The 57,671-nt window shown below is 42.7% G+C and carries 54 protein-coding genes and 1 pseudogene (2 of these 55 running past the window's edge); 17 read left to right on the top strand and 38 right to left on the bottom strand.

Annotated elements, in window-relative coordinates; all coding sequences use genetic code 11:
• The 14 genes and pseudogenes from NSTC731_RS03145 to NSTC731_RS03080 all read right to left on the bottom strand — a co-directional run.
• Positions 1–112 carry the 5' end (the start) of a COP23 domain-containing protein gene (locus NSTC731_RS03145; protein ID WP_445629586.1) on the bottom strand. It extends 671 nt beyond the left edge of the window, so only the first 112 of its 783 coding nucleotides appear in the window; the start codon lies at positions 110–112; its stop codon lies beyond the left edge, outside the window.
• A 570-nt stretch (positions 113–682) separates the two neighbouring features.
• The gene (gene psb34, locus NSTC731_RS03140) at positions 683–853 is read right to left on the bottom strand and encodes a photosystem II assembly protein Psb34 (protein WP_194040917.1); all 171 of its coding nucleotides are present in this window, start codon (positions 851–853) and stop codon (positions 683–685) included.
• 231 nt (positions 854–1,084) lie between these two features.
• Positions 1,085–1,255 carry a photosystem II assembly protein Psb34 gene (psb34, locus tag NSTC731_RS03135; RefSeq protein ID WP_289798921.1) on the bottom strand — a complete coding sequence of 57 codons (171 nt, stop codon included), beginning with the start codon at positions 1,253–1,255 and terminating at the stop codon, positions 1,085–1,087.
• 442 nt (positions 1,256–1,697) lie between these two features.
• Positions 1,698–2,831: a HetZ-related protein 2 gene (locus NSTC731_RS03130; RefSeq protein ID WP_445632264.1), complete on the bottom strand. Its 1,134-nt coding sequence runs from the start codon at positions 2,829–2,831 to the stop codon at positions 1,698–1,700.
• Between the two features lie 174 nt (positions 2,832–3,005).
• Positions 3,006–3,215: pseudogene (locus tag NSTC731_RS03125) on the bottom strand (hypothetical protein); the annotation flags it as partial.
• A 35-nt stretch (positions 3,216–3,250) separates the two neighbouring features.
• Entirely contained in the window at positions 3,251–3,829 is a 579-nt protein-coding gene (locus NSTC731_RS03120; protein WP_445629585.1) for a CHAT domain-containing protein, read from the bottom strand.
• 119 nt (positions 3,830–3,948) lie between these two features.
• Positions 3,949–5,583 (bottom strand): mucoidy inhibitor MuiA family protein, encoded by a 1,635-nt coding sequence (locus tag NSTC731_RS03115; RefSeq protein WP_445629584.1) that lies wholly within the window; start codon positions 5,581–5,583, stop codon positions 3,949–3,951.
• A 121-nt stretch (positions 5,584–5,704) separates the two neighbouring features.
• Positions 5,705–6,646 (bottom strand): LysR substrate-binding domain-containing protein, encoded by a 942-nt coding sequence (locus NSTC731_RS03110; RefSeq protein ID WP_445629583.1) that lies wholly within the window; start codon positions 6,644–6,646, stop codon positions 5,705–5,707.
• Positions 6,647–6,891: 245 nt separating this feature from the next.
• Entirely contained in the window at positions 6,892–7,686 is a 795-nt protein-coding gene (locus NSTC731_RS03105) for a BMC domain-containing protein (protein ID WP_445629582.1), read from the bottom strand.
• Positions 7,687–7,743: 57 nt separating this feature from the next.
• On the bottom strand, positions 7,744–8,514 hold the full coding sequence (locus NSTC731_RS03100) for a transferase (protein WP_445629581.1): 771 nt from the start codon (positions 8,512–8,514) through the stop codon (positions 7,744–7,746).
• Positions 8,515–8,700: 186 nt separating this feature from the next.
• Positions 8,701–10,716, bottom strand: a complete 2,016-nt coding sequence (locus NSTC731_RS03095; protein ID WP_445629580.1) for a ribulose bisphosphate carboxylase small subunit — start codon at positions 10,714–10,716, stop codon at positions 8,701–8,703.
• Between the two features lie 199 nt (positions 10,717–10,915).
• Entirely contained in the window at positions 10,916–11,218 is a 303-nt protein-coding gene (locus NSTC731_RS03090) for a EutN/CcmL family microcompartment protein (protein WP_445629579.1), read from the bottom strand.
• Positions 11,219–11,224: 6 nt separating this feature from the next.
• Entirely contained in the window at positions 11,225–11,569 is a 345-nt protein-coding gene (locus NSTC731_RS03085) for a carbon dioxide-concentrating mechanism protein CcmK (RefSeq protein WP_010995041.1), read from the bottom strand.
• A 92-nt stretch (positions 11,570–11,661) separates the two neighbouring features.
• Positions 11,662–11,970: a carbon dioxide-concentrating mechanism protein CcmK gene (locus NSTC731_RS03080; protein WP_012410633.1), complete on the bottom strand. Its 309-nt coding sequence runs from the start codon at positions 11,968–11,970 to the stop codon at positions 11,662–11,664.
• A 659-nt stretch (positions 11,971–12,629) separates the two neighbouring features.
• On the opposite strand from NSTC731_RS03080, the gene NSTC731_RS03075 reads away from it, so the two are divergent.
• From NSTC731_RS03075 to NSTC731_RS03060, 4 genes are all read left to right on the top strand, one after another.
• Positions 12,630–14,486: an NAD(P)H-quinone oxidoreductase subunit F gene (locus NSTC731_RS03075; protein WP_445629578.1), complete on the top strand. Its 1,857-nt coding sequence runs from the start codon at positions 12,630–12,632 to the stop codon at positions 14,484–14,486.
• Between the two features lie 90 nt (positions 14,487–14,576).
• The gene (locus NSTC731_RS03070) at positions 14,577–16,082 is read left to right on the top strand and encodes an NADH-quinone oxidoreductase subunit M (RefSeq protein ID WP_445629577.1); all 1,506 of its coding nucleotides are present in this window, start codon (positions 14,577–14,579) and stop codon (positions 16,080–16,082) included.
• 144 nt (positions 16,083–16,226) lie between these two features.
• Entirely contained in the window at positions 16,227–17,357 is a 1,131-nt protein-coding gene (locus tag NSTC731_RS03065) for a CO2 hydration protein (RefSeq protein WP_445632263.1), read from the top strand.
• The gene (locus tag NSTC731_RS03060) at positions 17,354–18,184 is read left to right on the top strand and encodes a class I SAM-dependent methyltransferase (protein ID WP_445629576.1); all 831 of its coding nucleotides are present in this window, start codon (positions 17,354–17,356) and stop codon (positions 18,182–18,184) included. The genes NSTC731_RS03065 and NSTC731_RS03060 overlap by 4 nt, the downstream gene beginning before the upstream one ends.
• A 19-nt stretch (positions 18,185–18,203) precedes the next feature.
• Here NSTC731_RS03060 and NSTC731_RS03055 read toward each other — a convergent pair whose 3' ends face one another.
• Entirely contained in the window at positions 18,204–18,671 is a 468-nt protein-coding gene (locus NSTC731_RS03055; protein WP_445629575.1) for a GNAT family N-acetyltransferase, read from the bottom strand.
• 238 nt (positions 18,672–18,909) lie between these two features.
• Positions 18,910–19,620, bottom strand: coding sequence for a Uma2 family endonuclease (locus tag NSTC731_RS03050; protein ID WP_445629574.1), 711 nt, complete (start codon positions 19,618–19,620; stop codon positions 18,910–18,912).
• A 192-nt stretch (positions 19,621–19,812) separates the two neighbouring features.
• Between NSTC731_RS03050 and NSTC731_RS03045 the strand changes: the two genes are divergently transcribed.
• Both NSTC731_RS03045 and NSTC731_RS03040 read left to right on the top strand, forming a co-directional pair.
• On the top strand, positions 19,813–20,850 hold the full coding sequence (locus tag NSTC731_RS03045; protein ID WP_445629573.1) for a serine/threonine protein kinase: 1,038 nt from the start codon (positions 19,813–19,815) through the stop codon (positions 20,848–20,850).
• 60 nt (positions 20,851–20,910) lie between these two features.
• On the top strand, positions 20,911–22,251 hold the full coding sequence (locus NSTC731_RS03040) for a serine/threonine protein kinase (protein ID WP_445629572.1): 1,341 nt from the start codon (positions 20,911–20,913) through the stop codon (positions 22,249–22,251).
• A gap of 178 nt (positions 22,252–22,429) precedes the next feature.
• Here NSTC731_RS03040 and NSTC731_RS03035 read toward each other — a convergent pair whose 3' ends face one another.
• The 4 genes from NSTC731_RS03035 to NSTC731_RS03020 form a co-directional block, all read right to left on the bottom strand.
• Positions 22,430–22,678, bottom strand: a complete 249-nt coding sequence (locus tag NSTC731_RS03035; RefSeq protein WP_445629571.1) for a helix-turn-helix domain-containing protein — start codon at positions 22,676–22,678, stop codon at positions 22,430–22,432.
• 38 nt (positions 22,679–22,716) lie between these two features.
• A complete protein-coding gene (locus tag NSTC731_RS03030; protein ID WP_445629570.1) occupies positions 22,717–22,851 on the bottom strand; it encodes a hypothetical protein in 135 nt (44 codons plus the stop codon).
• A gap of 195 nt (positions 22,852–23,046) precedes the next feature.
• Positions 23,047–23,409, bottom strand: coding sequence for a hypothetical protein (locus tag NSTC731_RS03025; RefSeq protein WP_445629569.1), 363 nt, complete (start codon positions 23,407–23,409; stop codon positions 23,047–23,049).
• A gap of 158 nt (positions 23,410–23,567) precedes the next feature.
• The gene (locus tag NSTC731_RS03020) at positions 23,568–23,846 is read right to left on the bottom strand and encodes a hypothetical protein (protein WP_445629568.1); all 279 of its coding nucleotides are present in this window, start codon (positions 23,844–23,846) and stop codon (positions 23,568–23,570) included.
• Between the two features lie 145 nt (positions 23,847–23,991).
• Here NSTC731_RS03020 and NSTC731_RS03015 point away from each other — a divergent pair, with 145 nt between their 5' ends.
• A complete protein-coding gene (locus NSTC731_RS03015; protein ID WP_445629567.1) occupies positions 23,992–24,270 on the top strand; it encodes a hypothetical protein in 279 nt (92 codons plus the stop codon).
• 60 nt (positions 24,271–24,330) lie between these two features.
• Here NSTC731_RS03015 and NSTC731_RS03010 read toward each other — a convergent pair whose 3' ends face one another.
• On the bottom strand, positions 24,331–24,708 hold the full coding sequence (locus NSTC731_RS03010) for a winged helix-turn-helix transcriptional regulator (protein WP_445629566.1): 378 nt from the start codon (positions 24,706–24,708) through the stop codon (positions 24,331–24,333).
• A 119-nt stretch (positions 24,709–24,827) separates the two neighbouring features.
• Here NSTC731_RS03010 and NSTC731_RS03005 point away from each other — a divergent pair, with 119 nt between their 5' ends.
• The 8 genes from NSTC731_RS03005 to NSTC731_RS02970 all read left to right on the top strand — a co-directional run bounded on the left by NSTC731_RS03005 (position 24,828) and on the right by NSTC731_RS02970 (position 31,842).
• Positions 24,828–25,445 (top strand): isochorismatase family protein, encoded by a 618-nt coding sequence (locus tag NSTC731_RS03005; RefSeq protein WP_445629565.1) that lies wholly within the window; start codon positions 24,828–24,830, stop codon positions 25,443–25,445.
• Between the two features lie 158 nt (positions 25,446–25,603).
• Positions 25,604–26,098 carry a hypothetical protein gene (locus NSTC731_RS03000; protein ID WP_445629564.1) on the top strand — a complete coding sequence of 165 codons (495 nt, stop codon included), beginning with the start codon at positions 25,604–25,606 and terminating at the stop codon, positions 26,096–26,098.
• A 386-nt stretch (positions 26,099–26,484) separates the two neighbouring features.
• Positions 26,485–26,808: a DUF6464 family protein gene (locus tag NSTC731_RS02995; RefSeq protein WP_445629563.1), complete on the top strand. Its 324-nt coding sequence runs from the start codon at positions 26,485–26,487 to the stop codon at positions 26,806–26,808.
• A gap of 280 nt (positions 26,809–27,088) precedes the next feature.
• On the top strand, positions 27,089–28,363 hold the full coding sequence (locus NSTC731_RS02990) for an ABC transporter substrate-binding protein (protein ID WP_445629562.1): 1,275 nt from the start codon (positions 27,089–27,091) through the stop codon (positions 28,361–28,363).
• A gap of 7 nt (positions 28,364–28,370) precedes the next feature.
• Positions 28,371–29,321 (top strand): branched-chain amino acid ABC transporter permease, encoded by a 951-nt coding sequence (locus NSTC731_RS02985; protein WP_322692446.1) that lies wholly within the window; start codon positions 28,371–28,373, stop codon positions 29,319–29,321.
• A 13-nt stretch (positions 29,322–29,334) separates the two neighbouring features.
• Positions 29,335–29,937: a Uma2 family endonuclease gene (locus tag NSTC731_RS02980; RefSeq protein ID WP_445629561.1), complete on the top strand. Its 603-nt coding sequence runs from the start codon at positions 29,335–29,337 to the stop codon at positions 29,935–29,937.
• 60 nt (positions 29,938–29,997) lie between these two features.
• A complete protein-coding gene (locus NSTC731_RS02975; RefSeq protein ID WP_445629560.1) occupies positions 29,998–30,936 on the top strand; it encodes a branched-chain amino acid ABC transporter permease in 939 nt (312 codons plus the stop codon).
• A 114-nt stretch (positions 30,937–31,050) separates the two neighbouring features.
• Positions 31,051–31,842, top strand: a complete 792-nt coding sequence (locus NSTC731_RS02970) for an ABC transporter ATP-binding protein (protein WP_445629559.1) — start codon at positions 31,051–31,053, stop codon at positions 31,840–31,842.
• 16 nt (positions 31,843–31,858) lie between these two features.
• Here the strand turns inward: NSTC731_RS02970 and NSTC731_RS02965 are convergent, their stop codons facing one another.
• Together NSTC731_RS02965 and NSTC731_RS02960 are read right to left on the bottom strand one after the other, a co-directional pair.
• Positions 31,859–32,806, bottom strand: coding sequence for an Rpn family recombination-promoting nuclease/putative transposase (locus tag NSTC731_RS02965; protein ID WP_445629558.1), 948 nt, complete (start codon positions 32,804–32,806; stop codon positions 31,859–31,861).
• Positions 32,807–32,988: 182 nt separating this feature from the next.
• A complete protein-coding gene (locus tag NSTC731_RS02960) occupies positions 32,989–33,840 on the bottom strand; it encodes an Rpn family recombination-promoting nuclease/putative transposase (protein ID WP_445629557.1) in 852 nt (283 codons plus the stop codon).
• Positions 33,841–34,000: 160 nt separating this feature from the next.
• On the opposite strand from NSTC731_RS02960, the gene NSTC731_RS02955 reads away from it, so the two are divergent.
• Positions 34,001–34,732, top strand: coding sequence for an ABC transporter ATP-binding protein (locus NSTC731_RS02955; protein WP_322672822.1), 732 nt, complete (start codon positions 34,001–34,003; stop codon positions 34,730–34,732).
• Positions 34,733–34,743: 11 nt separating this feature from the next.
• A complete protein-coding gene (locus NSTC731_RS02950; RefSeq protein WP_445629556.1) occupies positions 34,744–35,064 on the top strand; it encodes a hypothetical protein in 321 nt (106 codons plus the stop codon).
• A gap of 241 nt (positions 35,065–35,305) precedes the next feature.
• Here NSTC731_RS02950 and NSTC731_RS02945 read toward each other — a convergent pair whose 3' ends face one another.
• The 15 genes from NSTC731_RS02945 to NSTC731_RS02875 form a co-directional block, all read right to left on the bottom strand.
• Entirely contained in the window at positions 35,306–36,625 is a 1,320-nt protein-coding gene (locus tag NSTC731_RS02945) for an ATP-binding cassette domain-containing protein (protein WP_445629555.1), read from the bottom strand.
• A 32-nt stretch (positions 36,626–36,657) separates the two neighbouring features.
• On the bottom strand, positions 36,658–37,851 hold the full coding sequence (gene devC, locus NSTC731_RS02940; RefSeq protein ID WP_445629554.1) for an ABC transporter permease DevC: 1,194 nt from the start codon (positions 37,849–37,851) through the stop codon (positions 36,658–36,660).
• Positions 37,841–38,941, bottom strand: a complete 1,101-nt coding sequence (gene devC / locus NSTC731_RS02935) for an ABC transporter permease DevC (protein WP_445629553.1) — start codon at positions 38,939–38,941, stop codon at positions 37,841–37,843. The genes devC (NSTC731_RS02940) and devC (NSTC731_RS02935) overlap by 11 nt, the downstream gene beginning before the upstream one ends.
• Before the next feature lie 187 nt (positions 38,942–39,128).
• Positions 39,129–40,280: an efflux RND transporter periplasmic adaptor subunit gene (locus NSTC731_RS02930; protein ID WP_445629552.1), complete on the bottom strand. Its 1,152-nt coding sequence runs from the start codon at positions 40,278–40,280 to the stop codon at positions 39,129–39,131.
• Positions 40,281–40,302: 22 nt separating this feature from the next.
• On the bottom strand, positions 40,303–41,721 hold the full coding sequence (locus NSTC731_RS02925; RefSeq protein WP_445629551.1) for a lipase family protein: 1,419 nt from the start codon (positions 41,719–41,721) through the stop codon (positions 40,303–40,305).
• A gap of 379 nt (positions 41,722–42,100) precedes the next feature.
• The gene (locus NSTC731_RS02920; RefSeq protein WP_445629550.1) at positions 42,101–45,040 is read right to left on the bottom strand and encodes an AMP-binding protein; all 2,940 of its coding nucleotides are present in this window, start codon (positions 45,038–45,040) and stop codon (positions 42,101–42,103) included.
• Between the two features lie 62 nt (positions 45,041–45,102).
• Positions 45,103–47,310 (bottom strand): beta-ketoacyl synthase N-terminal-like domain-containing protein, encoded by a 2,208-nt coding sequence (locus NSTC731_RS02915; protein ID WP_445629549.1) that lies wholly within the window; start codon positions 47,308–47,310, stop codon positions 45,103–45,105.
• On the bottom strand, positions 47,307–48,410 hold the full coding sequence (locus NSTC731_RS02910; RefSeq protein WP_445629548.1) for a hypothetical protein: 1,104 nt from the start codon (positions 48,408–48,410) through the stop codon (positions 47,307–47,309). Before NSTC731_RS02910 ends, NSTC731_RS02915 begins: the two co-directional genes overlap by 4 nt.
• Before the next feature lie 185 nt (positions 48,411–48,595).
• Entirely contained in the window at positions 48,596–49,696 is a 1,101-nt protein-coding gene (locus NSTC731_RS02905; protein ID WP_445629547.1) for a hypothetical protein, read from the bottom strand.
• Positions 49,697–50,020: 324 nt separating this feature from the next.
• Entirely contained in the window at positions 50,021–50,293 is a 273-nt protein-coding gene (locus NSTC731_RS02900) for a phosphopantetheine-binding protein (RefSeq protein WP_322692430.1), read from the bottom strand.
• A 39-nt stretch (positions 50,294–50,332) separates the two neighbouring features.
• The gene (locus NSTC731_RS02895) at positions 50,333–51,076 is read right to left on the bottom strand and encodes a polyketide synthase (RefSeq protein WP_445629546.1); all 744 of its coding nucleotides are present in this window, start codon (positions 51,074–51,076) and stop codon (positions 50,333–50,335) included.
• On the bottom strand, positions 51,069–51,869 hold the full coding sequence (locus NSTC731_RS02890) for an enoyl-CoA hydratase/isomerase family protein (RefSeq protein WP_445629545.1): 801 nt from the start codon (positions 51,867–51,869) through the stop codon (positions 51,069–51,071). Before NSTC731_RS02890 ends, NSTC731_RS02895 begins: the two co-directional genes overlap by 8 nt.
• On the bottom strand, positions 51,860–53,080 hold the full coding sequence (locus tag NSTC731_RS02885) for a hydroxymethylglutaryl-CoA synthase family protein (RefSeq protein ID WP_445629544.1): 1,221 nt from the start codon (positions 53,078–53,080) through the stop codon (positions 51,860–51,862). The genes NSTC731_RS02890 and NSTC731_RS02885 overlap by 10 nt, the downstream gene beginning before the upstream one ends.
• A 191-nt stretch (positions 53,081–53,271) precedes the next feature.
• Positions 53,272–56,046, bottom strand: coding sequence for a type I polyketide synthase (locus NSTC731_RS02880; RefSeq protein WP_445629543.1), 2,775 nt, complete (start codon positions 56,044–56,046; stop codon positions 53,272–53,274).
• Positions 56,043–57,671 carry the end of a beta-ketoacyl synthase N-terminal-like domain-containing protein gene (locus NSTC731_RS02875; protein ID WP_445629542.1) on the bottom strand. It continues 4,944 nt past the right edge of the window, so 1,629 of the gene's 6,573 nt are visible here — the last part of the coding sequence; its start codon lies off the right edge, out of view; the stop codon is at positions 56,043–56,045. The genes NSTC731_RS02880 and NSTC731_RS02875 overlap by 4 nt, the downstream gene beginning before the upstream one ends.

Here is a 57,671-nt window from a genome sequence, read left to right as displayed (position 1 = left end):
CTACTACACCATCGCCATTAGAATCATATTGCGCCATTGCTGCCGAATTGCCCAGACACAAAGATAAGCCAAGACTGCCCAAAGATATCAACCGCAGCATTTGTGATGACATAAATCATCCTCCAGGAGAAATAAGTAGGGAATTGATAGTTTAAGTGACGAATAATTCTGGCTTTTGATTCAGCAAAAACCTATTTTTTTCCTCTCTTGCTTTTTTCTGTAAAAGTAGCTTTTTACCCGTACTTGAATTTCTGTATGATGCCCCACTCCTTGATAGGCGTAACGGTTGTAGCACTTATTTGCTTAAACTGAGTCGCTCAAATACTTGAAAATTTTATTTGTATATGCTAAGGCAAATTATTTGGATCGATACCTTGAGATTGTAGATAGGCAATTAGCCGTTCTTTTTGCTGGCGTTCCTGTTCAATTTGTTCCACTGCCCAAAGTAACAAATTACCTGCCTCATCCCACCAGCGCAACCAGTAACCAGTTCTGGCTTCTTTTGTTCCTTATTTTATGGCTGACCAGTGGTTTGTTGCTGACGGGGCGATAAAAAAAGCTAGGATGCAGATAAAATCGCACTGATTCTCAACAAACACAAAAAACCCCGGCTAATTTAGCCGAGGTAAAGTCGAGAAGTGAGATTGACGATGAGATACAACGATACTGAAATCAAAAAATCTTAGCTAACACTAAAACCAACCAAAACTAAAGCGGTGACGATTAAAGTTGCAAAAAGACCTTGTAAAACGTATTTACGTTGTTCCCAAATTGCTGGGTACTCAGCATAGTACATTTTGGGTTCTGCTGCGTAGTTGTTGAGAATGCCGTCTTCGTTGGTGGTGGTGTACATAGTTTTTTCTTTTTTTCTTTTGTTATCTTATGTAAATAAATATAACAATTTCGTTACAAATGGTCAACATGGCTTGACAAAAAAAGACTGATAGTAAATATAAAAATGACTTATCAGCACACTACCACCGTTTGGGATACGTAAAACACAAAAAACCCCGCGAAACTAACCGGGGTTATAGAGAGAAGTCTGAATGACGATGAGATACAGCGATACTGAAATCAAAAAATCTTAGCTAACACTCAAACCAACCAAAACTAAAGCGGTGACGATTAAAGTTGCAAAAAGACCCTGTAAAACGTATTTACGTTGTTCCCAAATTGCTGGGTACTCAGCGTAGTACATCTTGGGTTCTGCTGCGTAGTTGTTGAGAATGCCGTCTTCGTTAGTGGTGGTATACATGGTTTTTTCTTTATTTTGTTATCTTATGTAAATAAATATAACAGTTTTGTTACAATTGGTCAATAAGACTTGACAAAAAAAAGACTCATGGTTGATATAAAGCTAACTTATCTGCGATCGCAAATTCTGGCGAAGCAGTTCGAGCCTGCCAAAGTTAGATACCTCTCAAGATTTGTCGGTTAAGGGGCAATACGCTTGGGTTAAGGCTAAAATCTTTTAAAGTCAATTTTTTTAACGTAGATTTCGTGCAGCGTCTGTCTGCGACACGCTGCGCGAACGTAGAGAAGCTGATTGCCGCAGACTACCACAGAGGCGCAGAGAACACTGAGAGAAGAAAAAATGCTTAACTCGGCTGTATTAGGTTAAGGAGAAAAGGAAAGAAAAAACCTTTAGCCAACCTTGTATATAATAATTTGAGAAAAAATATCAATAAGCCCTCGGCTTACTCTTGGGTTCTTAAAGCTTGGGCTGCAAGATAGACTTTCGTCCATTCACCTAGCACTTGATGGGTTTTGAGTTTTAACTGTTCGGCTATAACTTCTATTGAATTACCTGCTCTGCGCAAATCTAAGATTTGTCGCCCTAGAGAAGTCAATTTTTCATCAAGTTGCTGCCATTGGTTTTGGGTTAATCCCAAGTTATGTTCTTGCAAGGAAATTGAGAGCCAGTTGTCTACGAGTTCTGGATTGCCTTTGAGGGCAAAAACACGTACAGCATGGTAACTAATTTTTTCTCGCAGACGGTAGACTTCTTTAGTTGGCTTATTCAGTTTTTTGGCGATCTCTTCTTGGGACTTCCCTTGCAGATACAGCCGCAGCCATTCCACTGCTTCTGTGCCGAGATTTTCTTGTAAATAATTTTCAAATTCTTTTTGTACTGACTGGCGCAGCCCTTGTTGTTCTTCTAGTTGTTGTGCTTCAATATATTCTGCGATCGCCTGATTATCGACTAAGTTAACTCGATTGTCACTGTCGTCTGTGAGAACTTCTTCTGAGACTAGGCGAACCAAATCACGTCCTGGCACTTGGGTTAAACCACCGCGCTGAGTGCGACGCAAATAATTCACAAATCGATAAGCTAATAGGGGTTGATTCCTTACTGGTCGCAGACAATATTCTTCTAAACTGGCAAATAGCAGAACATCTCCCAATCGTCTATCGGTTGTATATTTGGCAATATCAGCCATTTGCTGTTGCATCTGGCTGTCGTTTTGGAGTAACTCTTGGAGTACTTCTTGTAACACATCCATTACACTACGCTGGCGATCGCGGCTGAGGGAAACCCAAGTCTGAATTTTATTCCGTAATGTTACTAAACTCCCCAATCGGGTTATCAAGTTGCGATAAGCACGTTCTCGCCCCAACCCCAAGTAGCGTTGACGTAAAATCCTCCAGCGATATTCCATCGCTTGCTTGGCGATATCTAGTTCTTTAGGATTATACAGATCGAACCGTTTTGAGTCAGATCCCAACAGCCAGAGAATAATGCTTTGCCTTGCGGCTTCATTTTGGTCTGGACATTCCACAGCCAAGCGCTTTTGCCAATCTAGAGCCAGTTTTTCCACATCCGTTGTCATAGTGAGATTGCCTTCCTCAAAACCCAGTCTGAGGGTGGCGATTCCCTGCCTCCTAGAACCTCCATACTCTATATACTCGACAATAGTTTCCTTTTGCTCCGAGTTTGTGGTGAATACTCTAAGTTGTGGGGTAGCGGTTTCCTGTATTGAAGAAGCTACAACCTGTACATTCTGGACAGGAATACCCAATATTTCAGTCAGCTTTCCTTCTCTGAACAGAGCCAAAATCTTCTCCATCCCCTCTTGGGAGCCTTCCAAAACTAACTTTACACTGCCTGTCTCAATTCTCTGTAGTGTCAAAGATGCATCTCCGGAAATTTGACGCAAATGAGCAATAATAGCTTCTGCTAGTGGCTTGTTAACTTCATCAATAGTGGCGCTCAATACAAATATATATTTAACAGGTTCTGGGTTATTCTTTACCTGTTTTTTTTTTCGTAAAGAACTGGGGTTAAATGTTCTGGAATACCTTCTATTTGAATCTCTACACAGCCAAACTTGTAAGCTTTATCAATTGAGCGGTTTGCAGCAAGTGCTTTGTAAAATCCAACAGCAAATGCGATCGCAGCCTTATCCCCAATTGCTTGATTCATACCAATAATGAAATTGATGTGCTGAGAAATTGCTTTTGCCTGAGTTTCTGAATAACAAGCATTCAAGATTACACAATTGACTTGTTCATCTACAAGTGCAAACAATGCCGCTAAAGCATCGGGTGTGACAGACTGAATTTTTCCTAATTCATCTTCAAAACAAAGCTCGCCAGTATTTGTACCATGACCAGAAAAATGTACAATATGAGGCTCAAAATCTAGTAGTGCCTGACTGATATCGCCTGGACGCACTGACATTCGTTGCTCTAGTACAAACTTCTCTCGGTATTTCCCAAGTTGTAGTCTTTCCTGAATATCTCGCAACTCTTGCCCCAAACGTAGCCGAGAAGCATCACTAGGATCGGATGCTAAAAACAATATTTTAATTGGATGATCGCTGTTCATGCAGAGGCATCGCACAAGTTTAATTGCTTATAATATAGCTTCCAAAGGTTCTTGAATGCGCAGCAGATTCTCGTCAGACATCGCATTCAGCCATCTCTCCGATTTAAAATATCTATAATTTAAATATCTAATCCAACTACCATTAAGTCGGGCGGATGTTCAACATTAAACTGGTAATATATCTCTCGTCGCTCTTGGGCTGGAAAAGTTAACAGCCATTCTAAAATCCCCATTTCACCGAGTTGAATTTGTGGATTGCTGCGACTGAGGCGTACTTTAATTTGCTCGTTGCGGCTAACTGGCAATTGTTCAGTTAATTTTAGATTTACTTCTTTCTCTAGTAAGTTAGTAACAATCAACCGATAACTATAAGTAATCCGGCGCTGGTTGCTAATTAATCTTTTATCTACCAGGCGTTCAACTAAGTCGCGCTCAATTTTTAAACCTTCGTCAATTCCTAAGTTCAGTTTGAATTCTTGCCCTGGTGCAATATTTTCTAACTGAGTTGTCCCAATAAAAACGTTATCGCGGAAAATATTCGCTTTGCCTGGTAACAAAGTCGCACCGTTGAGACTATTTTTCATATTCGCTTGCAGATAAGCAAAACTTACCAAGCGCGGCATTGCTACATAATCGAAGCTACAAGGATAATCATCGTTGAAAATCGTAGTTTTATGAGGTGCGCCATCGCTGGGAATGTTACCACCGCCATTCAATTTAAAGGTGACTACACTCCCTTCTTTGGATACTTCTGCTGTAATGGTTTCTGCTGGAATCAGACTATCTTCTGCAACTTCGTCTTGTTCTTCTTGCCAATCCACTCTGGCAGCAGAAGCAGGTGGCTCTGGTATGCTAGGGAGTAGTGGTGGCTGGGCAGCAAATCGAGCTCGTCGCATTCTTTGAGGAAGTGGCGTATCAATATACCAGGGTTCAAGTTTGGGTGGAAGTGTACCTAATCCCGGTTTAGCGGTAGAAAGAGTGAGATTTGCACCAATCCAATCTTCGCCAGTGCTTTGAGTGATTTCTGCAAGGTAACTCAGATGTACAATATCGCTGGTAGTGCTAAAGCGCAAGTCATAAAGCGGATTCCAACTAGCGCGATTTACTATGTAGGATATTTCTAATTCAAATTCGCCTTCACCCGCGACTTCAACGGCTACAACTAAGCTAAAACTCTCTTTAGGATGGGGCGTTTGGATTATTTGCAATGAGGTGTGGAGTGCTTGGAGTTGTTTGTCTAATTCCTGCTGTTGAGTTTTGCACTCTCCAGATGCGATCGCATATTCACTATACTGGCTGCCGAGAAAGTTCAAAAAATCCAAAGTTTCGCTGAGGCTGAGATTTTTCCGAGACAAACTTTGTGCAAAGGGTTCTTCTGTTTTTTCACGTAAGCCAGCGATAAAACTAGATTGCAATGCCAAAGCGTCTACTTGGGCTTGCAGGTGGCGTTTTTCTGCTTCTAATTGCTGAATTTGCCTTGTCAAATGTGCTACTCGCTCTGCTATAGGTTCAGTAGTGTAGATGCGATCGCTACTAACTCCCATCAAGCGCACCCCCACCGTACCTGTACCGCTAACCCGAACAGACTCAGTTTCTAGAGTCATTGGCACTGGGGTAATTACTAATTCCTGTTCAATTCCTGTTAAATCAACTACACCTCGCCGTGTAACCAATGCTCTGTCAGAATACACTGTAACAGCTACAATCTCGCTTTGTACTGTTTTGCGCCAAGATGGTATTTCCGGGTTAACCACTGCCAGTTTTCCCCCATTTTTAATGATTCTGCTGGTTAATTGTCAATGTTTATCGGTCTAACAGTCAACCCTTTTAGAGAATTCGTAATTCGTAATTCGTAATTACAAATTACGAATTCTTTTATCCATGAATTGGTTCAAACGTACTATAAGTAGTATCAGCTTTTTGTTTAACAATATTTTTTGCCGCTGCTAGTAGATACTCATAATAGGCACGAGCGACGATAGATAGCTGCTTGCCAGATGGATAAACCATGTACCAATCCCGCTGAATGGGGAAGTGTTGCACATCTAAAATGCTAAACTCTGAAGCGTCTGATAGTAAGGTATGACGTGATAAAACAGAAATTCCTAAACCACCTGCGATCGCTTGTTTAATCGCTTCGTTACTTCCCAATTCTAGCTTGACTTTTACTACTACCCCTTGTTCTTCAAAGAGCTTTTGGACGGCGCGACGAGTTCCTGAACCTGGTTCCCGCATAATAAAAGGTTCGTTAGACAGACGTTGTATAGGAATATTTTTTTCTTTGGATAAAGGATGATTAGTCGGTGCAAAGACTATCAAAGGATTTTCTAGAAATGGTTCACAAGTCACATCTATATTGTCTGGAATTTGACTCATAATATATAAGTCATCCAAATTTTGACTCATCCGCTCTAAAATTTGTTCGTGATTTGTTACTTGCAGCGAGATATCAATCCCTGGATAAAGTTCGCAAAATGGCCCTAACAAACGTGGGATAAAATATTTTGCTGTTGTAATCACTGCCAAACGTAATTGTCCCTGTTTTAGCCCTTTTAAATCTGCCACCTTCATTTCATACTGGGCTATATTGTGAAAAATCTGCCGACAAGTAGCAAACAACTCCCGTCCTGCCTCTGTCAGATACAATCGCTTCCCCACTTGCTCAAATAATGGCAAACCTACTGATTTTGTAAGTTGCTTGATCTGCATAGAAACGGTAGGTTGGGTAAGAAACAATTCCTCAGCAGCACGAGTAAAGCTACTGTGCCGTGCCGCTGCCTCGAACACCTTTAACTGGTGCAGCGTCGCTTGGTTCAAGAGTGATTCTCCTATATATAGCGATTAATAGATATAAAACTAGTATTGCTGAACACTGGCAAATGATATAGTGATGCTCACAGAAAGTTACGAGTTTTATCATAGACAAAACTCTATTACTTATATTAAAACAAAAGTATTTATTTATGGATTGAAAGAGCTATTATTCAGAATAGCTAAAGCGTAAGATGCCTTCTATCTAAACGATGAATGCTGAACGATGATTTGACAAAATTCATCTATCATCATTCATCATTCCATAATTCTTCTTGAACTTTTGTCGGTAGCTTGGTTAAGTCTGGTAATCTTAGTACCTCGATCTCCGCAACTTGTTCTTTTTCTTTAACATTCACTGGCAAGTTTAACGGTTCGCGTTCTTCTATCCAGCAGCTTGCCAATGGCAAAGTTAACTCCATTTCATCCAGAGGTCGAGGAATTACCATCACTGCATTCAATTCCCCAATGCGTTCTGCTTCAAACATTCCCGCTTCCACTGCTACCGCCACATTTGCTACGGAACCACGAATAATAGCCGTACACAAACCCGCACCAATTTTTTCATAAGCTGCTAAATGAACATCAGCAGCTTTGAGCATCGCATCACACGCTCCGACCATCGCGGGAAATCCTCGCGTTTCTACCAAACCAATTGCTTGGTTACTCAGACGGCTAGAATTGCCCTCTTCCATCAATTTAGTGAAACGAGTTGTAATGGGAAGTACTATATCTAGGTTGGGATAAGGTCGGGGAATCACCAAACTAGAAACCAACTGACCAAACTGTTCAGCCGTTTGCACACCTGATTCTACCGCCAGACGCACGTCAGCAATTCCACCCCGAACGATCGCAGTACAATGACCACTACCAATTTTTTCATACCCAACTAGGTGAACTCCCGCTGATTTCAGCATCATATCAGCCGTCCCAACGATTGCCGGAAAGCTACGGCAAGAAACCAAACCCAAAGCAGTATCCTGAAAGGTTTCTTGACTACTCGCTCCCTGGATAGTACGAATCGACCGTTGATTATATGTTTCCATGATGAATTCTCCAAAATACGGAAAAAGCCGACAACTTACAATTAACACTTACTCTGACTAATCGTCAGGGTTTGGGTCGTTCAAGGATTGTCTATGAGGAAACAATGTAGTCAACAGTCTGCTTATGCTCCCTTGTCCATAAATTTGAGTACCAAAACCATTAGGGGATTCTAAGGCAGACTGACTGGGATCTAAATGATGTTCTGTTGACTCTTGGGATTCCTCCAAGGCCGAGTCAGTATCATTGGTCGGTTCCTCCACAGGAGGAGACTGACTTTCGGGAGTGACGGGAGATTTAAAATAAGAAATCGACTTGTTTTGTTTGAAATCTACAAAAGCCGAAGCTGAGAAGTTAGTTGAGGAAACTACCTTTTCCTCAACTCCACCTGAGCTATTTTCTTCTTCCTTAGGTGGTCTATTTGTAGTAGAAGTTGGGTTATTTGTAGATGCTTCTAGCTGTTTTTTTGGCTCAATCTGCCGACTGGTGTCTCCTAAAATTGAACCAGGCGGTACTACTTGTTCAGGTTCAACCGAATAGTTAAAAACTGTAGTCGCTGAACCAATACAAGCATTTGCGCCAATTTTGCCTTTGCCAATCATCAAAAAACCGGCTCCCAGGTTTGCACCTGCTTCTATCTCTAGGGTGCCTTCATGGACTTGGAGAATTGCTCCCATACCAATACAGACCCCTGGCCCAATGACGATCTTGCTGTTTACAGCCGCTTGGAGGATTACCCCAGGTGCAAGTACCGCGCTTGGATGAATAGTCACCTCACCACTAATGTAAGTATCAAAGTTATTGCTGAGGCGCAGTAGCGGCACAGACATGGAAATTTTAACCTCGCAAGCCCTAAGAAGATAGGAGTTAAAAGTGAGGAGTTAGGAGTTAGTTAAAAGTGGGGGAGTTATAAATTTTCAGTTTGGAGTTATCAATTAACAATCTTTTTTAACTCCTAACTTCTAACTCCCAACTCTTGTACAGACGCGATTAATCGCGTCTCTACTCCTAACTCCTTAAGGTCGTTGAATAATCGTTTCTAATACACGACGCTTGGCTTTGGGGTCAACACCAATTAAGCGCACATATTCCCCTTGGTATTCGCCGAGTTGTCTTTCTATGGCGGCGATCGCTTCTCTTTCTGAGGAGGCTTGAATTTGACCAGTGCTAGTCCAAGAACCTGTACGGAATCGTCGTTGATCTACGTGTTCAATGCTAATTTTTGAGCCGCTAGCCAATAATTGCCGGAGTTGGTCTACTACTTCACTACTTAAGCGGGTACTAGTAGCTGTTGCTGTTGCTGTTGCAGAGGGCGCACTGCTAGTATATGATTTCTGACTACCAGAGGAGGCTACTTGACCATTTGGACGTTGGATAATGGTTTCTAATACCCGCCGTTTGGCTTTCGGGTCAATACCAATTAAGCGTACATATTCCCCTTCGTATTCGCCGAGGTGTGCTTCTATGGCGGCGATCGCTTCTCTTTCTGAGGAGGCTTGAATTTGACCGATACTAGTCCAGGAATTTATACGGAAACGGCGCTCATCCACGTGTTCAAGGCTAATTTTTGAGCCGCTAGCCAATAAATGCCGAAGTTGGTCTACTACTTCAGAACTCAAACGGTTAGTGCTAGGTGTTCCCCTATCATAGGATGCTGTACTACTACTAGTACTAGTATATGATTTCTGACCACCAGAGGAGGCTACTTGACCATTTGGACGTTGAATAATGGTCTCTAAAACCCGCCGTTTTGCTTTGGTGTCAATACCGATTAAACGTACATACTCACCTTGATGGCTTGCTATACATTCTTCCAAAGCGGAGATGACTTGATTTGTGGAAGTTGCATCAATTGGCGTGCAACTAGTCCAGGAACCAGTACGGAAACGACGCTCATCTACGTGTTCCATACCAATTTTGTAACCACCTGCCAAGAGTTGGCGGATTTGCTCTAGAGTTTCGCCACTGATTGTGCCACTGCTAGAACCGTTACCGTTACCATTACTGCTGCTGTAGCTGCTGTAACTGTTATTGCCATGACTAGCCGGCGCTTTAAAGCTGCTAGCTGGTTTTGCATCATCATCGGGACGTTGGATGATGGCTTCTAGCACGCGCCGTCTACCTTTGTCAATGCCAAACAGTCGGACATACTCGCCGCTATGCTCTTGTAGACAGCCTTCTAATGCTGCGATCGCTTCACCAAGCGATCTCGGTTCGATTGGTTGGCAACTAGTCCAAGAACCCGTGCGGAAACGTCTTTGGTCTACATGTTCCGTACCAATTTTATACCCTTGCCCCAATAGATACCGCAACTGATCTATTGTTTCTCCACCCAAGCTATTGCTCGACACTTCACTACTCCTTTCCAACTCTAAAACAGTAATACCATTACCTGTATAAGATTTAGCGTTCTCATCCCGAATGGGTGCTATACATTTAGTATCCGCAGCACAGAGATAACCAGCTCGTAATGCCTGATTAATTCCAACCACATGATGAGCAAATTCTTTATCTTGATCTTGCACATCTGGCAAGCGATCGGCTTGCTGCTGGCTGGTAATTATCGCTCCCGAAGGTACATACTTCCCAGAGGGAATCTCTACGTCTTGAATCAAAGCGTGCATCATTACGATGCAACCTGCACCCACCCTGGCATTAAATATCGTAGAGCGAAAGCCAATGAAGGAATTATCACCTACATAAGCTGGCCCGTGAATTAGAGCCATGTGGGTAATGCAAGCGTTTTTACCAATCCATACTGAGTATTTATTTTGGTCATCGCCAATTACTCGGCCTTGCTCCAACCCATGAATGACAACACCATCTTGAATGTTGGTGTTTTCACCCAGATAAAAAGGTGTGCCTTCATCCGCTCTAATCGTAGTCCCCGGAGCAACGATTACATTTGCACCTATTCGTACATCCCCAATCAGATTGGAGAATGAATGCACAAAAGCAGTTTCATGGATTTTGGGTTCAGCTAAATTCCTTGACCACGGGGTTGGGGGTGCCGCCGTGCTGCGGACTGCCATCGCGAGATTCCTCCTGTATTGTCATTGTCAGTTGTCATTTGTCATTTGTCTTTTGTCATTTGTCGACAGCTAATAACTAATACAACTCTTGGAGAGGCTGCGCTAACAGCTTCTCTTAGAGACGCTAACCGAACAAGGTTCCTGAGCGTAGTCGAAGGGCAGCACAAGTGACTAATGACCAATGACTAATGACTAATGACTATCGATATTGATCTTTTTTGCTGTAAATTAGGCGATCTTCAACGTGAATGGTGTCTACGATCGCCACTACTACTGCATCTAATGGACGTTGTTCATTTCCAAGCACTTGACGAGCAACACTGCCACGACTGACAAGTACCCACTCATCTACTCCTGCTCCTACACTATCTGCTGCTACTTCATATTGTGGCAGGATGTTTCCGTTTTCATCCACTAATTGTAACAACAGTAGTTTTACACCTCTAAGACTCGGATCTTTTTGGGTGCTAACTACTGTGCCGCGAACTTTGGCAACTTGCATTACAAATTACGGTCTTCTACCAAAAGGACGAATTGCATTCACATTTTCCCGGAACTGCTCTACGTCTTCGGTATAACGAATTGGGAGGACGTATTCCAAGTTTTCGTGAGGACGAGCAATGATATGAGTAGACAATACTTGTCCGCCGTTGACCCGCTTTACAGATTCAACTCCTGCGGCCACAGAAGCTTGCACTTCCGAAACGTCACCCCGAACAATTACCGTCACCCGACCACTACCGATTTTTTCATAACCTACTAAAGTGACGCGGGCAGCTTTCACCATTGCATCAGCAGCTTCCACCACTGCTGGAAAGCCCAGCGTTTCAACCATTCCCACTGCAATTGACATTAGTTTTAATCCCTATTTCAAAGTTTTTAGTCTTGGACAAAAGTGATACTCTTTTCAGGCAAAAAGCGTTAATTACTTTGTTTAAACAGCTTTTAAGTACGGAATTGTTCCACCGCTTCTGTGTAACGTATCGGCAAGACGTATTCCAGGTTTTCGTGAGGACGAGCAATGATGTGAGTGGATAACACTTCACCACCAAAGACTCTTTTTGCCGCTTCAACCCCAGCAGCTACGGATGCTTGCACTTCCGATACATCTCCCCGAACTATTACGGTGACGCGAGCGCTACCAATTTTTTCATACCCTACTAAGGTGACACGGGCGGCTTTCACCATCGCATCAGCAGCTTCCACCACTGCTGGAAAGCCCTTCGTTTCAATCATTCCAACTGCAATTGGCATCGCAGAACTCCTACAAAATTAATGCAATCTGTACTGTCGTTTGAATTTTTTGACGGGGAGAGCCTGATCTTATAGCTAAGAAAACACTTCCAAATTAAGCATAGGAAAGCTTGGCGTTCCTGGCAATATAAATTACTATAATAGTTTATGATAAGAAAGTTTTAAAAAACTTAACAAAAAGTTATCTAGGCTTCTGAGCAATTAAAGTTTACAGATTCCTTGAGCAAGCACTTATGCTTTATAATTTCTTTATCACATTTATAAAACGACATTCATAACCAGGGCTAATCCTATCCGATCGAAGGTAAGCAGCGGCTGTATGTTTTGCTGTATCTATCTTTTCTCAAATATTTCTAAGTGTACAATGACTAGGTGAAACATATATAAGTTTTTTAAATATATTGTATAAATTACTTTGGTGAAAGTAGAAATACAAATGTAAAAAGGTCAGTGATATTAAGGCAAGTAAATGCTTTTGCTTATGTAAAGTTATATTTTACTTAATATTTAATAGGGTAGCGTTAAGTAAAAGTACTTCTGGAAGTTCAGTTAGAATAATAGTAAAGAAACATTGGTAATTTTGGTAAATTAATTTTATTAAATAAAAAATTGGTTGGAATTTTTTTAAAATCAAGGCTGAGTCATTAAGGGAAATTTAAATGGAGCAATTTCTATTTTCAACAAGTTGGTTTGTGCCTTTGTATAGCTTATCAGGCGCAATTTTGACCTTGCCGTGGGGAATAGGAATAATCAGGCGAACAGGGCCAAGACCTGCGGCATACTTCAACTTGTTGACGACCGTTTTAGCTTTTGTTCATAGCCTGTTTGTATTTAAAAATGTCTGGGATAGAGAACCAGAAACCTTACTAATCAATTGGTTCAAAGCAGCAGATTTAGACTTATCTTTTTCCTTAGAACTATCCCCAGTCAGCATTGGGGCAACAGTTTTAATTACAGGGTTAAGCTTACTGGCACAAGTTTACGCTCTGGGTTATATGGAAAAGGACTGGTCGTTAGCGCGTTTTTTTGGGCTGCTGGGATTTTTTGAAGCAGCGCTATGTGGTCTAGCAATCAGTGATTCTTTGTTTCTCAGCTATGCGCTTTTGGAAGTACTGACGCTTTCAACTTACTTGCTGGTGGGTTTCTGGTACGCTCAACCACTAGTAGTGACAGCGGCGCGGGATGCATTTTGGACTAAACGGGTAGGAGACTTGTTGTTGCTGATGGCTGTAGTGACACTTTCTACCTTAGCTGGGAGTTTGAACATTTCGGATTTATATGAGTGGGCGCAAACAGCTAATTTAAGTCCAATGACATCGACACTGCTAGGGTTGGCACTAATTGCTGGGCCTGCTGGTAAATGTGCCCAATTTCCACTGCATCTGTGGTTAGATGAGGCAATGGAAGGGCCCAATCCTGCCTCGGTAATGCGGAACTCTCTGGTAGTAGCTGGTGGTGCTTATTTACTGTATAAACTTCAACCATTATTAGCCCTGTCGCCAGTTGCCTTGAATGCCTTGGTAATCATGGGTACAGTAACGGCGATTGGAGCGACATTAGTATCCATAGCTCAAATTGACATTAAGCGATCGCTATCTCATTCTACCAGTGCATACATGGGGTTAGTGTTTCTAGCAGTGGGGTTACAGCAAGGGGGTGTAGCCTTGATGTTGCTGTTAGCTCATGCGATCGCTAAAGCGTTATTATTTATGAGTTCTGGTTCAGTCATCTTAACTACCCAAAGCCAAGATTTAACAGAAATGGGCGGTTTGTGGTCGCGGATGCCAGCCACCACCACAGCCTTTGTAGTTGGTTCAGCCGGGATGGTAACACTGCTCCCCTTGGGAAGTTTCTGGGCAATGTTAGCATGGGCTGACGGTTTCGTGAGTATTAGCCCTTGGGTAATTGGGGTTTTAATATTAGTCAATGGTTTGACAGCATTGAATTTGACGAGAGTATTTAGATTAGTCTTCTGGGGTAAACCGCAACAAAAGACCCGTCGTACCCCAGAAGTTGGTTGGCAGATGGCCTTCCCAATGGTGTTTCTGACAGTGCTGACTCTGCTTCTACCTTTGATGCTACAGCAATGGTACTTACTACCAGATTGGGAAAGTATTAATTGGTATGTGGTGTTAGCCTTGTTTGGGTCTACCGTAGTGGGGGTAGGTGTAGGGTGTACAGTTTACCTGCACAAAGCTTGGTCAAGATCCAGAATCTTAACGTGGAGATTTCTGCAAGATTTGTTAGGTTATGATTTTTATATTGACCGAGTTTATCTTGTAACCGTGGTAAGTGTAGTAGCACTGCTATCTAAAATCTCTGCTTGGAGCGATCGCTACTTGGTTGACGGTTTAGTAAACTTGGTTGGGTTTGCGACCATTCTCGGCGGACAAACCTTAAAGTACAGCATTTCTGGGCAATCTCAGGGCTATATGTTGACCATCCTAGCAGTTGTCAGCGTACTAGGTTTTTTCATAAGTTGGTCATTGGGTTTACTAGATAAATTGCCTTTTTAGAGAGACGCGATAAATCGCGTCTGTACAAAACGTAGAGACGCGATTTATCGCGGCTGTTATTCATGCCTCATCTCCCCTTACCCGAAGTCTATGCTTAGTGTTTTAATTCTAGTGCCGTTGATTGGCGCGGCTTTAATTGGTTTCTCGCCCTCTAGTATCAGTGGGAAATTTGCCCGTAGGGTGGCTTTGGTCTTTGCCATTATCGCTTTCTTGTGGACAATCGTATTAGTAAGTCAGTTCCATCCAGGAGAAATTACTCAACAGTTTGCTGAGTCTATCCCTTGGGTAGATGCTATAGGGCTGAACTATAACCTTGGAATAGATGGTTTATCTTTGCCGTTGCTGGTTTTAAATGGATTGTTAACTGCCATTGCCATCTACAGCAGCGAAGAATCGCTACAGCGTCCTAAATTTTATTACTCTTTGATACTATTATTAAGCGCTGGGGTGACAGGAGCCTTTCTAGCACAGGATTTACTGTTATTTTTCCTGTTTTACGAATTGGAACTAATTCCACTGTATTTGTTGATCGCCATTTGGGGTGGCGCCAAACGGGGTTATGCTGCGACTAAATTTCTGATTTATACAGCCGTTTCGGGAATCCTGCTTTTAGCAAGTTTCCTGGGTATGGTTTGGCTGAGTGGTTCCTCTAATTTTGCACTAGCAACCTTGAACGCGACAACTCTACCTCTAGCCACACAGCTTTTATTGCTAGCGGGAATTTTGATCGGTTTTGGAATTAAAATTCCCTTGGTTCCCTTCCATACTTGGTTGCCAGATGCTCACGTTGAAGCTTCGACACCGATTTCCGTGCTATTGGCTGGGGTACTGTTGAAGTTGGGAACCTACGGCTTACTGCGCTTTGGCATGAACTTGTTACCAGAAGCTTGGGCTTATGTGGCTCCTTGGTTGGCGATTTGGGCAGTAGTGAGCGTACTCTATGGTTCATCCTGTGCGATCGCCCAAAGCGATATGAAAAAAATGGTAGCATACAGCTCCATTGGACACATGGGTTACGTGCTTCTAGCGGCGGCGGCAGCTACACCTTTAAGTGTGTTAGGTGCTGTGATGCAAATGATTAGCCACGGCTTGATTTCGGCAATGCTGTTTTTGCTGGTAGGGGTTGTGTATAAAAAAGCCGGAAGCCGTGATTTAGCAATCATTCAAGGATTGCTGAACCCAGAACGAGGTATGCCAGTAATCGGTAGCTTGATGATTGTCGGAGTTATGGCCAGCGCTGGTATACCGGGAATGCTAGGGTTTATTTCCGAATTCGTAATTTATCGGGGAAGTTTTGCAGTTTTTCCAGTGCAAACTTTGTTATGTATGCTTGGTACTGGTTTAACAGCAGTTTATTTCCTAATACTCGTCAACCGCGCCTTTTTTGGACGTTTATCTTCACCTGTTGTTAATTTACCACGTGTGTATTGGAGCGATCGCATCCCAGCTGCAATTTTAGCTGTGCTGATTGTGATTTTTGGCATTCAACCTAGTTGGTTAGTGCGTTGGACTGAACCAACAATTACAGCAATGATAAATACCCAAAACGTAGTAGCAACAGTGTCCTTAGATAAAGCAATGGGGAATGGGGAGTAGGGAATGGAGAGATGAGGAAGATAGGGGGACAAGGGGACAAGGGGGTAAACAAAACTCCTAACTCCTAACTCCTAACTCCTAACTCTTAACTCAGCACTCCTAATGCCCAATGCCCCAATTCCTAAACTTTTTGGAGAGATGGCAATGGTAACTATTAAAAAGAAAGCTACTCACAATCCTTTAGCTGAGTATATTGAACGCCTACAAAATGGAGATGCATTACTCTTTGATAGTCCAGAGAATGTATTGGAAGTTGTTGGGATTCTGAAAAGCTATGGAGTAGTTTTAGATGCTTACTCAATAAATCTTAACTATATTGCCGAGCATCAGTTTTTAGTATTTTTCCCATTTTTTAAATACTTTAATGGAGACGTTTCTTTTCAGAAATTACTCCGTCACTGGTGGCACGACCGAATAAATTTTGAATATGCCGAATATTGCATGAAAGGCATGATGTGGCATGGTGGCGGCGGACTAGATACGTATTTAGATACACAAGAATTTCAAGAAAGAGCGCAAGCCGTTATCAACGCAAAATTTAAAAATAATCCCTTGATTTTGGGTATTAACCAACTGTTTCCAGATTTCTTAACAGAACAGTTGCGCGTCTCTGCTTACTACAGCGGTTTAGGTCAATTCTGGCGAGTCATGGCCGATATGTTCCTCAACTTATCAGACCGCTATGACCGAGGCGAAATCAAATCGATTCCCCAAGTTGTAGACCACATTAAAGCCGGGTTAGTGGCAAATGCATCAAACCCAATTACCTATGCTGTCAAAATTCGAGATAAGGTCTATGAAATAATTCCTAAAAGCGTTGGTTTGACTTTCTTAGCAGATACAGCAATACCTTATGTAGAGGCAGTATTCTTCCGGGGAACTCCTTTCCAAGGTACTGTTTCATACAACGCCCAAGCTTATCAAATCTCCCCAGATCAAAGTCGATTTCAATATGGTGCATTGTATGCCGATCCTTTACCCATCGGTGGCGCGGGTATTCCTCCTACCTTGTTGATGCAAGATATGCGTCATTATCTTCCAGAATATTTGCACGAGATTTATCGTCGCAGTCTTCGGGGTGAAGATGATTTGCGAGTTCAAATTTGCATGAGTTTCCAAAAATCGATGTTTTGCGTGACCACAGCAACGATTTTGGGACTGATGCCTCATCCTTTAGATACTAAAGATCCAAATGAGCAAAAAGGTAATCTAGTTTATTTAGAGAAGTGGATGAGTCGGTTCCAAACTTCGCGGTTGCTGGATGTGAATAAATGACAGATGATTCCACCATTACTCACGAGGCATTCAAGCAATTTGAGCGCGACAAATTTTCTCTTGTAGCTCAAGAATACGATCGCGCGATCGCTGTTGTGACTTCTCAGGTTGATGAAGCCATCTTGGATGCCGTCGGAGCTAAGTCTGGTACTCGATTGCTAGATGTGGCTTGCGGAACTGGCTGGCTTAGTGCCGCAGCACTAAAGCGGCAGGCTATAGTCACAGGATTAGACTTTGCAGAGAATATGGTGGCCATTGCCAGAGGGCGATGTCCTCAAGGGTCATTCTATCAAGGGGACGCTGAAAACTTAACTTTCAAGTCGGGTCAGTTTGAGGCGGTGGTTTGTAACTTGGGTATCCTCCATTTCCCAAACCCAGAAAAAGCGATCGCTGAATCCTTTCGCGTACTCAAACCGGGAGGCCGCTACGCTTTCACCTGCTGGACACCGCCAACACGCAATCCATTTATGGCTCTGATATTGGGTTCGGTGCAGACTTATGGCAGCATGGATGTGAATTTACCTTCTGGGCCACCCCTGTTTCGCTTTAGCGATCGCACTGAATGCGAAATGGTTTTAAGCGCCGAGGGATTTACTCAAGTATCTGTCACCGAACTGCCCATCACATGGACTTTCTCTACACCTGAAGATGTGATGCCAAAGATTACTGTAAGTTCGGTGCGTCTGGGGTCGATATTGGCAATGCAAACCGATGAGCAACGGCGTAATATTGAAAACGCAATTATCGAGGGAGCCTCAAAGTATATCACAGAAAATGGTGTGGAAATTCCCGCTTCTGTGATGCTGACTCTCGGTTACAAACCATAAGCTAGAACAACCTTTGAATTTAGTAATTTTTTAAGTATTTTTCCATGACAAAATTTATCAGCTTTTGCCCTCTACGCTCTACTTCTTGCTTTTTGATAACAATAAATCCCTGACTCTCAAAAAAAGGTTTAGCTGTAATACTAGCTTCTGCAAATAACTTTTCTAACCCTAAAGAGTTTGCTTTTAATTCAATCTGTTCTAAGATTTTCTTACCAACACCTTTCCTTTGAAAATCTTTATGGCAATAGAAACGGTCGATATGACCATTAGCCTCTAATTCTCCAAAACCAATAATTTTGTCTTCTTCTGCTACATAAGTAAACTTACTTCCTAAACTTTTAATCCAAACTTCAGTATCCATATTTGCTGGTGCCCAAGCATCTACTTGTTCTTGTGTGTAATCGTGAATATTCACTTCATGAATAGTGTCGTAGAACAACTTCATAATTTCTTCGGTATCAGCTATTTCGTATATTCTTAATTTCATAAAGAAAGTAATTAATCATAAATAATCCCTCTTTCCAGAAACAAGGCAGGAGGCAGGTGGTCACTGAGCGTTGGTCATTGAATCTCGACTTCGCGGTAATCGAGCGAAGTCGAGATTCAACTACCGCGTAGCCGAAATGAGTCGAAGAGAGGCAGAAGGCAGAAGGGAAGAGGATTTGACTTGTTTCTTCCATCCATTCCGTTATGGATGTAAATAAGTAGTTGATTTTTTATCGATATTATGCTTCTGGCTCAATGCCGAGCGATCGCAATTGAGCAGTCAGAATCTCATTTCGTTGGCGTTCAAGTTCTGCTCTTTCTGAGCCAGTCAACAACAAATTCCCTTGCAAATCCCACCAACGTAACCAGGGCAATTCCACGTTTTGATAAACTCCAAGCCTTATGCCTAATTCGACTCCTAAAGGAGGTATAGGATAATGTCCTCGTTCATTTGCTGCTAATAACTGGTATTGTCCACCAATGAATTTATACACTTCTATACTGGCTTTATTCACTTCATAAATGCCATAAAACGGAGTCCGAATTACTTGCTCATAAATCCAAAATTTGCCCTTCCAAGGGGTTGTATCTCTTTCCTCACCCCCATCTCCAGAGACGAATTCTAAGACAATTAATGGAGCGATGTGTTCTCGCCAAAATACATAAGAACGGCGCGTCAATCCATCGAGTAAAGGCGGGACATTTCCTACATAAAACCAATCTGGTACTGCTGCTCCTTTCTCTGGAGGATCTGTTAACCGCCAGTAAATACCTAAGTCCTGACCTATACAATATTGACCTTCTGGATGTAATTGCTGAAGAATGGGTGTAATTGAGTCAGTTAGTAAAATACTTTGGGGATGCTCTTGCCAAGTAGCATTAGATTTTGGTAGCTGCGTGTGGTCAGGAAATGGGGTGAGATCGGTATCGAGGTTGGTTGCAGAGGTCATAAAGTTACCTTTGCACTAGCTAAAGGTTGTTTTTAGTTTAGCAATAGAGGGAGAAAAAAGCTTAGGCGTAGCCCGCACTTCGGCAAAGCTCAGTGACCATCGTAGACATCGCACCAGTTCTGTTAAGCTAGGCTCAAGTTATTAAAGCTCTCTTGTGTGAGAATTAATCTAAGCATTTTGGGAGTTGCAAAGATGGCTTGGGTAGCTGGCGATCGCTTGCAAGGTGGAAAATACACCATTGAAAGAGAATTGGGAAGAGGACGCTTTGGCATTACTTATTTGGTCAAAAATCAGAATGGCGATCGCCAAGTCATTAAAACCTTAAATGACGATTTACTAAATTCCCTGAACCAGTTGGAACGCGGACGACTGGAAACAATGTTTTGGCAGGAAGCGGTAAAACTTACTCAATGTCAACACAAACATATTGTGCAGGTTGCAGAACCTTTCAAAGAAGGAGAACACTGGTGTCTGGTAATGGAATATGTGGATGGTGTCAGTTTAGCTGACCGTCGCCAACAAATACTTTCTGAATCAGAGGCTTTACGCTACATTCAACAAATTGGAGAAGCACTAATTGAAGTACATAAAAATCGGTTGATTCATCGAGATGTACATCCAGGAAATATCTTTTTGCGAGTGCGAGAAGGACAGCCGGAAGCGGTGCTAATTGATTTTGGTTTAGCTCTCGATTTCGATCATATTTTAACCACAAGTAGAACAAAGGAAACTTCTGAGGGATTTACACCGCCTGAGCTTTATGCCCAACATACTAAACCAACTGGAGCATATAGCGATATCTATTCTTTAGCAGCAACTCTTTATGTACTTCTGACTGGAAAAACACCAGTTAGTGCGCTCAAACGTAAGGTGGATAACGCTCCTTTAGTGGAACCGAAAAAACATAATCCTCAAATTAGCGATCGCACAAACCGAGCAATTTTAACAGGTATGAAGCTAGACCAGAAACAGCGATCGCAATCGATGCGGGAATGGCTCGATTCTTTGGGTTTGACAAGAGAAAACTTGCAGCCTTCAGTAATTGAACCATCTAAAACTAACTCAAATTGGGAGCGAAACATCCAGTTTTGGGGAGTGGTGATAGCTGCGATCGCAGCTATTGGAGCCTTACTCTCAGGCATTGCTGCTTTGAGTCCTATTCTCAATCCATCTTCATCTTCCAATCAACCATCACAGTCTTCCAGTCCATCACCTACAAAAATACCGTAGAATTAGCTAAACTCTCATCAAGATGCTGACATTAAAGTAATTTTTTACTTAGAGGTATTCATGCCCTGGATAGCAGGACAACAATTGCAAAGTGGCAAATATGTAATTGAGACAGTCCTGGGACAGGGAGGATTCGGGATTACTTATAAGGCTTTGCACGTTGAACTAAATCAGATAGTTGTAATTAAGACACCTAATGAATATCTCAGCCACGATCCGGAATATGAAAAGTACATAGAGAGATTTATCCAAGAAGGGCGGATACTCGCACGCTTATCAAAAGACCCCCATCCTCATATTGTGGGAGTGATTGATTTGTTTCGGGAAGGTGTTACCCACTGTTTAGTAATGGACTTTGTTGAGGGAGAAAATTTGTTTGAGGCGGTGAGGCGTAGGGGAGCTTTACCAGAAGCAGAGATTCTACCCTGCATCCGCCAGATTGGGGAAGCTTTGAGCGTAGTGCATCAAGCAGGTTTAGTACATAGAGATGCCCATCCTGGAAACATCATGGTGCGGAGAAATAGCAAAGCGGTTTTAATTGACTTTGGAATCGCCAAAGAACTTTTACCTAAAACTTTGAGTTCAAACGGTATTGCGGGTAATGAAGGGTTTGCGCCTTACGAGCAGATGAGCAGAGGCAGTCGAGAGCCAACGGTTGATGTTTATTGTCTAGCTGCCACACTATATTATGCAGTGACAGGTCAACGTCCCACAACTTCTCTAGCTCGCAAGCTTGATGATATGTCTCTGACTCCTCCTAAACAAATTAATCCAAGCATCAGCGATCTATTAAATCAAGCAATTCTTAAGGGCATGGGGCTGGAGGCAAAAGACCGCCCTCAGTCGATGCAGGTATGGTTGAATATGCTAGAAGCACCAAAAGCAACGCCTCCACCATCTGTTGCTCCAGTTCACAAAAAAGAAGTTGTTCGTCCCCAAGTCAAGCTCAAATCAAAGGCAACTTCAGATAAACCAGCTACTAAATCACCTAGAATTATTCCCTGGGGCTGGTTGATTGGTGTATTGTTAAGTTACCTACTGGTAGGCTACTTGTTAGCCACGTCTAACGTTTCGTACATAATTTGGGCTTGGGCTGTGGCTGTGGCTTGGGCTTGGGCTGGGGCTGTGGCTTGGGCTTGGGCTTGGGCTTGGGCTGTGGCTGGGACTGGGGCTTGGGCTTGGGCTTGGACTGGGGCTTGGGCTGTGGCTGTGGCTTGGGCTTGGGCTGGGGCTTGGGCTGTGGCTGGGGCTGGGGCTTGGGCTGGGGCTGTGGCTGTGGCTGGAAATAAATTACTAGAATCTTTTAGCAAATTTCATACTTTTCTAATTTTAGCTAGCACTTCTAGTATAGGGTTGGTCTTGGGATGGTTAGGACATAAGATTTTTAATACAAGTTCATAGCTTGCTCAAATCCTAGAAGCTAAATGACAAAAGATTTTGTAGCTGTTGTATCAAGTAGAAAAGCGATGTCTAACAACAAGCCGCTACGCATCTACGCACCTTTAACCTCATACCAAAATATTAAATTTCTGGCTCAATACTAAGCGGTGATTTTAAGAGCGTTGTTATGGAAGACAAGCTAAGTAAATAAACTGATATCTACATTAAAATAGTCCGCCAACGCTTTTGCTTGAGTTTTACTAATGGTGCCGCCATTAACAATTTGCAAGGCAATTTCCCATGAACCAATTACCTCAGCTAATGCTTCCGTTGTAGTATCGCGTGCGTCCATTAGATGTACTAACATCGAATTGGGTGTACCTTGGAGAATTGGGTAATGGGTATCTTCAAACAGCTCAATTAAAGTCACCAACAGTTGCAACAGCATCTCTTCTTCTGGTGTACGATTGGGACGATGTTCTAAGGTTAATGCGAGTGCGTAGACGCAAAGCGGCTTGTCTGTGACATCGCTTGTTCGTTTTCTGCATCCGTGGTAATGATTTTGGGCTGATACTCAGCTAGCAATTTACCATAAGATTCTGAATTAAAAGTACGGGTCATTTTTCCATTTATAGCTTCCGGTTCAACGCCGAGCGATGTCTGAGGACAACCTGCTATGCATCTACGCCATACTTCTCTAAAACTCAAGCGATCGCTATTTAAATGTTATCTTTTTTTTATTGGTTCACTACCTAACCAAAAATCTCCCGATTGGAATTCGGGAGAGTGTCAAAAAACCCAAATGTATTGTCTCTATCAAGCAACAACTTCTTGCTTAGGCTTCCGCGCTGGACGCTTGCGATCGCTGCGGCGAACGCCCCCTGCCATTTTGTATTCATCGCTATTCTTGCCATACTTTGCAGCTACGCTAACTAACACATGTTCTGTTAATTCCATCAGCGACTTTTCGGCTAATTCAAAGGTTCCCTGAGTTAGATCCACGGTGGAGAGGGTGGAGTTATAAGCTTCCAACTTGTCCTGTGTTTTTTTGATGGCGTCGGCAAAGGTGTCAATAGTGATTCCATTACCTAAATCTAAGGTGGGACTAATCGATTTCAAAGCCGCAATCCGACGCTGTGCCCTATCAAGTACTTTAGACCCACGTTTTGGACGTGACATAAATAACTTTCCTTTTATCGATCGTGCACTAGGATAAAAACTGAGTTCTATCCTTGTCTCTACAACATTAAGATAAACAAAATTGTGGCTATCGACACCCGCAATATTCAGTATTGTTTAAAATTTTTAATACAAAAAAGTATATTTTTTACGTAAATTTATTGAGATTTATCTGAATTCAATAAACGACTGCCCGAATTCAATAAACGACTACCCAAATTCAATAAACGACTGCCCAAATTCAATAAACGACTACCCAAATTCAATAAACGACTGCCCGAATTCAATAAACGACTGCCCGAATTCAATAAACGACTACCCAAATTCAATAAACGACTGCCCGAATTCAATAAACGACTGCCCGAATTCAATAAACGACTACCCAAATTCAATAAACGACTGCCCGAATTCAATAAACGATCGCCCTGATTCCTCATGCTTAATCTATGTAAAAATATTTAGAAAATATCTTTACAAGTATAAAAATATACTCTACTATAAAAGCATAAGAAAGGCGATCGCCCTCGCGCAAGAGTCTGCGATCGCCTTCTTTTAACCCCAAAATCGGAGTCAAATATTATCATGGCACAATCAAACAAGTTCGCCAAATCACAACTAGCCCAGTTTCTCGGCACAAAAGGCGGTGACGTACCTCCTTTCCATTCATCTTTCCAAGACTCATCACCCAGAAGAGAACGGATTAAACATTTATTAATTGGTTCACCCAAAGCTGTTACCGCCACCATTCACTTGTTGCATGTTTTGGGCTATGCAAATGTAGGTGATTGGAGTCCACTACTACCAACAGCTAATCCCAATGAAATGATGAGTATTTTAACCCGTCAGATTTTGACGCAATAATTTATACTGGGGTGCAAAGGGCACCCCTACATCCCATATTCTGCATGAGTAATGGGCAAACTACTTTTTACTGCAAATAGTAGTAAAACCTTTACTTTCTCTAGCAGTTTCTACTTCATGAAAATGATTTATTGACCAGTGGCATAGTAGCCGAAGTGGCTCAACTAACGTTTCTCCCAACGCTGTCAAGGAATACTCTACAGTAGGAGGATTAGTAGGATAAACTTTACGCTTCACAAGACCATCTCTTTCTAAATCACGCAGAGTACGAGTTAGCATTCGTTGTGAAACACCTCCAATTTCTCTATGCAACTCACCATAGCGTTTCTTACCTTGGGATAGAACGTAGATGATTGCTGTAACCCATTTGTCAGAAACCAGTTCAAGTGTCTGCCGTAAATAAGGATGATCGTTGAGGATTTGAGGTGATTGAGCCATATTTAAGATAGATCCCTACGTACACTTGTGTTCCTACTTGTGCAATGCTTGATGTTCGTTTCAGAATAAGTCTAGAGATTTCTAAGATCGTATCAACAGTCAACTAAAAAAATAGCACAATGAAATTTTCTGACTTCACTCAAGAAAACTCGGCTATGCTTCTGATCGATCATCAAGTTGGCACTATGAAGCTGATCAAAAACTTGCCTCTGACCGAGGTAGAAAAGAATACTCTTGCACTTGCAAAAGTGGCAAAGGTACTTAAAATACCTGTGGTTTTGACAAGTAGCCAAGAGGAGCGGTTTCAAGGTTTGCTGATGACTGCTTTAGCACAAAGTCTACCTAAAGCTTACGAGGTAAGAATCAAGCGTGCAGGTATTGTAAATGCTTGGGACGATAAGAACTTTGTTCAAGCAGTCAAAGATACAAATCGTACTAATTTAATTATGGCTGGCATAACTACTGACGTTTGTTTAGTTTATCCGGCTATCAGCGCAGTGCGTGAAGGCTACAGTGTTCAAGCAGTTATGGATGCTTCCGGTTCACCATTCTATCTCTCGGAAGATTTAGCACGGCAACGGATGCGTGATGCTGGGGTTGTGCTAACTGCTACAATCACTTTGATTGCCGAGTTAGTTAAGGATTGGAGCCGTCCCGAAGGCGTGGAGTTACAGCAATTACTGTTTAGTGATATATTGCCCCCTGAGTTCATTGAAGGCAATAGCACTCCATATTAAGAGGCTTCCAAAAAATAAATTATCCCAAATTAATTGTCCGTCTGTAGGGTAGCACAGCTGTGCTACCCTACAGACGCAGGCATCATTATTATACAGTACAAATATACTAATTAGCTGCTAAAATGCTTTAAAAGTCAGCTAGCCTTGCTTGAGGTAGTATGAAAAAAATCTCAGATACAGACAAAAAGCCCATTTTGCTGTTCCAGCCTACATTTGTAACTACTGCTATAGTGCCACTGCAACCCCAAGAAAAAAAAATCATCAGTGAACAGGAGCGTTTTATAACACAAGTCGAACGCATCAATCAGATGGCGGAAGAGTTAGAAGCAGCGATATTAGAGTTGAAAGCGATCGCTAATAAAATGAATACTCAAAAACGTTGCCCATTCTTGATAAAGGAGATATGTAAAAATATTTGTCAGTATTTCGCAGTTAGCATCCCTTGGGTGAAACGAAAGTCTGACGAATCATTTATTTTGACAACGCGAAAAGTTGATTTATTCCGAGCCGAAAGGGAAGCTGCACTGCTAGCACAGCAACTTCGTCAGCAAACCAAAAAAAGATTAGCATCGCAGCGACACAGAAAAAATAAGAATGGGGCTGAAGCAGACACAAAACGCTTCTTCAAAAGGGTATTAGTCAACAAATCTTAAAATTATCAACATTCAACGGCATCTCATCCCTGAGGTTGTAACAGTTATGCTGATTGAAGTGGCAGAAGGAACTTATTCCTCAAAATTGCTAGATACCACACTTCTTGGCATTTGTAGGGAAAAGGGTAAGGGGGAAGGTGGGGCCCCCTCTGGGGATAAGGGGCAGGGGGAAAGGAATAATAAAAAACCTTTTCCCTTTTACATGAGTCCCTTTTCCCACAAGAGTGCAAAAATTACTTTTGCAAGAGGTCTACTACACTGCCATTATTTCTTTGCAACCATAGTTGGTGACAAAGAAACAAAGCCGCCCTGATATTTGCACTTCCGTAAAACCAGAGTGTAACATCAGGGACAATCAATCAGCGCCCAGAAGAGGTAAAAAGAAGGTGTTAAAGACACTTTTAGTGATTGCCATTGGTTTTTTACCGTCCCTATTTTCCCTGTGGATGATCCGTAGAACCCAGCGATCGCGGTTGCGAATGAGGCAAGCAGCCATGAATTTTCCAGTGGTACAGGGACGGCAAAACCTTAGACCTGTGGAAGGCGATCGCTATTATTTAGAAGGGGTAGGTTATCTGATTGGCGATATCAGCTGTAAGTTTAATGCCCGATCTGGCTATATCCGCTGTGCTATTAATCCCGAAGGCCCGTGTAACGGTTGCCGTCACTACGAACCTAGAGAATTAACTGGTAATGAAAAAAGCACTTAAGATTCCTTACTCAATACTCAATCCACTCTTGTGGGAAAAGGTTTTGGTTAAAGGGGAAGGAAAAATACAAAACCTTTACCCTTTCCCTTTTCCCGACAAATGCCAAGAAGTCTAATAATTTGTATTTACAAGCACTTTGAATATTTCTCTTTGCATGGTCAAATAAGAATGATTTAATAGAATTCGTGCAAAAGTGTAAATCTGCATCATTTTGTTTGCAGATTATGAAAAATACTATTAGCTTTTGCCGAATATCTCATAACTAGATGATTATCCAACGATGAACAACGCGATCGCTCGGACAACAGCATTATTATCAACTTGCGCTTTGCTACTAACAGGCTGTGGTGGTGGCACTAGCACAGTGACAAATTCTCCCACTAATAGTCCAAATAGTATTCCAAATAGTACCCCTAATAATACTGCAACCAATACCCCAGCAACAACGGATACATTATCAAGTGCTATTCCTATTGGTATTGGTGTTGCCCAAACTAGCAATGTGGCATTACTAGGTCAAGAGCAAGTCGCTGGAGCTAAACTTGCCCAGAAGTATTTTAATAGTAAAGGTGGTGTTAATGGTACACCAATTAAATTAGTTTTTCAAGATACTAGCGGTGATGAAGCAGGAGCAATTAACGCTTTTCAAACTCTAATTAATAAAGATAAAGTTATTGGAATTGTGGGCCCTACTTTGTCACAGCAAGCTTTTAGTGCCGATCCCATTGGCGAACGGGCAAAAGTACCAATTATTGGCCCATCAAATACTGCTAAAAATATTCCCGAAATTGGTGATTACGTTGCTCGTGTTTCTGCACCAGTTTCCATTGTTGCACCTAATTCGGTGAAAGCGGCACTTAAGCAAAATCCCCAACTAAAAAGAGTCGCAGTTTTCTACGCCCAAAATGATGCATTTAGCAAGTCAGAAACGGAAATTTTTCAGCAAACAGTTAAGGATCAAGGGCTAGAATTGGTAACAGTGCAAAAATTCCAAACTAGTGACACAGATTTTCAAAGTCAAGCAACCAATGCGATTAATCTCAAACCAGATTTGATAATTATTTCTGGCTTGGCTGCTGATGGTGGTAATTTAGTTAGGCAATTGCGGGAACTGGGTTATAAAGGTTTAATTGTCGGTGGAAATGGTCTAAATACATCGAATTTATTGCCAGTTTGTAAAGCGCTTTGTGATGGGGTATTGATTGCTCAAGCCTACAGTCCAGAACATCCAGGTGAAATTAACGCGGCATTTCGTAAAGCTTATATTGAAGAATATAAAAAAGAACCACCTCAATTTAGCGCCCAAGCTTTTGCAGCAGTGCAGGTTTATGTCGAAGCACTCCAATCTTTAGATAAAAAGAGCAAAGTCAACAAACTACAGCTACCAGAATTACGGACGCAGCTAAACAAACAAATACTTGAAGGAACATACAATACACCATTGGGTGAAATTGGTTTTACTCCTACAGGTGAAGTTGTGCAAAAAGATTTCTATGTTGCCCAAATCAAAATGGAGAAAGATGGAAGTCAAGGTAAATTTACATTTTTAAAATAGTTGCTAAATGAATATTAATATCTTTTTGCAACAATTATTAAATGGGTTATCCATTGGCAGCGTCTATGCAATTTTTGCCTTGGGATATACCTTGGTTTATTCGATTTTGGGCATTATTAATTTAGCTCATGGCGCGATTTTTACCTTGGGTGCATATTTCACTTATGCGCTGATGGGTGGGAACTTTGGATTTAATGGTTTGCTGGCTAATGCAGCCTTGCCGATAAAATTACCATTTGCTATATCCTTGATTTTAGGAAGCACCTTGGCAGGATTGGTAGGAGTAGTAATGGAACGCGTTGCTTTTCAACCTTTGCGTCGTCAAGGCTCCGATCCTTTACTAACTGTTGTTTCCAGCTTAGGGGTAGCAGTGGTAATTGTGAATTTAATTCAATATTTAGTAGGTGCGGAAAGTTATACATACCCCGCAAATACTTATGGTAATTTGCCACCCGCGATTAACTTTGGTAGTTCAGAAAACCCAATTCCGATTCGTAGCGTTCAAGTGGTAATTTTTACTGTGTCAGTAGCAATCGTGGTAATTCTTACCTATTTTATCAATCGAACTAAATATGGTAAGGCAATGCAAGCGATCGCAGAAGATCCAACTACAGCTAGTTTATTAGGAATTAATAGCGATCGCTTTATCATCCTAACATTCTTCATCAGCAGTTTTTTAGCAGGATTAGCAGGAACTTTAGTTGCTTCTAGTGTTAGTATTGCAGGGCCATATTTCGGCATTGCTTTTGGTTTGCGCGGTTTAGCAGTAATTGTTTTAGGTGGTTTAGGTAGTATTCCTGGTGCGGTGGTAGGAGGTTTGTTAATTGGATTAGTTGAGGCATTTGTCCCTGTTGATTATTCTGGATATAAAGATGCAGTAGCCTTTGCAATTTTGTTTATCATGCTATTAGTTAGACCTCAAGGTTTGTTAGGGCGGCGGTTTATTCAGAAAGTTTAAAGAGAGTAGCGCTATGAAAACATATACTAAACAAAAATTAACTTTTGACCAATTTTTAGAACAGTGTCCAGAGGAGGGATTATATGAACTTGTGAATGGAGAAATTATAGAAGTGCGTGCAACCAGAAACCATAATGATGTCGCTGACTTTATATTGGTTGCTTTCAATGATGAAATTAGGCGACTAAATCTGAATTATGTAGTTAAGAACACAGCAGTATTTAAAACTATAACTGTTAATGGCATAGAGCAAGGGCGCAAGCCTGATGTAAGTGTCATAGATAAAGATAAATGGCGCTCAAATCGTTCTGCTTATGCTGCACTTGAAGAACCCATCCAATTAGCTGTAGAGGTGACATCAACTAATTGGGAAGATGACTACATTGATAAATTAGATGAATATCAACGCTTAGGTATTACAGAATATTGGATTGTAGATTATTTGGCAATTGGGCTAAGAGAGTATTTGGGAAATCCAAAAGTTCCGGCTGTGTTTGTTTTTCTCTTAGATGCTGAGGGAAAATACCAATGCACACATTTTAGACGTTCAGAACGAATTGTGTCACGAACTTTTCCTAAATTGGCGCTGACAGCAAAGCAAATATTAACAGCTTAACAGTTGATCAAACCAATAGTTTGATTGAACTTCTATAAATTATATAAAAATATTAAAAAAATGGCTGATTTTTTCGCTACTTACGCATCTTTAATTGTCTCTATGGTATTAGGGGCATTACTAGGATTATCGCTTTACTTACCGCTAATGACAGGACAATTGTCTTTAGCTAGTCCCGGATTTTATGCTTTAGGTGGATATATTGCCGCAATTTTATCCACAAAAGTTTTTACATCTAGCAGTAGTTTATTTCCCATTCCATTATTGTTATTAGAGATGTTGATTGCGGGTGTAATTTCTGGATTATTGGGTGTAATGGTGGGAATTCCGGCGTTACGCTTGCGAGGAATTTATTTAGCGATCGCAACTATCGCTTTTGTGGAAGTTCTACGTGTCATCTCCTTGAATCTAGATATTACAGGTGGTGCTGTCGGAATTTTTGGTATTCCTCAACCTTTCCAAACACAACTTGAATATTTATGGATTGCTCTGCCATTACTATTAATTAGTATGGTGCTACTTTATCGTTTAGAACGCATCCGCGTCGGCAGGGCTTTTATCGCTATCCGCGAAGATGAATTAGCTGCGGGTGCAATGGGAATTGCTCCCACTTATTACAAAGTTTTGGCGTTTACATTAGGGGCTATGCTTGCAGGGGTTGTAGGTGCAATTAGCGCTCACTTCCTCAATACCTGGAATGCTCGTCAAGGTACTTTTGATGCCAGCATTATATATTTAACTTTTGTTTTAATTGGTGGTTCGAGAACTTTTTTAGGCCCTGTAGTTGGAGGTATGGTATTTACAGCTTTACCAGAGATTCTGCGAAGCCTCGCTGATACTGGTGGTTTACCTAATTGGTTAGCACAGTTTTTGCGAGATGGTAGATTAATTATTTTTGGCTTTTTAATAGTAATAGGTACAATATTTTTCCCTCAAGGGCTAATTACTCCAGATGTTTTTCAAAGAAAAAAACGAACCGCCTTTCCTCCGGAACGCTAGGCGAACGCGAAGCGTCTCGTTGGCGCAGCCTCTCGTAGAGAAGATAAGCACGCAAAGGAATAAGAGTTTTAGAGAGTTATTGCGTAAGTTTTATATTCATAATAGTATGCAAAAATGTCACATAGTATTTCAGGAACCAATAACAGTATTGTTTTAGAAGCAAGAGCATTAACTCGCCGCTTTGGTGGTTTAGTGGCTGTAAATAATGTATCTTTTAGTGTCAAAAAACATGAAATTTTTGGACTGATTGGCCCTAATGGTGCTGGGAAAACAACACTGTTTAATTTAATTACTGCCTTCATACCACCTTCTAGCGGTAAATTAATTTATCAAGGTGCAGAAGTTTCTCAACTGCGTCCTCATCAAATTGCGGCTTTAGGTATCGCGCGTACCTTCCAAAATATCCGCTTGTTCGGAGAATTATCGGCATTAGAAAATGTGATAATTGCCCGACATTTACATACCAAAAGTAATATGATTACGGGTGTTTTGGGATTACCACCAGCGCCTCATGAAGAATTGAAGACTAAGCAAAAAGCTTTCGATTTATTAAATTTGGTAGGATTAAGCGATCGCGCTGACGAAAAAGCCAAAAACTTTGCCTACGGCGATCAGCGTCGGCTAGAAATTGCCCGTGCTTTAGCATTACAACCGCAAATTTTACTTCTTGATGAACCGGCGGCGGGAATGAACCCCAATGAAAAGCAGCAATTGAGTGAATTTATCCGTAGCCTGCGCAATGACTTCAATTTGACGATCGTTTTGATTGAACACCATGTACCATTGGTTATGGGTTTGTGCGATCGCATTGCTGTGCTAGATTTTGGTCAATTAATTGCCTTGGGTGAACCATCTGTAGTCAGAAACGATCCGGCTGTAATTGAAGCTTATTTGGGCAATGAATAATATCTGATTATCTATCTTACAATGACAAAACCTGTTGTAATTCCTCAATATTATTTGCTGTTACAACGTTCCGTAAAATTATCTTCAAACGCTCTATATCATTAATTTCCGTGATTTGTGGCATTAACTGTAACCCGTTGTTGCCAAATTTTAACTCCAAATTAATTTCAATACTAGAAAGTATTCCTCGCAGCTCTCCGCGTGCTTCTCCGCGTGCTTCTCCGCGTGCTTCTCCGCGTGCTTCTCCGCGTGCTTCTCCGCGTGCTTCTCCGCGTGCTTCTCCTCGTGCTTCTCCGCGTGCTTCTCCTTCACGTAAAATTTCTTGATACCAAGGCGACTCACGTAACACAACCATATCCCACCTCATGATTTCTTGAACGAGTCCAGTTTCTAAAACAAATGTAGCAAAAAAAGCTAAGACCGTTTCCAGTTGGTTTAGTTGTTCATTAGCACGAAGAATTTGCAATGCTTCTCTAATAGTAGATTCATTTTCACCACCTTTGAGAATGGGTACAAACGGCAGTAAGGATGGTAAGGGTTGTTGAAAAGCAATATTGACATCAACTTCCCACAGGTTAATTACTCGATAATCTTGTATTGCCCGTAATCCAGCAATATTTGATGTAAAGCTTGTGGGTATTTCGTTGTTGCCAGTTTTAAGAATGTTAATGAGAACGGGGTATGTTGGCAAGTTATATTTTTCTTCCGCAAGTGCAGCGTATGCACGCATCCGACGTGGCATTTTGGATTGATAGCGTAATTGCAATTCATTAAGAAGCAGAAATTCTCCGTGTTGGGGACTGTTGACACGGATTAAAACATCACTTTCCCGGCTAATCCACTGAAATTCGCTAGTTAGAATTTCCCCGGCAACGATATCAGAAATCTGCGTCACCCATCTTACCCAATTGTCAGGTGCAAGGCTAATTAATTTTTTGGTGCTGACATCAGCAGATTTTGCCATCGGGGTGTAGATGCACTCAGAAAGTGAGATTTATCATAACTTGAAGTGTGACATATTTATCAGGTAAAACTTTATCTAACTTATCCCTCAGCAATGTTGCTACTGGCGATCGGTTAGTGCGATCGCACCTGTAATATTCCACCTCATGATTTGTTGCACTAAAGGCGATCGCACCTACAAATTCAGGTAAACAAAATTTGCACGAATTCGTCTAAAGAATTCACTGCGATCGCGCTATCCATTAAGCTTTCTAATCTTTCCACACTCTCGCCTTCAAGCCTTGCTTCCACTTCATGAGGAATTTCATCAAAACGTCGTCGCAATACTCGGATTAACTGCCGTTGTACACCCTGCTGAAGACCTAGCTGAATACCTCTTTGCTCAATTTCCTGATACCAAGGCGATTCTCGCAATACTGCCATATCCCACCTCATGATTTGTTGCACTAAAGGCGTGTCTAACACAAAGCTAGCAAAAAATGCCAGCAATGATTCTAATTGGTTCAACTGTTCATCTGCTCGTAGCGCCTGTAATGCGCGTTGCACAACTGATACCTCTCCCCCTCCTCGCAAGATTGGCACAAAGGGTAACAACGATGGTAATGGTTGCTCAAAGACTATTTCAGCATCGATTTCCCACAAATTGATCGTGCGATAATCTTGGATAGCACGTAATCCCAAAAATTCCTGCTCGTAACTACTGACAATAGTTAAGCTGGATGAAGGCGGTAAAATGTTGATTAGTACTGGGTAAGTTGGCAATCGATAGCGTTCTTGTGCCAAGGCGGCATAAGCTCTCATCCGTAGAGGCATCTGTGTTGTGTACCGTAGTTGTAGTTCATTGAGTACGAGAAAATCTCCGTGAGTGGCACTGTATGCTTTCACTAACACATCTGTTTCGCGGCTAATCCAGTGAAACTCAGAGCCGAGAATTTCTCTCGCCACAACTTCAGGACGTTGTGTTACCCACTTTACCCATGCATCGGGAGCTAAATTAATTAGTCCTTTGCTACCAATATCTGCTACTTTTGCCACTGGACGCTTGATATATTTATCAGTAATTAATGGTACATCATAAAGATTGCGGTATTATGGCGTTAGTTTGAAGTTGAAGCAATGTCTTGGCACTGTTTTAAGAAATGTATGATTGATGTATCTTAGATTTTGAATCAACATTTCTGGATGTAAACCGCCCATGAAAGCCGATAGTAAACCAAACTATACAATTTTAGAAGTTCAAGAACTTGATGTTAATTATGGCGGTATCCAAGCTTTAAAAAAGATTAATTTAATTATTCAAAAAGGCGAGGTAGTTACTCTAATTGGTGCTAATGGTGCTGGAAAAACAACTACACTCCGTGCCATATCTAAAGTAGTTAATCCTAAGAGTGGCGTAATTATCTATAATGGACATAATATTACTCGTCGCCAAACTCACGAAGTTGTACAACTTGGTATTGCCCATTGTCCTGAAGGACGCAGAGTATTAGCGCGGCAAACTGTATTTGATAATTTACTTTTGGGTGCTTATATTCGTTCCAATCAAGCCGAGATCAAAGCAGATATTGGGCGCCAATTTGAGCTATTTCCCCGCTTGTCACAAAGACGCAATCAACTAGCAGGAACACTCAGTGGTGGCGAACAACAAATGTTAGCGATCGCTCGCGCTGTCATGAGTAAACCACAACTGTTGCTTTTAGACGAGCCTAGCTTAGGTTTAGCACCTGCGATCGTCCGGGAAATCTTTTCTATTATTGAAAATCTCCGGGCTACAGGCGTGACTATTTTGTTAGTTGAACAAAACGCAAATTTGGCGCTGCAAATTGCCGATCGCGGTTATGTTTTAGAAGCTGGTTCTATTACCTTAACAGGGGCAGCATCAGAATTGATTAGTGATGAGCGGGTTAAAAAAGCTTATTTAGGGTAAATATTATATTGATGTTTACATTATTTAAGGATTCAACATTTGAAGATTTTCTTAAGAAAGTGCGTTCGCGTCCTGGTCTTTATCTAGGCAGGAAATCCTTAACCGCACTACAGGCTTTGCTACTTGGTTATAAACAAGCAGTTGTTGAACACAATATTCCTGAAGTAGAACAACTCAATTGCGATCTAGAAGACAAGTTTGATGAGTGGTTACGCAAAAATTATCACATGGGTAACGCTATAGGTTGGTATTTATTCATCATCAATGAAACTGAATCTGAGGTAGAAGCATTCCATAGATTCTTTGAACTTTGGGATGAGTTTAGCAAATAAATTATATATGTCTAATTAGACAATTAGATGTAAACAAATGGTCAACTTATCAACTCCTGCTCTGCTTCATATTAAATTAATATTAGCAACATTCATTCTATAGGAGTTTCACCTTCTGGACAATTAATTTCTGTAGCATAAACAGCATACGGTAGAGGGTCACGGTTGTCAAAACGATAGGGACTACGGAGATTTATGGGACAAAATCGTACACATAGCTTCCTCTTATTTCCTGACAACTCTATTGTTGTAACACCGAGAGAGTACCTTCTAGAATCACACCCAGCGGTGCAGTTAGTTCGCGAAGTAGACGTTCATCATTGGCATCAAAGGGGCTACCTCCTAGTTTGTTGGTCAACACAACCACTGCAAACACTTGGTTTCTACTATTAAACATGGGTAAGCAAAGAATATTACAAGTATGATATCCAGTTGCTCGATCGATTTCTTTATAGAACTGAGGATTTTGCTGAACATCAGTTATATTTACACTCTCACCAGTTGTGGCAACATAACCGCTAATACTAGCATTCATCGGCAGGAAAATTTCTACTGCTTCTTCATTTTCACTCCGAGAAACCTTAGACCAAAGCTGGTTTTTTTCCCGATCGACCACAAAGATAGTTGCTCGATCCGCACCCATAATTTGGGCAATTTTCCAAGCTAACGCCCTAATCACTTCCTCAATATTTGCTTTTAGCATTTGCTCGCTGAGAATATTCATTGCTTGCAAAACTTGTTCAAATTCTTCTTTGAGCTTCTGAAGCAAACTCAAAAACTGAGGGATTGTTAATTCTTCGAGCGTGCGGCTCAATTCCTCTTTTTTCGCTTTCACTAATGAGGTGGTTGTACTCTCAATGTCTAGAATTGCTTGCTCTGTTGGCGAGGCTAAACGACCATCTTCTAAATGAACGATGCGATCGGCAATATCTAAAATTCGGTTGTCATGGGTTACTAGCAAAATGGTACAATTTTGCTGCTTTGCCAGTTTTTGCATTAGTTCCACCACATCTCGACCGCTGGCTTTGTCTAGTGCTGCTGTTGGTTCATCAGCCAAAATCAGTTGAGGTCGGTTTACCAAAGCCCGCGCGATCGCTACTCGTTGTTTTTGTCCGCCCGATAACTGGTGTGGATAAGAATGAATCCGCTTTTGCAGTCCCACTTGCTCTAATATTGCTTGCGATCGCTCTTGTGCTTCTTCCATTGCGATCGCATCATTCAGCACCAAAGACATTTGGACGTTTTGGTTTGCGGTTAAAGAACCTAACAAATTATGAGCTTGGAAAATGAACCCTATCTGCTTGCGGACATTTTCCAGCAACCGATTGCTGGCTTTGCTTAACTCGTGTCCTAGTATCTGAAGGCTACCTTCTTGAACAGAACGCAATCCCCCAATTAAAGTCAGCAGTGTTGTCTTTCCAGACCCGGAGGGACCAGACATAATCACAATTTCTCCAGGATAAATTTTCAGGGAAATATCAAATAATATTTGTTTGCGTAATTGACCCTTGCCATAATAATGATTGAGGTTTTCAATGACAATAATTGGTTCGGTAGACATCAGTTTATATCAACATCTATTCAAAATTTTTGTTAATAAATATCGGCAGGATCTATTTTTTTAAGTTTTCTGCTGGCAATTAGTCCGGAAATAACACACATTAAAACCGTTAAAAATAGCACGAGGCTGATAACGTTAAAATCCATTTCTAATTGCAGCCCTGTAGCCGTAGAAATTAATTGATAAAAAATAGAACTTAAGCACAAGCCCGGAAAAAAACCAAAAAATGAAAGAATTATCGATTGCAGAAAAATAATACTGACAAGATAAAAATTAGAATAACCAATAGCTTTTAAAGTGCCATATTGAGGTAGATTATCTGCAACATTACTATAGATAATGTTGTAAACAACGACAATACCAACCACAAAACCGATGATTGTTCCTAGTCCAAAAATAGCCCCAATGCCAGATGCTTGCATCCAATAATTTAGTTCTTTGGCAATAAAATGTTGTTTGGTGTAAACAACTATATCAGATGGTAAAGCTTGATTTAAAAACTTTTCTAGGCGATCGCTATTCGTTCCTGGCGTCACTTTGATTAGACCAATATCAACGTCGTTGAGCGATGAACGAAGCTTGGAATCAATGCCAGAAGGTCTAGTTGCAAAGATTCTCAGAAAATTAAGATCGCTGATAATTAAATTACCATCAGTTACAAAGTCAGCACCCAGTTTAAACGTGCCAATTATTTTGATGTTGACACCAGAAAGCTCAGTCGTCACACCCGGTTGCATAGAACCATAATCTTTGCGAGACCTGCTATCGGTCAATACAGTGTTGGGCATTTTGAGAACGGATTCAGCGGCTTGAATCTCAGGCAAAAGAAAAACAGGATCGTCTAAGTTAAATCCCAGTACTCGGATAGACCTTTCCTCAGCAGTTCCAGAACGTCTCCAACTACCGAGAGTGATATAAAGAGGATAAGCGGCGGCAACGCCCTCAAATTGTCTAGCTTGATATAATCGAGTTCGATTAAAAGTTTCGTCAATAACGGTAACATAGCGTCGCTGACTGAGCATGATTAAATCAGCATTTAATACCTGAATAAACGCAACGTTACTATTCAACATTGCATTCTGAAATCCGAGTTGGGAAAACATCAGAAAAACTGCAAAGGCGATCGCAGCTAATGCTGTGACAAACTGCGATCGGCGCTGGAGCAGGTTGCGCCAAGCAAGGGAAAACTTAAAAAGGACAACTCGAACCTTTTTCCTAGAAAACATCAGCGGGATCTGCAACTAATACTTTGCGAGCAACAATAAGTCCAGATGCACTACATGTCAGAATCGTCAAGCCAAATACTAATAACATCCGGCTAACAGTCATGGCGACTGGTAGTCTTGTAGAAATAAAAATGGCTTGGTACATGCCCAAAGCCAGAAGACAGCCAGGAATAAACCCCAGCGCCGCCAGCACAACCGCTTCTTGGACAACGACTGTCAACAAACGCAGATTAGTATATCCAATGGCTTTTAAAGTTGCGTATTCGTGCAAGCGTTCAGTGACATCAGAACTCAGGACTTGATAGACAATGACAGTCCCAACTAAAAAAGCCATGACAACGGCAACACCAATGATATAACCGAGCGAAGAAGATTTAACCCAAAATTCCTGCTCTCTGGCCATGGCTTCCTGGCGATCGAACACCTTAATCGTTGCCGGCATGATTTGGCGTAAGCGTTGTACGACTTCATCAACGTTTACACCCGGCTCAACTTTCAGCAGCCCCAGACTCACATCATTTAGCGATCGCCCCGGATTGAGACGAATAAAATTTCCATCGCTAACAATCACAGTGCCATCAGCACGGATAGTGTTATTTAAGCTAAACAACCCCACAATCTCAACTTGTCGCCTGCTCAGTTCAGTTTTCAGACCTACTTCTCTCGGACCAAATTCGGAGCGTGAAAAGCGATTCATTAGCAAGGTATCTTGGCGTTGCAGGTCTTGTAAATACGGATAAACTTCTGGCACGCGCAACACACGATCTCGATAATTAAACCCCAAAACCAAAAGCGCTCGTATTCGCGTCGTTTCTACATTGCGCCACGAGCCAAATGACAGGTATAGCGGTTTAGCAGCAGCAACGCCATTCATCCCTCCCGCCTGATACAAATAACGTCGGGGAAAGGGTGGAACATTGGTAGACTCTGGTGACTTGGATGAAATCAATACAATGTCAAAATCGAGGCTGTCATAGAGGAGCGTCGCTCCCTTCATCACTCCGCCAAAGAGTCCAAGTTGCATAAATATTAAGGAAACCGCAAAGCTGATGGCTGAAACTCCCACGCTTAAGCGAGCTTTACTCTGCATTAAGTTGCGCCATGCCAACGGGGGTCCTTTCCAGTGTTTGCGGTGCTGACGTTTAGTCACATTCTCTGACTCCTGATGATTTAGACATCTGCAAAAATTGTTAAAGTCTAAGTTCCCTATTCCCTATTCCCCATTCCCCATTCCCCATTCCCTATTCCCTATTCCCTTTTGAAAAACCTTTAGCGAATTAATTTAAATCAATCTCGGTATCTACTTGCAGATTACTGAGATCGGAGACAAGTTTGCTTCGATCTAAGCGGATTTTCACTTCTACTACTCGGACATCTGATTTTGCTGTCGGATCGTCCCCAATAATGTCGTTTTTGAACACTAGTTGACCAATTTTGGCGACAGTGCCAGTCATTTTTTCTTCAAAAACCGGACTGGTAATCGTTGCTCGCTGTCCGACTTTAATCAACTTAACGTCTGTTTCAAAAACCTCTGCCACTACATACATATTACGTGTGTTGCCTAGAGCCAGAAGCCCGCGATCGGAAATCACTTCTCCAGCCTGGGTGTAAATCTTCAGGACTTGGCCGTTTTTGGGCGCACGGATAATAGTTTGCTCTAACTGTGCTTGGGCCAGTTTTAAATTTTGGATGGCTGAAGTCAACCCACTATGGCTAGCGACTCGCTTTAAATTCATCTCTGAGCGTTTGAGGTTCTCTTGAGCTACTTTGATATCTTCTGTGCGGGTCGTGGTTAATTGATCTAACTTGGCTCTGGCTTGACTTAAATTCTCCTGGGTTTGTACAACCAGTAACTTTCTAATCTCATAATCTTCTTTAGGAACTGCACCTTCAGCATAAAGTTTTGCATAGCGATCGCGTATGATAATTGCTTGATCCAACTCTGCTTGCGATCGGCGAACAGCAGCCTGTTGAGAGCTAATTTCTTGCAAACGAGGAGTAGAAATCTGACCAATCTGTGCTTGTGCCTGACCAATCTCAATTTTATTCAGGGAGCTATCTGTTTGTATCTGTTTTTGCACCTCGTCTAACTGGCTAGCAACCAAATTTCGTTTAGCCAGCATTTCTTGGTGACTTTTGAGATAAGCCAAAACTTGTCCGGCTTTAACCCAATCACCCTCAGAAACTTTTAATTTATCAATCTGCGCCCCCACTGGAACTGCAACTTTGGTAATCTCCCCTTCTGGTTCCAACCGCCCCAATGCCAAGACTTTTGTTTTTTCAGGGGGCAACGATAACGAAGATGACGAGGCGTTGTTGGCGGCTGACTGGCTAGATACTTTAGACAGGAAAACGTATCCAGCCCCGATACTTAAGGCAAGTAGACCAGCAAAGATACTAAGATTGCGAGCAGTAACAGTAGGGGTCATAAGTAGTGAAAGTTACCAGTTCTTATTCGTTCTTCAAGTTCAGCCCCGATCGCTGAATTTCGCTTTTAAGTTCGTCTAGAGATTGCTTGAGATTCCGAATTTCTTCAGATGTCTGTTCTTGAACTCCCCGTATTTGTTCTTCGGTGGTCATTACAATCCCAGTTTCTTGTTCCTGGAGCATTTCTTGTAAAAAGATGCTGAGAATTCCTCTAATCGGTTGCCACAACTGATGCCACCGTTTTTTGTCTTCTTCTAGCAGTTGAATGTAGGTATCGAAGCTGTGAGGGAAAGGAACACCTCCCATAAATTCTGCCGCTCCCCCAAAATTCAGAGAGACACCGTGATTTCCCAGTCCGATTACGTGGTGAACTTCTCCCACATGTTCGTAATTGCCTAAGTAAAGTTCCCCCAATCTCAAGCCATTGCCAGCCACCATACTTAAAGGGAAAGGAAGGCTAAAAGGTACTAGAGTAAACAGATCCAGTTGATTTTCGACGCGGTAACTAAATCCTTCTCCTAATTGTTCGTTGTAGTAATTGGCAAAATGCCGATTGCCAACTTTCACAGATCCAAAGGTGTATACTTTGACTCGTAAAGCTGACTCTCCCAAAGAACTAAAACGGCGTTTTAAGAACAGAGCGCCGAGTTGAGCTAAACCACCGCCCAAACTATGACCCCCTACGCAAACCTCAAGGCGGCTGGTATTTTTAGGTATTTTAGATATAGAATTCAAGCTAGCGCCAGCCCTGCGACTATTCGATAACTCACTCATTTCTCTAGAGATATCTTCAAAGTTCAACAGTTCATCGCGGGCAAAACTCCAGGCTCGATTCAGGTTGCCGATCGCATCATAAGAGAAAACTTCCGAAATTAGTTTTTTTAATCGCCGCTCAAAGGCCAGTCCGAATCGGATTCCTCCAGCCGCAGCAATGGCATGGGCAATAGCAATTTGTTTGCCAGAATTCAAAGTTTGAAATATCTCAAAATCTTGAGCATTAATTTGACCTAAGAGAACCTGAAAAAAGGCAGCAAGTTCGTCTTTTACGGCTTCAAATCCTTCAAAAAATCCCCGTGCTACTTTGACTCGCGTATCTGGTAAAGAACCATAGTTAATTAATGACCAATTGAGATCGGTCAAAATATCCGTTAATTCAATTTGACCGCGATCGGTAACAATAGAGCCTCGAAAAATCACCGCAAATTGATTACTTCCTTCCCGTTTAAAAATGAAACCTCGGATATTAGTTTCATTATTATGCAAGCTATGAACTAATTTCCAGCCCTCATTCTTATACAGAGAGTTATAAATATCTTGGACTTCGGCATCTTCAACAGAGCCTCCCCCAACTTGAAATATTTCATAACTTCGTTTGGAGAACTTAGCCATTAAAATCGCTTCATCAAAGCTAAAACCACTGCGAAGCTTTAAAGGTATACTCATAAGAAGTAGGTCGGTGTGAATATTGATTATTGGAATTGGGCAGAAGGTAAAAGGGTTTAAGCCTATTTTATTTTTTTTACATAGTTTGGTTTTTTGAAGCCGTTCTAGTTATTTGCTTGATTTTTTATCCTCTGAATATAGATAGAGACTTGATTAGGATAATATCAGTTAGTACTGTTTTATAACTATCAGTAATAAAATTGGATATTTTTGTTATTATTTCTTTTTATAAATTTACTGATAGTATTATCAAGCTAATATAATCCTGCCAGGAAAGAACAAATCTACAATAGACCTCTTGCACTCTTGTGGGAAAAGGGGAAAGGTTAAAGGGGAAAGGTTTTTTTATTCCTTTTTCCTTTCCCCCAAACCCAATTCCCTACTTCTGCAAGAAGTCTAATACCTCCACCTTTTGAACCTGGACGCGATCGAGACAAGCTTTTAGCTTTTCGGCAAGTACTTCTACATGGGGCGGGAGAACTAAATTCAGATGGTTTCCCGGAATTTGATGAATCTCAACTCCGCCGATCGCTAGATCGCCCCAGCCAAGGGTTGCGTCTTGGGGATTTTTTCCAGTTTGTTTGCTTGTCCGAAAGAGAGTAACTTTACCTGGATAAGGCTGCGGCTTGTATTTGAGGAGGGCTGAGTTATTAGCTTGCATGACTTGGAATAGCCGTCGCGCAGCTGGTTGGAAAAGCTTACTCAGCCTAGACTGGTGGGCGACAACCTTAGCTATACTTCCTGGCTCAACCAAAAAATGCAATGGCTTCGAGGTCTTAGTTCCAATCTGTTGGGTGAGTTGTCGTTCTTCGACAGCAGTCAGAAAATGGTCTACTGTCTCATCCAGATAAGGGCCAAGATTGCGAAGCACGGAATTCACCAGAAATTTAGCCATCTGGAAGAAATTCTGAGTGCGATTGTCGCAAAAGGCGGGAGTATCAATCAGTGCCAGTAAGACAATGGTCTGTCCTGCTTGCTGTAACTGTTGGGCCATTTCAAATGCCACCAGCGCCCCAAAAGACCAACCTCCTAGACAATAGGGGCCTTCTGGCTGCACCTGTTGGATACCGTGGATATACTCAGCAGCAATGTCTTCTATACAATCTTTTGATTTGCCTTCGCCAGTAATCCCGGCAGATTGTAGCCCATAGAAAGGTTGTTCTTGACCCAATAACTCTGCCAGATCGGAATAAACAGAAGCGACACCCATCACCGGATGAATGCAGAAAAAGGGTAGCTTTTCGCCTTGCTGCTGAGAATTTACTCCAGTCAATTGTCTGAGAATTTGAGCAGCGAGATTTGCAATGGTCACACCTTCGAGAAACTTGACCACAGGAACATTGACTTCTAGATCGACTTCGATTTGATGTTTAATCTCGATCGCAGTCAAGGAATCGAGGCCTAGCTGATGCAAGGGTTGTTGGGGATGGAGTTTTGCCAAGTCAACTTTCAGTCCCCTGGCTAGTTTTGCTTGAATGTAAGACTCTAAGTGCTGCTGTCTTTGGGTGGGAGCGATCGCTAACAGTTCTGCTGCTGTGAGTTTATATTCGCTATCTGTGCCATCCCATTCGGGCAAGATGTCAGCAGCAATGATATCTAAACTACCTGTTTGAAATCCATTGCGGCAAGCAGTGCGGGAAATCTTACCACTTGAAGTTTTGGGAATGCTGGCAGTCTTGAGCAGCAACACTGCATAAACTGATAACTCATGAACCTGTGACACCGCTTGCCGAATTGCCGCGATCGCTTCATCTGCATTGAGCTTTCTTAAGTAGGTGCGCTCGATTTCTTGAGCAACGACGATTCTTTCTTCTCCTTCTACCTCAATGGCAAACACTGCTCCACAGCCTTGTCGGAGAGCCGAATGGCTTTCCTGCACCGTCAGTTCAATGTCTTGAGGATAGTAGTTTCGACCTCGAATCACAATTAAATCCTTGAGTCGCCCGGTAACAAATAATTCACCATTATGCAGAAATCCCAGGTCGCCCGTTCGCAGAAACGAACCCTCATCTGTATCGTCTAAACAGGCATAGAATGTTTCTTGCGTTTCTTGGGGTTTCTGCCAGTACCCTTGAGCAATACTCGCTCCTGTAACCCAAATTTCTCCAACTGCACCATCTGGACATCTCTGGAAAGATTGCGGATTGACGATCGCAATTGTTTGACCTAACCCCGTCCTACCTTGCCCAACAATCTTGATACTATGCTGCTGTTGCTCTGCACACAGCACAACTTGGTTTTGTTTGAGAGCAGCACTTTCTACATTACACACCGTTGGGTAGCACTCTTTTATTCCCCCGGAAATCAACAATGTGCCTTCAGCCATCCCATAGCAAGGATAAAAAGCTTCAGGGCGAAAGCCGTAAGGCTCAAACTTGGCAACAAATCGCTCTAAGGTCTGGGCACGAACTGGTTCGGCACCATTGAAAGCAACTTTCCAACTGCTCAGGTCAAGATCCACTAATTGTTCTGGCTGAATCTTCTGCACGCACAAATCATAGGCAAAATTCGGGCCGCCGCTAATCGTCGCTTGATAGCGGGAAATCGCTTCTAACCAACGGTATGGCTTTTGCAAAAACGCAACAGGCGACATCAAAATTATTGAGGAACCGACGTAAAGGGGTTGGAGGATGCCGCCGATTAAGCCCATATCATGATAAGGGGGCAGCCAGGATACGCCTAATTCGTTGGCAGTGGTTTGGAAAAACTGATGAATCAGTTCTAAATTGTGCAGTAAGTTGCCATGACTGACCATAACCCCCTTGGGTGTCCCGGTTGAGCCAGAGGTGTATTGCAGAAATGCGATCGCGTTTGCATCGATTACGGGTTCGCGCCATAACTCTGCTTGCTGATTATTGATGGTGTCGGTAGTTAAAATCTGTTTTGTAGCCAGGTCTGGATGGTGGTTAAATTGAGTAGCGATCGTGGTCAGTAAGGAGGTTGTAGTCAGGGCAACCCTAGCCTGGGCATCTGCTATAATTGCCATCAGTCTGGAGATGGACTGATTTTGTCGAGGCGGATAAGCAGGAACGGCGATCGTACCAGCATATAAGCAGCCAAAGAAGGCGGTAATGAAATCAAGACCAGGCGGGTAGAGAAGCAGGACACGCTCATGCTTGGCACTGACAGTTTGCAGCTGAACCGCGATCGCTCGTGCCGATAGATCCAGTTCTCGATATGTGAGACTAATTACTTCCTGTTCTCCATCCAGCACAAAACTATAGGCGAGGCGATCGGGCTGTTGTTCGGCGCGACAACGCGTCAGTTCTACTAAATTTTTGACTGACAAACTGGATGTTAACAATTCATTGAATACCATATTCAGCCCTCTTCAAAACCCGATCTGCTTTTGCTTGTACTCGTCTCAATACCGAACTGAGGCTAAAGTGTTAACTCCTCTATTTCCTCAACAAAATTAGCAATCTGAATAGTTGGGATCAAATTTTTCAAAATTAATTGTTCGTGGCAAGCTTGAGCTAATTCTGCAATGCTAGGACTAGCAATAAACTGTTCGATTGGCAGTTCAATCTTTAAATTGGTGACAATGCGATTTCTCAAACTCACAGCCATCAGAGAATCGATGCCCATACTATTAAGTGGCTTTTGGACATCAACTTGAACAGCTTCACACTCTAAGGCTTGGACAATTTGTGCTTGAATGTAAGTGCTTAATAAATCGGTGCGTTGGCTATTTACCGCTACTGACCATTGCTCTACAATATCAATCTGTTCGGCAATCTGAGAGCCAACCGCACTAGAGGCTTCAACAGTATTAGATCCTAATCTATCTTGCCGTGAGGCTTCTGATTCCTGCCAGTAACGCTGTCGTTGCCACGGATAGGACGGCAAACGCACAAAAGAACCACCATGAGGATAAAGAGCATTCCAATCAATGGAATCTTCTAGGGTATAGCGCTCTGCTAAGGAATTCAACATTTGAGCGCATTCAGTACCAGGATTTTCCTCTACTCTACTGTTTTTATGTTGTTCTACATAGCCGGAAAACATCGAGGGGCGGTTTTCTTGTGCAAGAAAAGCCATTAAATGCTCGGCAAGTTGTTTTTTGGAATCAACCACCATTGCCAAACGGTGGGAGTGATGGCTACGGCGCAAACTAGCTGTGTAGCAAATGTCTGCCAAGGAAATTCCGGCGTTAGAATGCTCGGTTAAAAACTCAATATAAGCTTTAGCAAAGGCTTTGAGAGCCTCTGGGCTACGAGCTGACATTAAAAAAATTTGTGGTTGGTTAGCGATCGCAGTATCAATTGGCAAGGATTTTGGCTGACCAATCTCTACACCTTGCAGAATCACATGAACATTCGTGCCTCCCAGACCAAACCCATTCACACTGACGATTGGTGGTTGATTATCCTTATTCGTTAGTGGTTCTAAGGATTGTGCCACGCGCAACCGTAGTTCTTGCCAAGGAATTTTGGGATTGGGGGTTTGAAAATGCAGATTGGGTGGAATCTGACGATGGCTAACTGCTAGCGCTGCTTTAATCAGTCCGCCAATGCCAGCAGCCGCTTCCATGTGTCCAATATTTGTTTTCACAGATCCGATAGCGCATTCATTGCCCAAAGCGCGATCGCTGCCGATCGCAGCCCCGATCGCTTTGGCTTCAATCTCATCCCCCATCGGCGAACTGGAGCCTTGAGTTTCTACATACTGCACCTGCTGAGGGAGAATTCCTGCCCGCTGATAGGCTTTTTGCATCACTGCCTGCTGCGCCAAAACTTCGGGGGCTGTAAAACTGCTGCCGCGACCGTTTTGATTGACAGCACTGCTGCGGATCGTTGCATAAATAGGATCGCCGTCAGCTAGAGCATGGGACAGTGGCTTGAGGACAACAACCCCCACCCCTTCAGCCCGCACAAAACCATCTGCTGCGGCATCAAAACTCTTGCAACGACCATCCGCAGACAGTAAAAATGCCTTACTCATGGCGATGCTGACTTCTGGTTTGAAGATGACATTGACCCCACCTGCTAGGGCAAGGCTACATTCCCCATTCCAGAGACTAGAGCAAGCAAAGTGAACGGCGACTAATGATGAGGCACAGCCAGCGTCAATCGGCAGACTGGGGCCTGTGAAGTCAAAGCAGTAGGAAATGCGATTTGGTACCAAGTTGAGGTTTGAGCTAACTATGGTGTGGGCATTAATTGCATCGCGATCGCGCTCCCCCAATTGAATGTAATTGTAATCCCGGTTAAGTACCCCAATAAAAACCCCGGTATCGCTGCCAGCTAGATGTTCCATCACTTGTCCTGCATCCTCTAGCGCTTCCCACGTTGTTTCTAACAAGAGTCGTTGTTGGGGGTCAATCCGAGCCGCTTCCGCACCAGAAATCCCAAAGAATTTGGCATCGAACTGGTCTATCTGGTCGAGAAACCCACCCCAGCGGCTATACATTTTACCTGGTTCTACCGGATCGGGATGATAAAATTTGTTAACGTTCCAGCGATCGCCAGGTATTTCGGTAATTGCATCCCTGCCATTTTGCAACAGGTTCCAGAAGCTACCTGGGCTTTGGACACCTCCAGGAAAGCGACAACCAATACCAACGATCGCGATCGGTTCTTGATTCATATCCTACTCACTCGCCGATGAATTTCAGGCAAAAGCTGAACGCCAGATTCAAAATCAATCGCTCTAGCACCCAAGTAAAACACGTACATTGTCGTCAGCCAGTTGGTAAATTCCTGCTTAGAACCTAAGTGCCGCTCCATATTCAGCATAATCCAGCCCATCTGCGACCAAGTTTGGTAACAGGTTGAGCAATCGGGATGTTCGCTGGTGCAGCATGTCCTGGTTGATTTGCCATCAGGATTGTAAGCGCGAAAGTGAAGATTATAGGGTTTACCATTTTGGAATCGGACTGCATTCTCTGGGCGATTTTCACTAATGCAAGGACAGACATCATAGCCCCAGGTTTCATCGTACATTTGCCCTGTAGTAAATACTTGATTCATGTACGAGGTCATCAAGATGCGATCGGGATAGCGGGCAATCATCCGGTCGATTTCATGACGCACATCTGCAAACCCTTGTTGATTATCATAAACACCTCCTAACCCTGCCTTATCCCCGTAAAAGTTAAACATTACGTAATTACCGTTTTGGACACATTTTTCAACAACCCGTTCAATTTCATGGGCGTTACCAGCGGTCGTTGTGTAGTACCAAAAGGCTCGACGATCGTCTTTGTAATTTTTGAGAGCCTTGCTGAAAACATCTAACTTACCTCCTCCCCGCAGCTTTTTATCGGTTTCGCTATCTCCCCAAAGCGAAACACTAATAGCTGTATTTTCAAATCCCTCATAAGGAATTTTGATCGCCCCGTTTGTGACAACAATCATCCAAAAATTTTGCGCCAGCTTTCGCAATCGATCCAGCATTAAGGTAGGCTCACCCCCAACTGCCGTAATGTAGTTAGTGCCTCTAGCTTTTTCTCGTGCAATTAAAGCCTCAAATTCAGCATCGTCTTTGGGTGCTGCATTTTGATCCAGGTCATCGGTAAAAAAACAACAACCCTCACACCGCAAATTACATAGATGAGTTAAGTCTACAGAGATTCCTTTAATAGCGCCCGCTTTTCTAATCTGTGCGAACAGGTGATACAGAAAGGGGTCTTCTAAATACTCCATTAAAGGATCTTGTACCTCGGTTTCTATTACTTGAGTAGCCATAGCAATTTATTTCCTTTGCATCAAACTGACTAATATATAGGATTCCTATTTGATTTTTGAACAAGACTCAGTACGTATCTATCCCTTTTTTCTGTACCCTATACCCTGTTAAGAGTTCCCTCTCCACGCAAGAAAATTCTCCGAATCAAACGGGATTCCTATAGAAAGAAATTGATCCTGGGTGATTAACAATTTACTCGTCGATGAATTTCTGGCAAAAGTTGCACGCCGGATTCAAAGTCAACCATGCGGCACATCAGGTAAAACAGGTATGTCGTAGTCAGCCAGTTAGTAAATTCTTGTTTGGAGGCGAGATGTCGTTCTAGATTAATCATGATCCAACCAACCTGCGCCCAAGTTTGGTAACAGGTTGAGCAATCTTGATTATCACCTGTGCAACAACGCCGAGTTGATTTCAGATCGGGATTGTAAGCGCGATAATGGGGGTTATAACGTTTACCATTTTTAATCCGGTTTCGATTAATTTCATGATCTACAGTGAGACTGGTGCAAACTTCATAACCCCAAGTTTCATCGTAAAGTTGCTGTGTGGTAAACACGCTGCTCATGTACGAAGTCATTAAAATTTTGTCAGGGTAGCGGGCGATCGCTTTATCGATTTCACGTCGCACATCTGCAAACCCCTGGTTATGATCGTAAACTCCTCCTAAGTCCATGCGATCGCTGTAAAAGTTAAACAAGACACGATTACCGTTGGCTACGCACTGCTCGACAACGCTAGCGATTTCATGGGCGTTACCCGGTGTGGTAGTGTAATGCCAAATAGCACGCGGATCGTCTTTGTAATTTTTTAAAGCTTTGCTGAAAACATCAAGTTTACCACCTCCTCGGAGTGTCTTGTCAGTTTCACGATCGCCCCAAAGAGAGATCGCGATCGGCATTGTTTCAAATCCCTCATAGGGGATTTTGATCAGGGCGTTGGTAACAACCATTAACCGAAAATTCTGGTAAAGCTTCTGCAATCGCTCTAGCATCAGGCTGGGTTCTCCCCCAACCACTGTAATAAAATTTGTTCCTCTGCCCTTTTCGCGAACAATAAATGTATCAAATTCGGCTTCATCTTTGGGTGCTTTGAATTGATCCAATTCATCTAAAAAGAAATAGCATCCCTGACACCGAAGATTGCACGCATGAGTTAAATCAACTGATATTCCTCTAATTTGTTCAGCTTTTCTGATTTGTTTAAAAAGGTGATTTAAAAACGGATCTTCCAAGTATTCCATTAATGAATCTTGGACATCGGACTCGACAGTTTGAGTAACCATTTTCACCTGCTTTTGGAAAAAGAACGGGGACTGCAATACCGTTTGGTTAACGTGAGTTCGACAGACCTCTCCCGGACAGCCTCTCTCGCCTTTTAGGAGAGGGAAACGAGAAAAGAAAAGTTTTTGCTCCCCTCTCCTGGTAGGAGAGGGGCTGGGGGAGAGGTCAAAATAGCACTCGTCGAACTCACTGGTTAAGGTTTTTTGATGAAAGTTATAGATTACAAAGACGCGATTTATCGCCGTCTATACGAAGGATCGATCGTTGTTGTAGAGACAGCGATTTATCGCTTCTTGTACCTTAGAACAATATTGACTGAGGAATTTTTATGGCGTAACTTTAACTTCTTGAGAAGCTTCGTCTTTAAACTTGGCGAACAATTCCACCAAGTCATCGATTGTCTTAAAGCTAGAAACTTCTGTTCTGGGAATTTTTATTTTGAGTTCTCGCATACAAGCAGAAACAATTTCTACGCCGTCAAGACTACTGGCTCCATATTCTCCGATGGTTTTATGTGGATCTATTTCAACATTTTCCAGTCCATCTATGTTGAGCTTAATATGTTTAATTACGACATTTAATACTTGTTCTCGATCCATGATGTCTTGTCTCCTATATTGAAAATCAAAAAACAAAATCTAGGCTAAATAAGCCGCTTCGATGTGTGCTAATGTCCCTGGAACGCCAAAACAGATTTTGTGCATTAGGTGTTCGCGGGACAATGCTGCTTGGAGAGCTTGACGCCGGGGTAATGACAAGGTGTCTTTTACCATCTCCAAAACATGTCTGGGTTTTTCGGCAATTCTTCTTGCCATATCCAAGGCTAAAGTCATAACTTCCTCAGTTGGAACTATGTAGTTAAATAAACCTCGTCCCTTGAGTTCTTTGCCTTTGTAGAGCTTGGCGGTGAGGAGCATCTCGCTAGCAAAGTGATGGCCAACCATTGCAGGTAAGACAGATAAGATACCCATTCCGGGGGTAAATCCCAAATCTGTAAAATTAACTCCGTACCGACTGTTTTCGGATGCGATCGCCATATCGCAGTAGAGTGCTAACGCTATGCCACCTCCCACAGCATGACCTTGCAAAGCTGCAATAATTGGTACGGGAAAGCTGAGTAGTTGGTTGGGAAGTGATAAATCTTTGACATCTGCATTGCCACTCACAACTTGTTTGATGGTGTCCAAGCTGGCTCCTGCGCAAAAGATATCCGATCGCCCACTCAAAATCAAGACTTTCAGGCTCGGTTCTGTCGCTAGATGAGTCAGGGCTGTCATTAATTCATCACACAGTTCTTCGCTCAAACGATTTTCGTTTTCAGGGTCATCGATTTGCAGTTGGAAGATACCGTCTTCTAGGTTGGCGAGCAAAATTTTAGACATGGGTTTTTCCCCTGTACTTTTGAAACCAAGGTGGCGAGAATCCCTCGGTGAAACTTTGAATTCCTTCTAAGACCTCCGGTTGTGCTAACCATGAAACAAGTTGATTCAGGGCAATATTGGTTTGTCGCTGTAAATCTGACCCATAGAGTTGTTCAAAATATTGTTTACTGGCAGCGATCGCTTCTGGAGAAGAACGAAATAGCCGTTGTAATTGTCGGTTCAAGGTGGTAGCCATGCCTTCAGTCGCCACTTCATCCACTAACCCAAATGCCTTGGCTTCTAGGCTGTCAATACCCCGACTGCTGAGGGTTAAATAATTGAGCTGTGCTATGGTCAGACGACGCAGTAAGAAGGGTGCAATCAGAGCTGGAATCATGCCAATGATGACTTCTGGCAACATAAATATTACGTTCTCGTTGGCAATGACGAGATCGCAAGCCGCAACTAAACCTAGTCCTCCACCTGTAACATTACCTTCAACACAGGCGATTACGGGTAAGTGAGAATGGCAAATCAATTGCAGACAATTTATAAAGGCTTGAAACAGTTCTATTTGAGGTCTTCCTCCCTGCTGTAATATCCATTCCAAATCAAGTCCTTTGCAGAAGTCAGTTTCCTCAGCCCGAAGCACGATCGCCCGACAAGATGAATCAGCGATCGCAGCTTGTAATGCTTGAGTGAGTTGATTAATTAGGGATGGATTGAGCGCATTACCTGTTTGGGGTTGCACCAAGGCAATCTGGGCAACTCCTGAATCGATTTTATAGCGAACGGCCTCTACAACTAACTCCATTTATATTGCCTATAGTAATTTTCAACATTGCTTAACACAAGTAAACCTCGGCCTCGATAGCGTTTTTCATAGCGTTCATCTAAATAGTTTTCTAAGTTAAAGTCTCGGCGATCGCTATATTTTTCACGCGTCAATTCACTAGCTTCATAATCTGCAACGGATAAACGAAGTCGCTGATTAAGATGTTCGTCAATATTGAGCGATCGGACAATTTCAGTTGCAGCCTTTCCAATGGTGGCGCTGTAGAATTCTGCTTGGCAGCCACCACCATAGGCAAACAGGGAAATGCGATCGCCCGGATTAAGATCCTTAGCAGAATTTAAAAGACTTAACAAACAAATAAAATTAGAACCCCCATACGAACTACCAATTTGTTGAGCAAAATGTATACTCTCTGCAACTTTTGATTGAAAACTTAACTTAGCAGCCGCTTTCCCTACCGCCTCAAATCGGTTGAGTATGGTGCGATGTGCCTGAAACGTCATTGCTGGAAAGGGTGCATGATAAATATGTTTTTTGAAATCAGCATCATAGTCTACAGAACCCACAATTTGCTCGTAGTGACTGAATGCTCCTTCTAAAGCATCTAAATAAGAGTAAAGACTCGTTTCACTTTTGATCACTTCGGTGTTGAAAGTGGGGCGTAGATAGTCAGAAATCTCCTTTGTCCAGTAACCCGCCTTATCCAGTTCAATTTCGAGAATTTGAGGATTAGTACTAACGAGCATCGCCACTGCACCACCTCCACAGATAAACTCCTGGTCAGTATTGAGCGTCACACTGCTGAAGTCCGTGTTAATTACCAATGCCTTTTTCCCAGGTCTCGCCCCTGAAGCTACCCAGGAAGCGGCCATTTTGAATGCCGCAGTGCCACCGTAACAAGCGTGCTTCACCTCAAAGTTACGGCAATTTGGAGACAAGTTACAAAACCGATGTACCCAGGTGGACAGGGATTTGCCACAATCAACCGCAGATTCGGTACCCACAATTAGTAGTTCAATATCTTGGAGGTCTTGAGGTGATAAGAGTTGTTTGGCTGCATTCACCGCCAGAGTAATCGCATCTTCATAGACCGGATAAACCGATCGCGTTTTGCACATTAAACTATCGGCAATGTGCTGGAAGTTTTTACCACGCGCTTCGGCAAGATCGGCAATATCTAGATAGAACTGCCCTGAGTACAGATTGAGTTTCTCGATTCCTATAGGCATAGAATGTTGGCTAATTGCTGACTGGGAACAGTGGGGTATTTTTTATTTGGGAGTCAATCAATTTTGGATTTGGGATTTGGGATTTTGGATTGAGGAATTTTTAATCTAAAATCGGCAATCTAAAATCTAAAATTGAAGCGGGGTGGGGCATGAACCAAAAAATCTAAAATCTAAAATTTAAAATCTAAAATCTAAAATTCGTTGTCAATCCAACAGCGTTGGCGCTGAAAAGGATAAGTGGGCAGAGCAACTCGTTGTCTGGGAGAATCTCGATGAAATTCTGACCAATTAATGTTTATACCCTTCTCGTATAAAGTAGCTAAGGTGTCGAGCAGCGATCGCCAGTCGTTATGCCCTTGTCTTAAAGAAGACAACCAATTAGCAGTGTTTTTAGGTAGACAGCGTTTACCCATACTTGCCAAAGTATCTGTTGGCCCAATTTCCAAGAAAATATTATACCCTGTCTCTGCTAAAGTCTGGATACCTCGATCGAAACGCACAGGCGATCGCAGTTGGGAGCGCCAGTAGTTAGCATCTAGTACCCCTGCCTCGAATTCTCCCGAAAGATGAGAGATAAACGGCAGACTTGGGGGATGAAACTGCATTTGCCTCAAAGTTTGCTCAAAGGCATTTTGGATGGGGTCTACTAAGGGTGAGTGAAACGCGTGGGCAACATTCAACTCGCGAGTCATAATGAAATCCGATTCCAGACGGGCGATCGCTGCTGAAACCGCTTGTCTATCGCCCGCAATCACCGTTTGGGTAGGGCCGTTAAAGGCAGCAATGGCAACAGCATCCTGGTAAGATGCGATCGCTTCCTCTACAATCTCCTTGGCTGCAAACACCGCCACCATTTGCCCTTCTCTAGCTTGCGTTGCCATCAATCGTCCCGGTTCCGCGCTCAAGTACAGCCCTTCCTCCAAGCTAAATACACCTGTCACACAAGCAGCTACATACTCTCCGACGCTGTGACCCATCACCGCATCGGGTTCAATGCCCCATGACTGCCACAATTTCACTAAGGCATACTCTACAGCAAATAAAGCAGGTTGGGCATAGGCAGTTTCATCTAAAAGATGAGGCCCTAAATTTCTTTCCCCTTCCCCTTTCCCCTTTTCCCCTTCCCCTAATGGATACAGTACTTCCAACAGTGGCCGATCCAAATAAGAGCGTAAGATGCGATCGCAATCGTCTAAGGCAGCACGGAAAATAGGCTGGCTGTTGTAAAGTTCCCATCCCATACCAACGTATTGCGAACCCTGCCCAGCAAACAAAAATGCAATCTTCGGCCGATTATCCGACTCTAGCCGTCCTGTTGTCTGTTTGCTAGTGGCGAATGTCCTCAGTTCGGAGATTAAATCAGGTAAATCGCCTGATGAAATGATGGCATGACGATGATTAAAATGCGATCGACCGATATTAGTTGTGAAACAGATATCGGGAATCGATTGAGCAGCATAATTTTCTAAACTATCTGCATAGCAACTTGCTAGTTCCCGTAACGCTGTCTCAGTTTTTGCCGAAAGCGTCAACAGCAATTTTGGATTGTCATCAGCATCATCCAATCTAAAATCCAAAATCGGCAATCTAAAATCGGAGGCTGCTTCCAGTACTACATGAGCATTGGTGCCGCCAAAGCCAAAAGAGTTAACGCCAGCAAACCGAGGCTTGATATCTATCGGACGATCGATTGTAGGAATCAAGAATGGTGTTGGCTTGATGTCAATATGGGGATTGATGGTTTTGAAATGGGGATGAGGGGGAATTTCTCCGTGTTGCAAACAGAGGACAGTTTTGATGAATGCGGCAATCCCACCAGCAGCTTCTAGGTTGCCAATATTAGTTTTCACAGAACCGAGTCCGCAGGGTTGTTCGAGGTTTCGCCCCTGTCCTAGTACCCCGAAAATTGCTTGTAGCTCGATGGCATCCCCCATTGGAGTACCCGTACCATGTGCCTCAACATAGTCAATTTCATCGGGTGCTACTCTGGCATTTGCCAATGCTTGCCGAATCACTGCTTGTTGAGCCAACCCATTTGGTGCAGTTAGACCAACACTGCGGCCGTTATGATTCACCGCAGTTCCCCGCAGTAACGCTAAAATGCGATCGCCATCTTTAACTGCATCTGAAAGACGCTTCAGGATAACTACCCCACACCCTTCTCCTCGGACGTAGCCATCGGCTGTAGCATCAAAGCTTTTGCAACGTCCATCAGATGACATCATGCCAGCCTGGGAAAAGGTAATATTCACCTCCGGTAACAACATAATATTCACGCCGCCCACCAATGCCAGATTTGACTCTTGATGCCGCAGACTTTGGCAAGCGGTATGAATGGCAACCAGAGATGACGAACAAGCAGTGTCAATTGTCACACTAGGGCCTCGCGCATCCAAAAAGTAAGACAGGCGATTTGCCGCCATACTATTGGCAATCCCGGTACCGGCTCTCGTGGGAATTGCGGTCATGGCTTTGTAATAATCACAAGTGGCAATTCCCACAAAGACACCAGTCTGAGAACCAGCCAGTTGTAAGGGGTCGTATCCAGCGTTTTCTAATGCCTCCCAACTTACTTCTAATAGCAAGCGTTGTTGGGGGTCAATGGTAGCTGCTTCGCTCGTGGAAATTCCGAAAAAGCCAGGATCGAATAGATCGATATTTGCTAAAAAGCCACCCCAACGAGTGTTAGTTTTGTCATAACTACTTAAATCGGGATCGTAGTAAGCATCTACATCCCAGCGATCGCTAGGGACTTCGGCGATCGCATCACCACCATTTTTGCATAACAGCCATAACTGCTCTGGAGAGTTAACTCCTCCAGGAAAGCGGCAACCAATACCGATGATTGCAATCGGTTCAGTTGCAGCATGTTCGAGGGTATTGAGCTTTGCTTGTAGAGCTGATAGCTCCAGCAATGCGTTCTGCATCAATTGTCCATAATCTCTGGTTTCGGAAGGACGACTCATAGCAGTTTTCCCTCTCTGATTGATGCTAGTTTTGCAGCTAGCAAATCTGCAATTTCGTCAAGGGATTGCTCCGACGATGACAATCTCGCTCTTTTTTCTAATGATGATTCTTTCAGTAAAACTTGTTGCTGGACACTCTCTGAGTTAGAGTTAGCCTCCTGGGCTGATGCTTGTGGATCTAACGACAACACTTGCGTTTCCAGATAATTCGCCAACGCTGCCACCGTCGGATAATCAAATAGTGTAGTTGGGGAAAGGGAACAGCCTAAACTATTTTGCAATTGATCTTTCAACTCCGTAGCAGTTAATGAATCCATCCCTAATTCAAAGAATCCTTGCTGCAAACCGATGGACTGGGGTTGCTTTAAGCCTAAAACTTTAGCTACCAATGAGCGGACATGAGTAATTAATTCCTCCTGTCGCACTCGTGGAGGCTTGGTTAGTAGCGATTGGAGAAATGTTGATTGTGGCGTGTTGATGGTGGTAGCAACGGGCGATGGAAGATGATTGTGGTTGACTGGGTTATCGGTGCTGATGCTCTGAGCCAGAATAACAACCTGTTGGAATGAATCGCCGATCGCCTCGCAATCAGGCGCCAAATGCACAGCTTCTTGAAACCCACAATCAGACAACAATTCCAGCCAGTCACTCACCGCTAACAAAGGGTAGAATGGTCGCAATTCGTAGTCTGAGAATTTCCACCACCCTGGCGTTAATCCAAAAACCAAATCTAACCAGCGTCGGGGACTTGTTCCTTCAAGCAACACTAACAATCCTCCTGGTGCTAACAGGCTGCGAACATGACGTAAGGTTTGCTGTAAATCCTCAGTTGCGTGCAGGACATTTGCTGCCACAATGATGTCGTATTGATGGTTAGTAAATCCCTGAGATTGGGGGTCTTGTTCGATGTCTAAGGACTGATAGCGGATAAATGGGTAATCCCGAAATTTCTCTTGAGCCTTGGCAGTAAACCACGTTCCTAAGTCTGTGAACACATATTCAGTTCGCTCTGCTGGGAGATGGGGTAGAAGGTAAGCAGTTGTTCCGCCGGTTCCGGCTCCAATTTCCAAAATGCTGACTGTAGCGGTGGAAATCGCGGTTGAGATTGCCTTTTGGACTAGTGCGTTCATTACCTTTGCGCCGGGAGAATCCTGGTAAAGCTGGGTTAATGCTGTCAAATCGCCTTGGGGAAATAGCAACTCCAATGGACGAGTTTCACCTTGGAGTACTTGAGCCAGGTGCGAACCGCAACGCTCTAGCAGTGTCAGTTCTGCATTTGCTTGGGGATATTGCGATCGCAAATTATCCAGTTGCGCTTGTGGTGTGGGTAACTCTAGTATTCGAGTTACTTCCCACTGATTGCCAATTCGCTGAAGAATTCCTTCTTCAACCAGCATTTCCAACAGGCGCAAAGCGAGTTTCTGATGTTGCTCAATGACTCCTAGTTTGGTAAGTTGGGGGATGGAATAGCGATCGCCTAGCTGCAAATTCCATCCCATCTGCCGGAATGCCGCCACCACATAAAGGATACTTAGGGATTCTAAAGTACTTAGGGCTTCCCCATAGTTTTTTAGATTAAGTTGGGCTGTCAATTCAGCCAACTGGGGCACAAGCAAACGCTTGAT

The organism is Nostoc sp. DSM 114167, assembly GCF_052692655.1.
Note: the sequence above shows the minus strand (reverse complement) of the source record. Positions and strands in the feature narration are given on the sequence as shown.

Bases quoted from the DNA above. Each gene is read 5' to 3' on its own strand.
- NSTC731_RS02985 (WP_322692446.1), top strand. From the start codon at position 28,371: ATGAATATTAATATCTTTTTGCAACAATTATTAAATGGGTTATCCATT.
- NSTC731_RS03050 (WP_445629574.1), bottom strand. From the start codon at position 19,620: ATGACCTCTGCAACCAACCTCGATACCGATCTCACCCCATTTCCTGAC.
- NSTC731_RS02950 (WP_445629556.1), top strand. From the start codon at position 34,744: ATGTTTACATTATTTAAGGATTCAACATTTGAAGATTTTCTTAAGAAA.
- NSTC731_RS03030 (WP_445629570.1), bottom strand. From the start codon at position 22,851: ATGACCCGTACTTTTAATTCAGAATCTTATGGTAAATTGCTAGCTGAG.
- NSTC731_RS02900 (WP_322692430.1), bottom strand. From the start codon at position 50,293: ATGGATCGAGAACAAGTATTAAATGTCGTAATTAAACATATTAAGCTC.
- devC (WP_445629553.1), bottom strand. From the start codon at position 38,941: ATGCAGAGTAAAGCTCGCTTAAGCGTGGGAGTTTCAGCCATCAGCTTT.
- NSTC731_RS02920 (WP_445629550.1), bottom strand. From the start codon at position 45,040: ATGGTATTCAATGAATTGTTAACATCCAGTTTGTCAGTCAAAAATTTA.
- NSTC731_RS03065 (WP_445632263.1), top strand. From the start codon at position 16,227: ATGGTAACTATTAAAAAGAAAGCTACTCACAATCCTTTAGCTGAGTAT.
- NSTC731_RS03005 (WP_445629565.1), top strand. From the start codon at position 24,828: ATGAAATTTTCTGACTTCACTCAAGAAAACTCGGCTATGCTTCTGATC.
- NSTC731_RS02890 (WP_445629545.1), bottom strand. From the start codon at position 51,869: ATGGAGTTAGTTGTAGAGGCCGTTCGCTATAAAATCGATTCAGGAGTT.
- NSTC731_RS02970 (WP_445629559.1), top strand. From the start codon at position 31,051: ATGTCACATAGTATTTCAGGAACCAATAACAGTATTGTTTTAGAAGCA.
- NSTC731_RS03120 (WP_445629585.1), bottom strand. From the start codon at position 3,829: ATGAACAGCGATCATCCAATTAAAATATTGTTTTTAGCATCCGATCCT.
- psb34 (WP_289798921.1), bottom strand. From the start codon at position 1,255: ATGTATACCACCACTAACGAAGACGGCATTCTCAACAACTACGCAGCA.
- NSTC731_RS03130 (WP_445632264.1), bottom strand. From the start codon at position 2,831: ATGACAACGGATGTGGAAAAACTGGCTCTAGATTGGCAAAAGCGCTTG.
- NSTC731_RS03070 (WP_445629577.1), top strand. From the start codon at position 14,577: ATGCTTAGTGTTTTAATTCTAGTGCCGTTGATTGGCGCGGCTTTAATT.
- NSTC731_RS03010 (WP_445629566.1), bottom strand. From the start codon at position 24,708: ATGGCTCAATCACCTCAAATCCTCAACGATCATCCTTATTTACGGCAG.
- NSTC731_RS02895 (WP_445629546.1), bottom strand. From the start codon at position 51,076: ATGTCTAAAATTTTGCTCGCCAACCTAGAAGACGGTATCTTCCAACTG.
- NSTC731_RS02915 (WP_445629549.1), bottom strand. From the start codon at position 47,310: ATGAATCAAGAACCGATCGCGATCGTTGGTATTGGTTGTCGCTTTCCT.
- NSTC731_RS02945 (WP_445629555.1), bottom strand. From the start codon at position 36,625: ATGTCTACCGAACCAATTATTGTCATTGAAAACCTCAATCATTATTAT.
- NSTC731_RS02925 (WP_445629551.1), bottom strand. From the start codon at position 41,721: ATGAGTATACCTTTAAAGCTTCGCAGTGGTTTTAGCTTTGATGAAGCG.
- NSTC731_RS02990 (WP_445629562.1), top strand. From the start codon at position 27,089: ATGAACAACGCGATCGCTCGGACAACAGCATTATTATCAACTTGCGCT.
- NSTC731_RS03090 (WP_445629579.1), bottom strand. From the start codon at position 11,218: ATGCAAGTTGCCAAAGTTCGCGGCACAGTAGTTAGCACCCAAAAAGAT.
- NSTC731_RS02980 (WP_445629561.1), top strand. From the start codon at position 29,335: ATGAAAACATATACTAAACAAAAATTAACTTTTGACCAATTTTTAGAA.
- NSTC731_RS02930 (WP_445629552.1), bottom strand. From the start codon at position 40,280: ATGACCCCTACTGTTACTGCTCGCAATCTTAGTATCTTTGCTGGTCTA.
- NSTC731_RS03055 (WP_445629575.1), bottom strand. From the start codon at position 18,671: ATGAAATTAAGAATATACGAAATAGCTGATACCGAAGAAATTATGAAG.
- NSTC731_RS02910 (WP_445629548.1), bottom strand. From the start codon at position 48,410: ATGGCTACTCAAGTAATAGAAACCGAGGTACAAGATCCTTTAATGGAG.
- NSTC731_RS03085 (WP_010995041.1), bottom strand. From the start codon at position 11,569: ATGTCAATTGCAGTGGGAATGGTTGAAACGCTGGGCTTTCCAGCAGTG.
- NSTC731_RS02905 (WP_445629547.1), bottom strand. From the start codon at position 49,696: ATGGTTACTCAAACTGTCGAGTCCGATGTCCAAGATTCATTAATGGAA.
- NSTC731_RS03095 (WP_445629580.1), bottom strand. From the start codon at position 10,716: ATGGCAGTCCGCAGCACGGCGGCACCCCCAACCCCGTGGTCAAGGAAT.
- NSTC731_RS03060 (WP_445629576.1), top strand. From the start codon at position 17,354: ATGACAGATGATTCCACCATTACTCACGAGGCATTCAAGCAATTTGAG.
- NSTC731_RS03100 (WP_445629581.1), bottom strand. From the start codon at position 8,514: ATGTCTGTGCCGCTACTGCGCCTCAGCAATAACTTTGATACTTACATT.
- NSTC731_RS03045 (WP_445629573.1), top strand. From the start codon at position 19,813: ATGGCTTGGGTAGCTGGCGATCGCTTGCAAGGTGGAAAATACACCATT.
- NSTC731_RS02880 (WP_445629543.1), bottom strand. From the start codon at position 56,046: ATGAGTCGTCCTTCCGAAACCAGAGATTATGGACAATTGATGCAGAAC.
- NSTC731_RS03035 (WP_445629571.1), bottom strand. From the start codon at position 22,678: ATGCTGTTGCAACTGTTGGTGACTTTAATTGAGCTGTTTGAAGATACC.
- NSTC731_RS03040 (WP_445629572.1), top strand. From the start codon at position 20,911: ATGCCCTGGATAGCAGGACAACAATTGCAAAGTGGCAAATATGTAATT.
- NSTC731_RS03075 (WP_445629578.1), top strand. From the start codon at position 12,630: ATGGAGCAATTTCTATTTTCAACAAGTTGGTTTGTGCCTTTGTATAGC.
- NSTC731_RS03105 (WP_445629582.1), bottom strand. From the start codon at position 7,686: ATGGAAACATATAATCAACGGTCGATTCGTACTATCCAGGGAGCGAGT.
- NSTC731_RS03025 (WP_445629569.1), bottom strand. From the start codon at position 23,409: ATGTCACGTCCAAAACGTGGGTCTAAAGTACTTGATAGGGCACAGCGT.
- NSTC731_RS02975 (WP_445629560.1), top strand. From the start codon at position 29,998: ATGGCTGATTTTTTCGCTACTTACGCATCTTTAATTGTCTCTATGGTA.
- NSTC731_RS03080 (WP_012410633.1), bottom strand. From the start codon at position 11,970: ATGCCAATTGCAGTTGGAATGATTGAAACGAAGGGCTTTCCAGCAGTG.
- NSTC731_RS03015 (WP_445629567.1), top strand. From the start codon at position 23,992: ATGGCACAATCAAACAAGTTCGCCAAATCACAACTAGCCCAGTTTCTC.
- NSTC731_RS03000 (WP_445629564.1), top strand. From the start codon at position 25,604: ATGAAAAAAATCTCAGATACAGACAAAAAGCCCATTTTGCTGTTCCAG.
- NSTC731_RS02955 (WP_322672822.1), top strand. From the start codon at position 34,001: ATGAAAGCCGATAGTAAACCAAACTATACAATTTTAGAAGTTCAAGAA.
- NSTC731_RS02885 (WP_445629544.1), bottom strand. From the start codon at position 53,080: ATGCCTATAGGAATCGAGAAACTCAATCTGTACTCAGGGCAGTTCTAT.
- psb34 (WP_194040917.1), bottom strand. From the start codon at position 853: ATGTACACCACCACCAACGAAGACGGCATTCTCAACAACTACGCAGCA.
- NSTC731_RS03020 (WP_445629568.1), bottom strand. From the start codon at position 23,846: ATGAGGAATCAGGGCGATCGTTTATTGAATTCGGGCAGTCGTTTATTG.
- NSTC731_RS02965 (WP_445629558.1), bottom strand. From the start codon at position 32,806: ATGGCAAAATCTGCTGATGTCAGCACCAAAAAATTAATTAGCCTTGCA.
- devC (WP_445629554.1), bottom strand. From the start codon at position 37,851: ATGTTTTCTAGGAAAAAGGTTCGAGTTGTCCTTTTTAAGTTTTCCCTT.